The organism is Streptomyces sp. NPDC060064 (assembly GCF_042736455.1).
GTDB lineage: Bacteria > Actinomycetota > Actinomycetes > Streptomycetales > Streptomycetaceae > Streptomyces.
This window is the reverse complement of record NZ_JBHWWF010000004.1, coordinates 166,328-222,516: the sequence shown is the minus strand read 5'-3', so window position 1 is coordinate 222,516 and position 56,189 is coordinate 166,328. Positions and strand designations below refer to the sequence as shown.

Genomic DNA, 56,189 nt, shown 5'->3' with positions numbered 1-56,189 from the left:
GCCAGCGCCGGCAGCCCCGTACGCATCGAAGGTCCCTGGACCCACCGCGACGTGGCGGCCAACGGTGCGCGCTTCCACATCGCCGAGATGGGCGACGGGCCGCTGGTGCTGCTGCTCCACGGCTTTCCGCAGTTCTGGTGGACATGGCGGCATCAGCTGACAGCGCTCGCCGACGCGGGGTTCCGGGCGGTGGCGATGGATCTGCGGGGCGTGGGCGGCAGCGACCGTACGCCGCGGGGCTACGACCCCGCGAACCTCGCGCTCGACATCACGGGCGTGGTGCGCTCGCTGGGCGAGCCGGACGCGGCGCTGGTCGGGCACGACCTGGGCGGGTATCTGGCGTGGACCGCGGCGGTGATGCGGCCGAAGCTGGTGCGCCGGCTCGCGGTCTCCTCGATGCCGCATCCGCGGCGGTGGCGCTCGGCGATGCTCTCCGACTTCTCGCAGAGCCGCGCGGGTTCGTACATCTGGGGCTTCCAGCGGCCGTGGCTTCCGGAGCGTCAGCTCGTCGCGGACGACGCGGCCTTGGTGGGCAAGCTGATCCAGGACTGGTCCGGGCCGCAGCTGCCGGACGAGGATGCGGTCGGGGTCTACCGGCGGGCGATGAGCATCCCGTCGACGGCGCACTGCTCGATCGAGCCGTACCGGTGGATGGTGCGGTCGATGGCTCGGCCGGACGGCATCCAGTTCAACCGCCGGATGAAGCGCCCGGTGCGGGTGCCTACGCTGCATCTGCACGGCTCCTTGGACCCGGCGATGCGGACGCGCAGCGCGGCGGGGTCGGGCGAGTACGTGGAAGCGCCGTACCGCTGGCGGCTGTTCGACGGCCTGGGCCACTTCCCCCATGAGGAGGATCCGGTGGCGTTCTCGACGGAGCTCATCAACTGGCTGAAGGACCCGGAGCCGGACCGGTAGACCCGAGCCCGGAGCCGGACCGGTGGACCCGAACCCTGGGCTCGAACGGCGGACCCGAACGCCGGGCCCGACCGGTGGCCCGAACGCCCGGCTCGAACGCCGGACTCGAACGCCGGACCCGCCGATGGGCCCCGACCGGGACATCCCATAAACCCAATGGAACGCTTGTACTACGCACAGCCAAATGCCTGGCGCATAGGCCAATTGGCCGCCCCTGACGCGGTTACCGACCATGGCGCACGGGCACACGTCGATACATGGGCTGGACGCACGACTACGGTGACGCAGCACGCAACCGCCGCTCGGCCGCTGGGCCGATCACCCACGAGAGGGGTGGCCCTCAAGGTGCGGGCCATGAGCATCCGGGGCAGGGGATCGGCATTCCCCACATCCTGAGGCGCCGGGCCCGCTGGGTCTCGGCGCGATTGCGGCATACCCGCGGCTGACGCCCGGTTCCGCCTCCACGCCGCCGCTACAGAACGCCGCTACAGCGCGCATCCCTGGCTGTCGACCTGCTGGTTGGCGGTCAGGCCGCGTGTGATGTCGTCGCGGATCTCGTCGGCCGTCAGGGCATAACCGGTGTCCGCGTCGTCCAGTGACCTGGCGAAGATGACGCCGTACACCCTGCCGTCCGGCGTGAGCAGCGGGCCGCCGGAGTTGCCCTGACGGACCGTCGTGAAGAGCGAGTAGACATCGCGGCGCACGGTGCCGCGGCGGTAGATGTCGGGGCCGTTGGCATTGATCCGGCCGCGCACACGGGCCGAGCGGACGTCGTACGAGCCGTTCTCCGGGAAGCCCGCGACGATCGCGCTGTTGCCGCTGCGCGCGTCCGTCTCGCTGAACCTGAGCGGCTGCGCCTTGAGGTCGGGGACGTCCAGTACGGCAATGTCGCGCTGCCAGTCGTAGAGGACGACCTTCGCGTCGTACAGCTTGCCCTCGCCGCCGATCTGCACGGTCGGCTCGTTGACGCCGCCGACGACATGGGCGTTGGTCATCACCCGGCGGTCGGAGAAGACAAATCCGCTGCCTTCGAGGACCTTGCCGCAGCTCGGAGCCGTACCGACGACCTTGACGATGGACTGCTGGGCGCGGGCGGCGACCGGGCTGCCCGCAAGCGCCGGGTCCGGGGCCTGGACCTCGGTGATGGGCTCGTTGGCGAACGGGCTGAAGACCTGCGGGAAGCCGTTCTGCGCGAGGACGGAGGAGAAGTCCGTGAACCAGGTGTTCGCCTGACTGGGCATCACCCTGGAGACGCCGAGCAGCACCTTGGAGTTACGGACCTCCTTGCCGAGCGTGGGCAGGGACGTGCCCGCCAGCGCGGAGCCGATCAGCCAGGCGACGAGCAGCATCGCGACCACATTGACCAGCGCGCCACCGGTCGCGTCCAGCGCGCGGGCGGGCGACCACGTGATGAACCGGCGCAGTCTGTTGCCGAGGTGGGTGGTGAAGGCCTGGCCTATCGAGGCACAGACGATCACGATCACTACGGCGACGATCGCGGCCGTCGTCGACACATCGGAATCATTGGTCAGCTGGCCCCAGATGACAGGGAGCAGATAGACCGCGACGAGGCCGCCGCCGAGGAAACCGATCACCGACAGGATGCCGACGACAAAACCCTGGCGATAGCCGACGATCGCGAACCACACGGCGGCGACCAGCAACAGGATGTCCAGCACGTTCACCGTCAATAGCCTCGCAGTCGTTCGTCGCTCCGTCCGGCTGGAGCGGCTGAAGGTCACACTGTCATGAGCGCCAGTCCAAGGGGACCTGCTTGGAGCGGTCCCATGGTCTCTCCCATCCGGCGAAGTGCAGGATCCGGTCGATGACACCGGCGGTGAAACCCCAGACCAGAGCCCCTTCGACCATAAACGCCGGCCCGCTGTGACCGCTCGGGTGCACGGCGGTCGCGCGGTGGGACGGGTCCGTGAGATCCGCCACGGGCACCGTGAAGACCCTCGCGGTCTCCGCGGGATCGACAGCTCCGACAGGGCTCGGGATGCGCCACCAACCCAATACGGGCGTGACAACGAAACTGCTCACCGGGATGTAGAGCCTGGGCAGGACGCCGAAGATCTGGACACCGGCCGGGTCGAGGCCGGTCTCCTCCTCGGCCTCGCGGAGCGCGGCGCGCAGCGGGCCCGTGGTGGCCGGGTCGCCGTCCTCCGGGTCGAGGGCGCCGCCCGGGAAGGAGGGCTGCCCCGGATGCGAGCGGAGGCTGCCCGCGCGCTCCATGAGGAGCAGCTCGGGGCCATTGGCGCCCTCGCCCAGGAGGATCAGGACGGCGGACTGCCTGCCCCGGCCACTCTCGGGCGGCAGAAAGCGGCTGAGCTGCTCCGGCTCGACGGTGCGGGCGGCGCGCACGACGGGGTCGAGCCATTCGGGCAGACCTTCGGTCGTGACGGCCACATCGCCGTCGTATCGCCCGTCGTAGCTCTTCTCGTACGTCTTGCCGGACGTCTCGTCGTAGGTCTTTCCGTACGTCTCGTCCGGCGTCTCGTCCTGCGTCTTGTCGTACGTCTCTTCTCCCGCGCGCGTCATCGGCATCCCCTCGTGCACAACGCCTCGGGGCGCGTGGACCGTTCCGTGAGTCGTCCGGCGGGCGGCTCGGGGCGTGGCGTCACCCGGCTGCCCCCAGGGGCGGCGCGGACGTGCCCGGGTAGTCCGGGGGCGGGCTCAGCCGCTGGCCCGGCTGGCCGCCCAGCTCGTACTTGAGAAGCTTCTTCGCCTTCTCGGGGTCCGTCTCGCCCTCCCCGTACGACGGGCAGAGGTGCGCGATGGGACAGGCGCCGCAAGCCGGCTTGCGGGCGTGGCAGATACGGCGGCCGTGGAAGATGATCCGGTGCGAGAGCATCGTCCACTCGGACTTCGGGAAGATCGCGGCGATCTCCGCCTCGACCTTCTCCGGGTCCTCCTGCTCGGTCCACTTCCAGCGGCGCACCAGGCGGCCGAAGTGTGTGTCGACAGTGAGGCCCGGTACACCGAATGCATTGCCCAGGACCACATTTGCCGTCTTGCGTCCGACACCGGGCAGCGTCACCAGATCCTTCAGCCGGCCCGGAACCTCGCCGCCGAAGTTGTCCCGGAGGGCGGCGGACAGGCCGATGAGAGCTTTCGCCTTGGCCCGGAAGAAGCCCGTCGGGCGGATGATCTCCTCCAGCTCCTCGGGCACGGCGGCGGCCATGTCCTCGGGCGTGGGGTACTTCGCGAAGAGTGCGGGCGTGGTCTGGTTCACCCTCAGGTCGGTCGTCTGGGCGGACAGGACCGTGGCGACGAGCAGCTGAAAGGGATTGACGAAGTCCAGCTCCGGGTGGGCGTACGGATAGACCTCGGCGAGCTCCCGGTTGATCCGGCGTGCGCGACGGACCATCCCCAATCTCGATTCCGGTTTGGGCGTTTTGTTCGGTTTCTTAGGGCTGGGCGAGGACTGTTCGCCCACAGCGGAATTCTGCTTTCCGGACACTCTTCCAGCCCCCTTGGCCTGCGCTCTCACCGGCGAATTGGACACCCGGCCAGCCTAAGGGGCCCCACTGACATCCGCCGCGGTCACCAGCAATCAGGACCCAATCGGGCCCCCGCCGCACGAACAGGCACACCAGTGCGTCAAACTTGTTGTGATTGATCGCACGAATATTTACTTGCCGGGGGTCCGGGGGTTGCCTCCGGACTAGCACTGCGCGGTCCGGCATCATGGGGCCACGGTCCCTGAGCAGGTCGACAAGGAGAGAACTCGTGGACGACGTTCTGCGGCGCGCCCCGCTCTTCGCGGCGCTCGATGACGAGCAGGCCGCGGAGCTCCGCGCCTCGATGAGTGAAGTGACGCTCGCCCGTAGCGATGCGCTCTTCCACGAGGGCGACCCCGGCGACCGCCTCTACGTGGTCACCGAAGGCAAGGTCAAGCTCCACCGCACGTCCCCCGACGGCCGCGAGAACATGCTCGCCGTCCTCGGCCCGGGCGAGCTGATCGGTGAGCTGTCCCTCTTCGACCCGGGCCCGCGTACCGCGACCGCCACCGCGCTGACCGAGGTCAAGCTCCTCGGCCTGGGCCACGGCGATCTGCAGCCCTGGCTGAACGTCAGGCCCGAGGTGGCCACGGCCCTGCTGCGCGCCGTCGCCCGCCGACTGCGCAAGACCAACGACCAGATGTCCGACCTGGTCTTCTCCGACGTCCCGGGGCGCGTGGCCCGCGCGCTCCTCGACCTGTCGCGCCGCTTCGGTGTGCAGTCGGAGGAGGGCATCCACGTCGTGCACGATCTGACGCAGGAAGAACTGGCCCAGCTGGTCGGCGCCTCCCGCGAGACCGTGAACAAGGCGCTCGCGGACTTCGCGCAGCGCGGCTGGCTGCGGCTGGAGGCGCGTGCGGTGATCCTGCTGGACGTGGAGCGCCTCGCAAAGCGCTCGCGCTAGTCAGCGGACACGCGCCAGTCACCAGGCACGCGCTGGTCACCAGACATACGGCAAGGGCCGCCCCGGTCGACTCCGGGGCGGCCCTTCTCGTACCTGCGCTCGTACGTACCGCTCGCACGTACGTGAGATGTCAGTTCTTGGTGCCGTCCACGATCAGCGGGTTCCCCGAGCCGCCACCACACGGCACGGCATACACCGGGTGCTTCGCGGCCGCCTCCTTGAACGCCTCGATGCACTGGTTCGTCAGGACCTTGTCGCTGAGCGAGTCGTTCAGGATCTTGTTGGCCTTGGCGATGCCCTCAGCCTCGATCCTGCGCCGCTCGGCCTCCGCCTTCGCCGTGCGCGCCGCCTCGGTCGCCCGCTCCGTGGCCTGCTGCTGCTGGATCTTGCGGTCGATCTGGTCCTGCAGCCGGTCGGACGGCTTCACATTGCGCAGGTTGACGGTGGTGACGTCGATACCGCGCGGGGCGAGGCGCTCCTTGATCAGATCACCGATCTCGCTGTTGATCTTCTCGCGGGCGGAGGTGTAGCCCTCCTCGCTGGTGTGGCGGGCGAAGACATTGCGAATGATCTCCCGACTGTCCGGGAAGACCAGCCGCTGCTGGATGGCGCCCTCGCTGCCGGCGAGCTTGTAGAGCTCAATGGCCTTGGCCGGGGTCACCGCCCACTTCACGGTGATCTCCACGTACATCACACCGCCCTGTGAGGAGCGCACCTCGACCACATCCTTGTCGGAGAGGTTGAGGTCCACCGGGCGGGTGGAGAACGTGGTGACGTCGGTGAACGGCGACGTGAAGTTCATCCCCGGCGTCATGGGCGTGCCGACCCTGCCGAAGGTGACCGGGACGCCGACCTCGTAGGCGCTGACGATGTGCACGCAGCTGGAGACGCCGGCGAAGAGGCCGGCTATCAGCGCGCCGAGGGCACCCACTCTGAGGCCGCGGCGCTCGCCGCCGCGGGCGACGAAATACATCACGGCCGCGGCGATGATGAGCACGATGAACAGGACAAACACGGTGGTCCCCCCAGGGACGGGGCCCGGCAGCGCAGGCCCCGGAAGTAGCGGATGCCAGAAGTAAGCGGAGCGTAAAGCATGGGTCAATTCATCGAGCGTGAGGGGTCGCTCGGGCTGCTCCCAGCCCTGTTCTCCCAGTCCTGGTTCTCCCAGTCCTGGTTCTCCTAGCCCTGTTCGATCAGGCCGTGCTCGCGCAGATACTCCAGCTGCGCCCGCACCGACAGCTCGGCGGCCGGCCAGAGCGACCTGTCCACGTCCGCGTAGACATGCGCAACCACCTCGGCCGCGGTGAGGTGACCGTTCTCGACGGCCGTCTCCACCTGGGCGAGGCGGTGCGCGCGGTGTGCCAGATAGAACTCGACCGCGCCCTGGGCGTCGTCGAGTACGGGGCCGTGGCCCGGCAGCACCGTATGCACGCCGTCGTCGACCGTGAGTGAGCGCAGCCGGCGGAGAGAGTCGAGATAGTCCCCGAGCCTCCCGTCCGGGTGCGCGACGAGAGTCGTGCCGCGCCCGAGGACCGTGTCACCGGTCAGCACCGCCCGGTCCGCGGGGAGGTGGAAGCAGAGCGAGTCGGAGGTGTGGCCGGGCGTGGGGACGACCCGCATCTCGAGCCCGCCGGTGGTGATCACGTCACCGGCGGCGAGCCCTTCGCCACCGAGCCGCAGCGCGGGGTCGAGGGCGCGGACGTGCGTACGCGTCAACTCGGCGAAGCGCCCGGCGCCCTCGGCGTGGTCGGGATGGCCGTGGGTGAGGAGGGTCAGGGCGACCCGCTTGCCCGCCTTCTCGGCGGTGGCGATGACGGCCTGGAGGTGTATGTCGTCGAGGGGCCCGGGGTCGATGACGACGGCGAGCTCGGAGTCGGGCTCGGAGACGATCCAGGTGTTGGTGCCGTCGAGGGTCATCGCGGAGGCGTTGGGTGCGAGGACATTGACGGCACGGACGGTGGCGGGCCCGGAGAGCACACCACCACGGGGCTGCCCGGGCAGCGAAGCGGCGTCGGTCATCGGGTACCTCCGGGATGGCTGACGGTTACGGCGAGCGGCTCCGCGGCGGGGCGGTACGAAGCGGGGCGGTGCGAAGCGGGGCGGTGCGAAGGGCGCCCCTGCGACAGGAGCGACTGCGCCGCACGTCCGGCGCGGCCCGCAGCCGACGCCCGCAGGCGCACATCACCACGCCGCGACACCAGCCGCGACACCCGCAACTCCACCCCACACCCGGCGCAAGGCGCCGCGTGCCTCCCGCGCACCGTCAGCCGTGCCGTACCGCCCCGTGTCACTGCGCGCCACCCCCCGTCGGAATGTGCTTCGTGAATTCGTCGTGCCCCGGCCAGCTCAGCACCAGTTCCCCGCCCTCCAGCCGCGCCCGGGCCAGGATCGGGGTCAGGTCCTGCTCCCCCGCCGCTGCCAGCGCCGAGGCCGCCGTGGCGTACGGCTGCAGCGCCCGCAGCGTGGAGACCGTCGGCGGCATCATCAGCAGGTCGCCCTTGTCGTAGCCCGCCGTCGCCTCCTGCGGGCGGATCCAGACCGCGCGGTCCGCCTCCGTCGAGGCGTTCCGTGTCCGCTGGCCCTCCGGGAGTGCCGCCACGAAGAACCATGTGTCGTACCGGCGCGGCTCGAACTCCGGAGTGATCCAGCGTGCCCACGCGCCCAGCAGGTCCGAGCGCAGCACCAGACCCCGGCGGTCCAGGAAGTCCGCGAAGGACAGGTCCCGGTCGACCAGTGCCTGGCGGTCCGCCTCCCAGTCGTCGCCCGTCGTGTCGCCGACGACCGTGTCGGGCGTCGGGCCCGCGAGCAGGACGCCCGCCTCCTCGTACGTCTCCCGCACCGCCGCGCACACAATGGCCTGGGCCTCGGCAGGACCGGTGCCCAGACGGGACGCCCAGGCCGTCAGCGCAGGGCCCGCCCACCGCACCAGGTGATCGTCGTCGCGTTCGTCCACGCCGCCGCCCGGATACACGTACGCGCCTCCGGCGAAAGCCATGGAGGCACGTCGGCGCAGCATGTGCACGGCAGGGCCGTCCACCGTGTCGCGCAGCAGCATCACGGTCGCCGCCCGCTTCGGCGTCACCGCGGTGAGCTCACCGCTCGCGAGCGCGCGAATCCGGTCCGGCCACTCCGGCGGGTACCACTGACCATTGGACATGGGCGGATGCTATGCGCATCCGCCGTGATGTTCGAGGGGCGGCCGGTGAAACGGGCCGCCCCTCGAACACTCAGGTACCGGCGTTTGAGCTACCGCGCAGCTTCACATTCGCGGTGCTCGCGTTCTTGATCGCCGTCTCGATCTGGGCCATCGTCGAGCCCGAGGTCAGCCCCGGCACGGTCGCCGCGTTCACCGCGTACAGCGTGAAGGTGTACGGGTGCGTGGAGCCGCCCGGACACGGGCCGAAGAACTGCTGCGAGTTCGCCCCACTGCCCATCGCCTTCTGCTTCGCGCCGTCCTGGCCCGGGACATTGAAGCCGGACCCCAGCGCCTCCGGAAGCGAGAGCTTCGACGCCGGTACGTCCCAGATCGCCCAGTGCAGTTTGTTTCCGTTGTTGGCGATATCGGCGAAGACGATCGCATAGCTCTTCGCCGCGGAACCTCCCGCGCCCCACGCAAGCGGCGGCGACGGGTCCTGGCCCGCAGTGCCGTCCCCTGCGCAGGTGTACTTCGCCGGGATATTGGCGTTGTCGTTGAAGGCAGTGCTGGTCAGCTTGAAATCGCCGGGCTGCGGACTGCCGCCCGAGTAGACGATGTCGATCAGCAGGACCCGGTCGTTGCCGTTGGTGCCGTCCTTGTCCGTCGACGTGGTGAGCCAGATGTCGCCGTCATGGTCGACCTCGACCGTACGAAGCCGGTCGTACGTCCCCTGGAAGTACGTCTTCTGCTCGACCAGGTTGCTGCTGGAGTCGATGCGCAGCCGGTAGACGCGCTGGCCGACGGTGGTGGCGACAAAGACATGGTCATTGATGATCGTCAGGCCACTGGGTGAGGCCTGACTGGTCGGCCAGGTCTTCTTGGGCGCGATGTAGCCGGAGCAACTGCCACTCGTGCCCTCACAGTTGGGCCAGCCGTAGTTGCCGCCCTTCTGGATGAGGTTGACCTCGTCCATATTGCTGTTGCCGAACTCCGCCTGCCAGAGCCGGCCCTGGGAGTCGAAGTCGAGACCCTGCGGGTTGCGGTGGCCGAGGCTCCAGACGGCGTTGCCGAACGGGTTGTCCGACGGGATGGTGCCGTCCGCGTTGATGCGCAGGATCTTGCCGTTGAGCGAGTTCTTGTCCTGCGCCCGGCTGCCGCTCTGTGCGTCGCCCATGGAGGCGTACAGCTTGCCGTCGGGGCCGAAGCGCAGTCGGCCACCGTTGTGGAAGCGGCTCTTCTCCATGCCCTGGAGCAGGATCTTGTAGTCGCTCAGCGCGTTGTTCTCGTACTTCATCCGCACGATGCGGTTGCCCTCGGCCGCGGTGTGGGCGAAGTAGACGTAGTGGTCGGTGTTGAAGCCGGGACTGATCTCGATTCCCAGCAGACCGCCCTCGCCGCCCGTGGTCACGGCATTGGGAACCCTGCCGATCAGCGTCTTCTGGCCGGACTTGGTCAGCTTGTAGACGTTGAAGGTGTTCCGCTCGGTGTAGACGCCGGAGCCGTCGGGCAGGAATCCCACGCCCCAGGCGACATCCACGCCGCTCGCGACGGTGGAGACCGTGCCCGGGTCGGGGACGCCGCCGGGCCGGCTGCCGCCGGTGGTGACGGTGATCTCCGGGCTGAACTCCGACTTGTTGCCCTTCAGGTCGAAGGCCCTGACCTTGAACCTGTACGCGGTGTTGGCCTTCAGGCCCGCGATGGTCGTCGAGGTGGAGTCGGAGGTTCCGGCGTTCGCGCCGTCGCGGTAGATGTCGTACCCCGTGACCTTCACATTGTCCGTGGAGGCGTTCCAGGCGAGGTCGACACTGGTCGCGGTCTTGCCGGGGAAGCGCAGATTGCCCGGAATGCTCGGCGCCTCGTTGTCCGGCGGTGCGGGCAGCGTCGCGATGGTGACGGCGTTGCTCGCGACCGAGACATTGGCGGCGGCGTCACGAGCGAAGACGGTCCAGTCGTACGACGTCTCGGGGTTGAGGTTCTCCACCGTGGCGGCGAGGGTGCCGCCGTCGACCTGCTTCATCAGCTGGCCGTGCTGGTAGATGTCGTAGCCGACGACCTTGACGTTGTCGGTGGACGCGTCCCAGGCCAGCGAGACGGTGCTCGCCGTCGGCTCCTTGTCCTTGCGCAGGTTCGCGGGCGGGGTCGGCTTCTCGGTGTCGGCCGGCCCGCTCGCGGTGACGGTGAGCTTGTCCAGGTTGGGGCCGTCGCCCGCGACCGTGGTGGCGCGGATCTTGTTGCTGCCCGCCTTGAGTGCCGCGTTGGCGGTGGCGGTCTTCCAGGTGGTCCAGGCTCCGGTGCCGGGGAACGCGAGGTCGTCGGCGACGTTGGTGCCGTTCACGGTGATGTCCAGCGGACGGCTTGCGGCGGTGCCGTTGGCGTAGCGGAAGTCCAGTTTGGCGTTGGCCGCCTGCGCGGAGTCGACGGTGAACTCCACGTACGCGCCTGTCACGGCGTTGTAGTTGACGAAGCCGGTGCCGGAGTGGCCGGCGTGGTTGGACTCGACGACGCCCTGGGAGATCGTCCCGGCTTCTGCCTCGTAGTCCGTGCCGGCCTGTCCGTCAGCGGGGGTGACGTCGATGAAGTCCAGGTTGGGGCCACCCTCGGCGGCTGCGGCGGTGGCACGAACGGTGTTGGCGCCGGCCTTGAGTGCGACCGTGGTGGTCACGGTGGACCAGGTGGTCCAGGCGCCGGTGGGCTGGAAGGCCTGGTGGGGGGCGGCGACGGCTCCGTTCACGGAGATGTCCAGCGGGCGGTTGCCGGTCGTGCCGTTGGCGAAGCCGAGCGCCAGGGTGGCGCTGCCCGCCGCCGGGGCGTCCACGGTGAACTCCACATAGCCACCGGCGACATTGGTGTAGTTGACGAAACCGGTGCCGGAGAAGCCGGTGTGGTTGGACTCGGCCACGCCCTGCGAGATCGTCGCCGTTTCGGCTTCGTACCGGACGGGCGCTGCCTTGACGGCCGCTGCCCCGGGGGCGATGGGCTGGGCATTGCTCAAGGTCGGCAGGGCCACGGTTAACGCTGCTGTGGCCGCGGCCACGAGGGCTCCGATCGCTCGGCGCGACCGGCGGGGGGTTGGTGCCACGGATCCCTCCCACTTTCGTTGGGGACGACGGGATGGAGGAGGTACACGATGTGCGGTGCGTATGCGTGACGTTCAGATGGTTAGGAAACGTTCCTAACCGTGGACAGACCACACCCGTCGACGCGTCCACGTCAAGAGAGTTGCAAGGGAATACCAAAGACGAGTGGGGCCCCGCACTCGCCGGAAGCCGGCGGGCACGGGGCCCCACACACCACTTGAACAGGCACTTCAGGCCGGACGAGCTCCACCGGGGCGCGGCCGGGCTCCGTCAAGTCCTGAACGTGCAGTCAGTCCTGGACCAGGAGCCGGTCCTGAACGAGCAGTCAGTCCCGAACGAGCAGTCAGCCCCGAGCCGGAAGTCAGCCCCGAACGGGCGAGCACTCAGTCCCGGACAAGGAGTCAGTCCTGAACGAGCTCCACCTGGATCTCGACCTCGACCGGAGCGTCCAGCGGCAGCACCGCGACACCCACCGCGCTGCGCGCGTGCACACCCTTGTCGCCGAGCACCTCGCCCAGCAGCTCGCTCGCGCCGTTGAGCACGCCGGGCTGGCCGGTGAAGTCCGCGGCCGACGCGACAAAGCCGACGACCTTCACCACTCGGGCGATCCGGTCCAGATCGCCGACGACCGACTTCACGGCCGCCAGTGCGTTCAGCGCACAGGTCCGCGCCAGCTCCTTGGCCTCCTCGGCGGTGACCTCGCCACCCACCTTGCCGGTGACCGGAAGCTTGCCCTCCACCATCGGGAGCTGGCCCGCGGTGTAAACGTACGCACCGGACACCACGGCCGGCTGGTACGCGGCCAGCGGCGGTACGACATCCGGCAGCGTCAGCCCGAGTTCGGCGAGCTTCCTGTCGACAACGCCGCTCATGCCTTCTCCCGCTTCAGATAGGCCACCAGCTGCTCGGGGTTGTTCGGCCCGGGAACGACCTGGACGAGCTCCCAGCCGTCCTCGCCCCAGGTGTCCAGAATCTGCTTGGTCGCGTGCACGAGAAGGGGCACGGTCGCGTATTCCCACTTGGTCATGGAGCCGACTGTAGTCGCACCGACGGGCAGCCTCATGCGTAGCCCACCGCCCGACTGGTTAGGCTCGAATACGTGAGCAGGCTCCAGGTCGTCAGCGGCAAGGGCGGTACCGGTAAGACAACGGTCGCCGCCGCCCTCGCGCTCGCCCTCGCGACCGAGGGAAAGCGGACTCTCCTCGTCGAGGTCGAGGGGAGGCAAGGCATCGCACAGCTCTTCGAGACAGAGGCGCTGCCGTACGAGGAGCGGAAAATCGCCGTCTCCTCCGGCGGTGGCGAGGTGTTCGCGCTGGCCATCGACGCCGAGCGGGCGCTCCTCGACTACCTCCACATGTTCTACAAACTGGGCTCGGCCGGACGCGCGCTGCAGAAGCTCGGCGCGATCGACTTCGCGACGACGGTCGCGCCGGGTGTACGGGACGTACTGCTGACTGGCAAGGCCTGCGAAGCCGTACGCCGCAAGACGAAGCAGGGCAACTACGCGTACGACTACGTGGTGATGGACGCACCACCCACCGGCCGCATCACCCGCTTTCTGAACGTCAACGACGAGGTGGCGGGGCTGGCCAAGTTCGGCCCGATACACAATCAGGCCCAGGCCGTGATGCGTGTCCTCAAGTCACCGGAGACGGCCGTCCATCTGGTGACGCTGCTGGAGGAGATGCCGGTCCAGGAGACCGCGGACGGTGTCGCCGAACTTCGCGCCGCGGGCCTCCCGGTCGGCAAGGTGATCGTGAACATGGTGCGGCCGCACATCCTCGACGAGGAGGCGGTGCGCAACGCCGCCGGCGACCGGCGCGCGGACATCGCCAAGACGCTCACGGCGGCCGGCGTCAGCGGCTCCGCGAAGCTCGTCACGCCGCTCCTGGAGCAGGCCAGGGACCATGCCCAGCGCGTCGAGCTGGAGCGCGAGCAGCGTGCCGCGCTGGACGGCCTGGAGCTGCCGTCGTACGAACTCCCCCTGCTGAGCGAGGGAGTCCACCTGGCCGGGCTCTACCAACTGGCGAAGGAACTGCGGAAGCAAGAGGCTGCCTCATGACCCTGGACGCGTCGGCCCCGCTCGAAATCGACCCGCTCATCGACAATCCGGCCACCCGCATCATCGTGTGCTGCGGCGCCGGCGGCGTCGGCAAGACGACGACCGCGGCGGCTCTCGGCCTACGAGCGGCGGAGCGCGGTCGCAAGGTGGTCGTCCTGACCATCGACCCGGCCCGCAGGCTCGCCCAGTCCATGGGCATCGACTCCCTCGACAACACCCCGCGCAGGGTCAAGGGCATCGAGGGCGGGGGTGAACTGCACGCCATGATGCTGGACATGAAGCGGACCTTCGACGAGATCGTCGAGGCGCACGCGGACGGCGAGCGGTCCCGCGCGATCCTGGAGAACCCCTTCTACCAGTCCCTGTCGGCCGGTTTCGCGGGCACGCAGGAGTACATGGCGATGGAGAAGCTGGGGCAGCTGCGCGCCCGCGACGACTGGGATCTGATCGTCGTCGACACCCCGCCGTCGCGCTCGGCCCTGGACTTCCTGGACGCGCCCAAGCGTCTCGGATCGTTCCTGGACGGCAAGTTCATCAAGCTGCTGATGGCTCCGGCGAAGATGGGCGGCCGGGCCGGGATGAAGTTCCTGAATGTCGGCATGTCGATGATGACGGGGACGCTGGGCAAGCTGCTGGGCGGTCAACTCCTGCGCGACGTACAGACCTTCGTGGCCGCGATGGACACCATGTTCGGCGGCTTCCGCACCCGCGCGGACGCGACCTATCGGCTGCTGCAGGCTCCCGGCACGGCGTTCCTGGTGGTCGCGGCACCCGAGCGGGACGCGCTGCGCGAGGCGGCGTACTTCGTGGAGCGGCTGGGGGCGGAGGAGATGCCGCTCGCCGGTCTGGTGCTCAACCGGGTCCACGGAAGCGGCGCCGCCCGGCTGTCTGCCGAGCGGGCACTTGCCGCCGCAGAAAATCTTGACGAGGGCGGCATTGTGGATCAGGAGTCCGGGAAGACTGGTGTTCGTGACGCCACGGGCGCCTCTCCCGAATCCCCGCCCGTGGAGCACGCCCCCGTGGAGCCCAGCCCCGTGCAGCACACCACCGTGGAGCACCGCCCCGAGGACCATGAAGCCCACGAAGCCGCCCATGCCTATGACGGTCAAGGGGAGCACACCACAGAGCAGCTGACCGCAGGACTGCTGCGCCTGCACGCCGAACGCATGCAGGTACTCGCACGTGAACAGCGAACGCGCGACCGCTTCACCGCGCTCCACCCCGAAGTGGCGGTGGCCCAAGTGGCCGCTCTGCCCGGCGACGTACATGATCTCGTGGGGCTTCGGGCCATCGGTGACCGACTCGCGACCGGTGGTCGCACCCCGGCCGGAGCTGCGTAACGCTCGTACGAGCTACAGCGGGTGGCTACCCCACCGCCGCATATGTCTCGTATGTCTCGTCGTCATCGAGGCCCACGGGCAGGATGCCCGCGCTGCGCTCGTATTCCGTACGCGCGGTCTCGAGCAGTCTGCGCCAGGAAGTGACCGTGGGGCGCCTGCGCAACAGTGCGCGCCGCTCCCGCTCGGTCATCCCCCCCCACACGCCGAACTCGACGCGGTTGTCGAGCGCGTCGGCCAGGCATTCGGTCCGCACCGGGCATCCGGTGCACACCGCCTTGGCCCTGTTCTGCGCTGCCCCTTGTACGAACAGTTCATCCGGATCGGTAGTGCGGCAGGCTGCCTGCGCACTCCAGTCGGTTACCCAGCCCATGCCGGCGCCGTCCTCTCCCGAATCGAGGCTCCCCCACGGCGGCAGCGGCATATTCACCGCTACCAGTTGAGGACGTTACGGAAGGTGGGCACAGCGCAACACCCCCTTCGGGCCCAATCTTGAATGGCCCGAACGGACTATGCGTACGCGGCAGATCACCCAGGGGAGTGAGCCAAGGGCATACGTGACTGTTCCGGCAAACCGGGACAGTTCAGTTGAGTCACAACGGACTTCGGATGACGCATGAGGCGGATTCGGACAGGGGCCTGCCTCATATGGATACAGCCGAAGTTCGGGGAGGCCTTGATACGAAACCGCACTGCTGTGACAGTTGTGAGCAGCTTAGGCCAAGGCATATACGCGTGTCCGGCGAATGAGAACGTAGGCTGCCCCCATGCCAAAGAACCGCCCGGGCGGAGGTCTGACCGGGACCCAGCAGGCCGCCAAGTTCCTCGGTGTCAGCGTCCTCTCCGGAGCGGTGCTGGCAGGCATCGCCCTGCCCGCAGCCGGCGCGCTGGGACTCGCGGCCAAGGGAACGGTCCAGGGATTCGACGAGATCCCCGCCAATCTCAAGACTCCGCCGCTGAGTCAGCGCACCACCATCCTCGACTCCAAGGGCGGCCAGATCGCCACGGTCTACTCGCGTGACCGCACGGTCGTGCCGCTCAAGGACATCTCGCCGTACATGCAGAAGGCGATCGTCGCGATCGAGGACTCGCGCTTCTACGAGCACGGGGCGATCGACCTCAAGGGTGTACTGCGCGCGCTCAACCGCAATGCCCAGTCGGGCGGTGTCTCCCAGGGCGCGTCCACCCTCACTCAGCAGTATGTGAAGAACGTCTTCGTCGAGGAGGCCGGCGACAACGCCGACAAGGTCGCCCAGGCCACCCAGCAGACGCTCGGCCGGAAGATCCAGGAACTCAAGTACGCGATCCAGGTCGAGGAAGAGCTCGGGAAGAAGAAGATCCTTGAGAACTACCTCAACATCACCTTCTTCGGCGAGCAGGCGTACGGCATCGAGGCGGCGTCCCAGCGCTACTTCTCCAAGTCGGCCAAGAACCTGAAGTTGGAGGAGGCGGCGATGCTCGCCGGCGTCGTCCAGTCGCCGAGCCGCTACGACCCGGTCAATGACACACAGGAGGCGACCAAGCGTCGCAACACCGTGCTGCAGCGCATGGCCCAGGTCCGCGACATCACGCAGGCGGAGGCGGACCGGGCGAAAGCCACCCCGGTCACCCTGAAGATCAGCAAGCCGAAGAACGGCTGCATCACGGCCGTCAACGGCGCGGGCTTCTTCTGCGACTACGTGCGCGAGGTGTTCCTCTCCGACCCGGTCTTCGGGAAGAACAAGGCGGACCGGGCCAAGCTCTGGAACCGGGGCGGCCTGACGATCAAGACGACGCTCGACCCGCAGGCACAGAAGTCGGCACAGGAGTCGATCAAGAGCCACGTCTACCAGACGGACAGCGTCGCCACCGCGGTGACGATGGTCCAGCCGGGCAGCGGCAAGATCATGGCCATGGGCCAGTCCCGGCCGTACGGCTTCGGCAAGACCGAGACCCAGATCAACTACTCGGTCAACAAGCAGCTGGGCGGCTCGAACTACGGCTTCCCGACGGGTTCGACGTTCAAGCCCTTCGTGGCCGCGGCCGCCATAGAGCAGGGCAAGCCGCCGACACAGGTCTACCCGGCGCCGTACAAGATGCCGTATCCGGCGGTGCAGACCTGTAGCGGAAAGCCGTGGGTCAACACGGGGAACGACCAAGTGCCGAACGAGAACAAGTCCGAGGTCGGCCCGTACGCGCTCAAGGAGGCGATGGCGAAGTCGGTCAACACGTACTTCGTGCAGATGATCGCCGACATCGGCATGTGCCCGGTCATGGAGATGACGAGCAAGATGGGCGTCGTGCAGGGCAACGGCGAAAAGCTGCCCGAGGTGCCCGCGATCTCCCTGGGATCCAAGGGCTTGTCGCCGCTGACCATGGCCACCGCGTACGCGACGTTCGCCAACCGCGGCACGTACTGCACCCCGACCGCCATCGAGTCCATCGCGACGGCCGACGGCAAGAGCCTGCAGGTACCGAAGAGCACCTGCGACAAGATCATGTCCGAGCGGACGGCCGACACGATAAACACGCTGCTGCGCGGAGTGATCGACTCCGGTACGGGTCAGCAGGCCGGTCTGCAGAGCCGCGACAACGCGGGCAAGACCGGAACCACGGACGCGCGGAGGAACGCCTGGTTCGTCGGCTACACCCCGAACCTCTCCGGCGCGGTCTGGGTCGGCAGCCCCACGCAGCAGGTGAAGATGGAGAACATCACCATCGGCGGCGTGTGGCAGCAGAAGGTCTTCGGCGGTCAGGTCCCCGGACCGATCTGGCGGGACGCGATGACCGGGGCGCTGGACGGGCAGGCCGCTCCGCCGTTCGTCACCGTGCCGATCCCGGACCCGCCGAAGGAAGACAAGGACAAGGGCAAGGGCAAGCCGGGCGGCGGCAAGCCCGGTGACAACCGTGGCCAGGGCAACGGCGGGCAGCAGCCGTGGCCCGGGATCTCGCTCCCGCCGGGTGTGATCGGCGGGAACGATCGCGGCCAGGGGAACGGCGGCGTGAACGGCGGCCGGCCGTAGCGGGTGTTTTTGAAGCGGGGCCCCGGTCGCATGCGACCGGGGCCCCTCTTTCGCGTATGTACGCGACCACGTACTCGGATCACTTGCGCGATCACGTACGCGATCAGGTACGCGATCAGGTACGCGACAGATACGCGATCAGTACGTGCGTAAGCGCGCTCAGCCCGCGAGGAGCTGCTTCACCGCCGCGGCCACCCGACCACCCTCGGCGCGACCCGCCACCTTCGGGTTCACGATCTTCATGACGGCGCCCATGGCACGCGGCCCCTCGGCACCTGCGGCCTTCGCCTCCTCGACGGCCTGCGCGACGATCGTGCGCAGCTCGTCGTCGCTCAGCTGCTTCGGCAGGTACGCGTCCAGCAGCACACCCTCCGCCTGCTCCCGCTCGGCCGACTCGGTCCGTCCGCCCTGGGCAAAGGCCTCGGCGGCCTCACGGCGCTTCTTCGCCTCCTTGGCGATCACCTTCTGCACCTCGTCGTCGGAGAGCTCGCGCGCCGTCTTGCCCGCGACCTCCTCCTTGGTGATCGCGGCGAGGGTCAGCCGGAGCGTGGAGGAGCGCAGTTCGTCGCGCGCCCTGATCGCCTCGGTGAGGTCTTCCTTCAGCTTGGACTTGAGCGTGGTCATGCCGTCCAGTGTGTCAGGTGCGGCGAGGTGCACGCCCGCGCATTTCGTGGCGGCGGGCCGCCTGACCCGGCATCCGTAATGCGGCCGACACATGGCGGCCGCTCGACGGCGATGCCGGCGTCGCTTCCCGGCCATCGCCCGTTGACAGTCTGCCCACGTGCTGGCCATCCGTGTCCCCGTCGTCGACACCCGCCGCTGCCAACTGCTGGGGCTGGTGGGCTCGGCAGCCCTTGCCGCGGGTGGCGCGACCGCCGGAGCGCTGCCCGTACGGGAGGCTCTCGCGCCGGGGTCCGGCCGGGCGGCGGTCGGCCTGGCCGCCGCGTACTTCGGGCTCGTACTGCTGGTCGCGGCCTGGGTTCTGCTGGGGCGCTCGATACGCGGTCCTGAACCACCGGGCCGCCGCACGCTGCTGCTCACGCTCGGGCTGTGGGCGGCACCGCTGATCGTGGCGCCACCGCTGTTCAGCCGGGACGTGTACAGCTATCTCGCCCAGGGCGCGATGGTCGACGCCCGGATCGATGTGTACGCGTACGGCCCCTCCCGGCTCGGCGGACCGCTGACCGACGAGGTGGCACCGCTGTGGCAGCACACCCCGACCCCGTACGGCCCGGTCTTTCTCGCCTGCGCCAAGGGGATAGCCGACTTCTCCCGTACGGAGGTGTCCACCGGCGTGTTCGGCATGCGGCTGGTCGCGCTGCTCGGGGTCGCCGCGATGGTCGTCTGCCTGCCCGCGCTGGCCCGGCACTGCGGGGCGGAGCCGGCCGCCGCGCTCTGGCTCGGGGCGCTCAACCCGCTGGTGCTGCTGCATCTCGTCGGCGGAGCCCACAACGACGCGATCATGCTCGGCCTGCTGGGCGCCGGTCTGGTCGCCGCGTTGGGCCGCTGGCCGATAATCGCCGCCGTACTGGTCACCCTCGCGGCCCTGGTGAAGGCGCCCGCCGCGCTGGGGCTGCTGGCCGTGGTCCTGCTCTGGGGCCGGCATCTCGGCGGCCGGGCGCGGCGGCTGAAGGCGGCGCTTGCGGTGCTCGGCGCGGCAGCGGCCACCACAGCGGCGGCGACCGCGCTGGCCGGCACGGGCTACGGGTGGATTGCCGCCCTGGACACCCCGGTATCGCCGCAGAACTGGTCGCTCACCTCGTCACTGGGCCGGATGACCAGCGCCCTGCTGGAGAACGCCGGCAGCGGACTGGCTCAATTCGCCGTGCCCGCCTGTCACTTGCTGGGACTCGCCGCCACCGCCACCGCCGTACTGATCGCCTGGCGGCGCCATCTGCCGCGCCCTGTCTACGCACTCGGGCTGAGCCTGACGGCGGTGGCCGTACTCGGACCCGCGATCCGGCCCTGGTACGTGTTGTGGGGGCTGTTCCTGATAGCCGCCGCCGGGCCCGACCGGCCGATGCGCCGGGCGGTCGCCATTGCCAGCGCGGTACTGGCCCTGGCCGTACTGCCCAGTGGATTCGCGCCGGACAGGGCGCAGCTCGCGCTGGCGACCGGCGGCGGGGTGCTGGCGGTGCTGACGATGTTGTGTGCGTACCGGATCACGGGACGTACCGCCGCCGGGACCGGGCCTGTCGGGAGTACGGCATGACGTGGCCGACGAGCACACGCGGACGGCTGCTGCTGGTGGTGGGGCTGGCGGCTGCCGTCGGACTCTTCCTCGCGACGGTCCCGCTGCACCGGGACTGGTTCGATCTCGGCGTCTACTACGGAGCCGTCGACAGCTGGCGACATGGCGGGCGGATCTACGACTATCTGGCACCGGGGACGCACTACGGCTTCACCTATCCGCCGTTCGCAGCAGTGTGCATGCTGCCGATGACGCTGGTCGACTGGCCGAGCGCGGTGGCGATCAGTGTGCTGCTCAATGTCGCCGCGGCGGCCGCCATCCTGTACTGGTCGGCCGGGGCCGTCGTCCGCCGGCAGGGCTGGAGCCGCTGGTTCGCCTTCGCTGTCGCGGGCTGTCTGTTCGCGCTGCTGGAACCGGTCCGCGACACGTTCAGCTTTGGGCAGGTCAATCTGCTGCTGCTGGCGCTGGTGCTCTCGGATGCCTGGCTGCTGTCGGTGGCCCGAGGGCGATTCACGGGCCGTGGCGGACTCGCGGACCGCGGCGAAGGCGGCACGGGCCACGGCGCAAGCGGCACGGGCCACGACGCAAGCGGGCGATTCACGGGCCTCGGGAGGCTGGCGGGCGTCGGGATCGGCCTCGCCGCCGCGATCAAGCTCACTCCGGCCGTCTTCATCGGCTATCTGCTGGTCACCCGGCGCTGGCGGGCCGCCGGCACCGCGGCAGCTGTCGCGAGCGGCGCCACACTGCTCGCCGTGTGGGCGGCGCCCGGCGCGTCGCGTGTGTACTGGACCGAGGCCATGTGGGACACGGACCGCGTCGGTTCGCTGGCCTATGTCTCCAACCAGTCCTGGCAGGGAGTCCTGGCGCGGCTCTCGGAACCGGCCGCCCCCAGCCGTGCGGTGTGGGCGCTCGGCGTGATTGTGCTCCTGTGCGTCTGGGCATGGCGGGCGCGCCGGGCTGCCGCAGCCGGCGACGAGCAGTCGGGCTTCGCGCTGACCGGTCTCATCGCCTGCCTCATCAGCCCGGTCACCTGGGTGCACCACCTGGTCTGGCTGCTTCCGGCCCTCGCCGTACTGATCGACGCCGGACTCCGCGCGGAGCCGGGCGACCCGAGGCGACGCCGGCTGCTGACCTGGGCCGTCGCGATCTACGTCGTGCTGTGCAGCAGCGTCGTATGGCTGTGGAGCTGGGACGCAACGGGTGTCGACGGCTTCCTGGGCAGCAACACGTACGTCTGGATCTCGCTCGGCCTGTTGCTCGCCCTCCCCGTACGGGAAGTCGCGACGGAAGCGGCCGCCCGCCAATCCCTTCCTCTCGAGAGGTCTGCGACGATGGGCGCATGCGCGCACGCTTCGGAGTACCCCTTGGAATCACGGCAGTCGGCGCGGCCGGCCTCGCCTACGCCGCCGGCTTCGAGGCCCGCTCCTTCCGGCTCCGACGGCTGACGGTGCCGGTGCTGCCGCAGGGAATGCGGCCGCTGCGAGTACTCCAGCTCTCCGACATCCACATGGTGAGCGGCCAGCGCAAGAAGCGCGCCTGGCTGCAGTCCCTCGCGGGCCTGCGCCCGGACTTCATCGTCAACACCGGCGACAACCTCTCCGACCCGGACGGCGTGCCTGAGGTCGTGGACGCGCTCGGCCCGCTGATGGAGTTCCCGGGCGTCTACGTCTTCGGCTCCAACGACTACTACGGCCCCAAGCTCCGTAACCCCGCCCGCTACCTCTTGGAGAAGGCCCAGGGCCGCCACGGCCTGAACGGCAACGCACCGGCCGTCGGCGCGGTCCACAACCCGTGGGAGGACCTGCGCGACGCGTTCGACGCGGCGGGCTGGGTGGGCCTGAGCAACACCCGCGGCCGGCTGAAGCTGGACGGCTACGAGCTGGCTTTCACCGGCCTCGACGACCCGCACATCAAGCGGGACCGCTACGAGGAGGTCGCGGGCGGCCCGGAGACGGGCGCCGATCTGTCGCTGGCCGTGGTCCACGCCCCGTATCTGCGCACGCTCGACGCTTTCACGGCCGACGGCTACCCCCTGATCCTGGCGGGCCACACGCACGGCGGGCAGCTGTGCATCCCCTTCTACGGGGCGCTGGTCACCAACTGCGACCTCGACACGGACCGGGTGAAGGGCCTCTCCACTCACCGGGCCGAAGGAAAGGTCTCGTACCTGCATGTCTCGGCGGGCTGCGGCACCAACCGCTACACACCGGTGCGGTTCGCGTGCCCACCGGAGGCGACGCTGCTGACGCTGACGGCGCGGGACTGAGGGGGCGGGTCAGCGGCGCTGGTGGAGCATCGACCGCGACGTCCGCGGGGCGTCGGCAAGGGCGTCGACGAGGGCGCGAAAACCGGATTTCGCCTCCAGGCGCGGGTGGGCTAAAGTAATCGATGTCGCCGGGACACCGGCGATATCGGGGTGTAGCGCAGCTTGGCAGCGCGCTTCGTTCGGGACGAAGAGGTCGTGGGTTCAAATCCCGCCACCCCGACAGCTGAAATACCAGGTCAGGGGCCTGATCCGCAGAGCGGGTCGGGCCCTTGAGCGGTTTCCGGGGCCTCTTGGGAGAAATCTGGGAGAAGATCTTGAAATCCCGCTCCCTGACGACACCTACCGACGCGCTCTCAGCCGCTCCTGCAAGAGGTCGTTGAGCACGGCTACCGAAGACGTGGTGCACATCGCAAGCCGCGCATAGAGCGCCGCTTCCCACTCCGCGGTGAGGTCGGCCATCAGGTCCTCGCGCATCTGCCGAGTGATGTGCGAGTAGCGCGCCTGCACCGAACCGTCGATGTGTCCCATGCGCTCATCCATCCGCTTCGGCGGAGTACAGACCTCCTCCATGCGCGTCTTGGCCGTGCGGCGCAGCCCGTGAGGTGCGAGCCCCTCCGCGGACTTCCCGCCGACCCGCAATCCACAAGGGCGCCGTCAACGTACTGAAAGGAGAACCGCAACCCGGGGAAACGCACCGGTCAGCCGGTTCCCGTACGGCGGGGATCTTGGCTGCAGCGCGTGCTCCTCGTATGGGCGAGGCGACGCCTGCGACCACGCCGCTGCTCCCCTTCGGCTGTGGCTATCCATCTCGTGCCGCTGAGAGTTGCGCGAGACGATGGAGGAAAAGGTGCATCCATCATGCGAGCACAACGCGCGAGGCGTCTCGTCGCGGTGTCCGCGGCCAGCATTCTGATGGCCGGCGGCGCTGCGATCGGCGCAGCAGGCACGGCCGCAGCAGCCCCTGCCGTGCACACTCATGTGACCACCAACTGGTGCGGCGACCGCGATGACTGGGGCGGAAACTGCTCCGACCACCGCTCCGACCACCACCGCTTCGACCGCTTCGACCACCGCTTCGACCACCACCGCTTCTTCTTCAACCACGGAGGTGTCGTGATCATCGTGCTCTAGTACGCCCTTGGACATGGCGTCGAGTCAGTGCGCGCCGCAGTGTCGCAATCGGTTCGCCGGGGTCCGTTTCACAGCTGTCCGCGCGCCGGTCCGCGCGGACAGCGAAACCTGCCCGAGTAGCCGGCAAGCGTACGGCTCCCTGATCATGCACGACCCCAAACCGGGCAGGACACCGGCCAACCCGCTACACCGACCTCATGAGCGCGGCTCTCAATCGGTGTGATCGTTCTTGTGGAGTGCAGCGCTGGCCCGAAAGCGAATACGGCCGCAACGATCGCGCTCATCGTCCGAAGCATCTGGACTGCAGCAGCAATGACGAGCGAGCCAGCGCAGGTCATCCGAGTCGAGCCAGAGGGCGACCCGCCCCTTCTCTCGCTCACTCTGCGGGTCGGTTGGATCAATGGCAGCCATAGCGGGAGATGCTAACCATGCTCCTAACGTGCCCGATCGGCTGGGGAATCACGGGGAACACCGGGCGATCACGGGCTCGGGCAGCCGAACGGCCCTCAACCAAGCCCGACCGGCTGCCGACGACCCACCGCCGCACCCGCGGCGTCATCTACATCCACGGCTGCTACTCCACCGGCGAGGACACCGGGCAGTACGGGGCTGTGTACCACCTGCTTTCGATCTGCTCGGCTTCGCCCGGCAGGCCTCAACTCACCGCCATGAAAAACAAGTTGACATTCCGATCATGAGTGCTGTGTCATCTCACCTCAATCGAACACCGGCACGACGGGAATCTCTTTATGAAGCTCAAGAGACTGGCACAGGTCGGTCTGGCCCTGGCGGCGAGCGCGATCATGGTCGCCGGGATGGAAGGTTCCGCCTCCGCGAGCGGGCTCAACGTGTCCGTCAGCAAGAGCTGGGGCACTTCGACGTTCTACCCGGACGGTGACTGGCTCTACATCACCGACCACTCCGCCGACGGCTACGCGGTGTACGGCAAGATCCAGCAGCGGGTCTGCGCCAACGTCGGCTGCGACGGGTACACCTGGCAGGACCTGCGCACTGGTTGCTACGACACCACCAGCATCGGCGACAACGGCACCGAGATCCGCCAGTGCAACTACGACATCACCGAGAACATCACTGTGCGCGTGTGCGAGGCCCGCTACAGCGGTGGCAGCCGCTACGGCGACTGGTACTGCAGCGACGAGACCAAGTCCTGATTCCGGGCAAGCTCTACGCCTACGGGGCCGGGCCGCATCGCAAAGGTGCGGCCCGGCCCTGTGAAGCCAAGCCCTGAGTGACCTCCGGGCAGGACACCAGAGGGTTGTAGAGGTCGGTATCCCGCCCATGGGCCGCACGCGATCGTGCAGGCGAACCCCTGCCCCACCTCGCCGTGTTGGCGCGACTGACCACCGCCGTGCCGTTCGAGATGAACGACGAAGGATCGCCTTCACCCGCCACTACCTCCCCGAAGATCACGCCACCCCGACGCTGTAGTACGAGGTCAGGGCCGGTTTCCTTCAGTGGAAACCGGCCCTGCTTCGTTGTGCGTGACCAACTGCGTGACTACTCCGCAGAGCACCATGGTTCGGCCACGCTTTGGCCCCGGCATGCGTGGACATGATTCGCCGCATGAAGCGCACCCTCCAGATAGCCGCCCTCGTCGTCGTCGCGGCCGGCTACATGCTCCTGATGTGGCGCGGCCCGTGGATGATCGACGGCAGCCACTTGCGCACACGTGATCTACAACCGGCCGACGGTGTGATCGTCACCGGTTTCAGGACCACCTTGGTCGCAATCGGGGCTGGAGTCATGGCCTGCTTGGGTCTGTACTACACGCACCGCTCGTTTCAGCACACGCGCGCCCGGGATCAAGAGCAGGCCGAACTCACTCGCGAAGGTCAAGTAACGGACCGATACGTTGAAGCCATCAAGCTGCTGAGTGCTGACCACCCAACCCAGCGCCTCGGCGGCATCTACAGCCTTGAACGGATCATGCGGGACTCGGAGAAGGACCACACGACGGTTGTCGCGGTGCTCGCCGGATTCATAAGGCAGCACACGCACCGACCGGAAGGCGGCACACCAGACCCCCAGCCCCTCGCCGAGGAGATCCAAGCTGCCCTTACGGTGCTGGGCAGACGCCCAGCACGGGCAGAGCCCACCAGGCTGGACCTCCGCCGCACGAACCTTCGCGGCGCGGACCTCACCAACGCCCGCCTCAGCCGCGCCCGCTTGGCCGGCTGCGACCTCGGTCAAGCTGATCTACGAGACATCAACCTGGAGAACGCTTGGCTCCCTGGGGCTGACCTGACCAACTCAGTTCTCACCAGGGCCGTTCTCAGCAGAGCCAATCTGCGAGGGGCAACCTTCAGTGGCGCCGTGATCTCCGATGCTCGGCTGCAAGACACGGACCTGCGCGGCGCCGATCTGCGCAGGGCCAAGGGGCACGACGCCAAGCAAATCGGCACGGCTCTCACCGATGCCACGACAGGCCTGCCCCCGTCGGCATGATCTCCTCCGGGCACATTGGCGCCGGACTTCTCCGCCCTGTGAAAGTGGCTGAGTGGTGGGGTTTTTGGCATCCTCCACGAGCCGTCGTCGCCCAGCCCAGCACTCCGCACAGGCGACGTCGGCACTACTACGAGGCTCTCTCACTGACCGTTGATATTCGGCGATCAGCTGCACGCGCCCCTGGGAACGCGCAAGTAGCGCAGCAATGAATGCCGGCCCAGATGTCGCGACAGAACCACAGCGTTCGACGAGCCGTGCCGGCTACGTGCCAGAACAAGAGGAGAGCAGCGGTGAGCCACGGTCACAGTGGCTCCGCGCCGACACGCCACTTGGCCATCCTTTGCCCAGGTCAGAGGCACACACAACCCAATCAACCCGGTGATTCCCAAGCTCCGGCCTCAGGCGAACGGCGACATACCGCGGCTCTCCAAGTGGGCGAGTGTGGCCTCAAGGCATGCGTCGGCGGATGCCAAGTCACGCCTAAAGAACGTCTCCCCCAAGACGCCGCCAGAGACGATCACCATCCATCGATGCCCGCGTGTGCGCTCACCATCAGCCTTGAAGACCATCGAGCACCCTCGCTCGGCCAGCCATTCCATCAGTTCTACGACGTCCACATCCGTCCCCTCCGGGGAAGATCATGCCCGTAGACCGGTGGGTATCGTCGGCCCGCAACATGCCGTACGAGGGCAACCAGGGGTGCACACTGCACCGACCTCACGACAGTTCTTCGTCAGTCGACGGCCTTCAAGTCGCCCAGGGCGTCTCCGAGGCCGAGCTCGGTGGCACCACGGGTCTGGAAGCCCTGCTTGAACAGCTCAGCCGTGCGCTGCTGCACTCCCTCGCCTCGGACGAGTTGCTGGAACAGCGCGGCGTCTGCGCGTACTTCGGCAGGAGCCGGCAGGCTGATGGCGTTGATTGCCGACTTGGCTGCGATCAGCGCATCGCGGGGGAAGCCGCTCATGCGCGCGGCGATGCCCGCGACGAACTCGTCCAGTTCGGCGTCAGGGACCGCACGATTGACCCATCCATAGCGTTCGGCGAGGTCGGCGTCGAAGTCCGACGACGTCAGCACGGCTTCAAGTGCGCGGCCCCGGCCCAGCAGACGGGTGAGGTGCTGGATCGCGCCCGCGCCGGGGGGTGTTCCGATTCCCACTTCGGGCTGGCCCAGGATGGCGTTCTCCCGGGAGGCGAAGCGCATGTCGCAGGCAAGGAGGAACTCACTGCCCGCTCCCCGGGCACGGCCGCGCAGCTTGGCGATGGTGACAGCCGGGAGCTGGCTCAGCCTGCGAAACAGCATTCCCAGTGAGGCATCGCCGGGGCCTCCGGCCTTCGCGGCCTCAGCGGTGTACTCGGGGACTTTCGTCATGTCGACGTGCGGGAAGAAGAAGTCGGCGTCCGCGCTCTCGAAGATCACCACGCGTGGGGCGGTCGGGTGTGACAGTTCCTCGAGCAATGCGACCAGGTCCCGCACGACCTCGGGACCGATGAGGTTCATCGGCGGCGCGTTGAACGTGGCGGACAGGACGTTGCCGTCCAGCCTGGTCTTGATGGTTTCGTACGAGGCGGTCATCTCGGTCTTCCTGTCATCGCTCAGCCCCTCCTTCTCGTGGACGCGGTGCACGGTGGATGGTGACCAGGCCGAAGCTGATGGCGCCGCGCCAGATCACTCGGGGCATGACAGTGACCCTTTCACCCGGGTTTGCCATGCTATGCCGCCCCCCGCCAGTGGGCTCCCTGAGTCGTCCGGACCTAGCTGGAGTCGAGCACGTGCCCGACCGGACGTCAGGGCAGACTGATCGAACTCCTCAAGCAGTGCCCACCGGCCGAAGCGGCAGCCCAGAGGGCTGATTCGCGGGGCGTCAGCGCAGTACAACCTCGCCCGCGTGGACGGCGCGCATGGCGCGCTCGACAGTCTCCTGGTTTTCGCCGACCGGAGCCACGTAGCCGATGACGTCGCGCGCGGCGTCCTCCCCGAGCATTCGGGTGATCACCCACGTGGCGAGATACTGGGACGCCAGGCAGCCGCCCGCCGTAGCGATGTTCCCCTCGGCGTGGAACGGCGCGTCCAGCACGGTGACGTCGCGGGCTTCGACAAAGGGCCGGCTCTTCATGTCCGTGCAGGCGGGCATGCCATCCAGCAACCCGAGCCGGGCGAGCACCAGCGCGCCGGAGCACTGCGCACCGATCAGCTGTCGCGAAGGGTCGAGCGACAGCCTGGAGATCAGCCGGTCGTCGGCGACTACGTCTCGTGCCTTCACCCCACTACCGATCAGCACGACGTCGGCTTCGGTCACGAACTCCATCGGGCGCTGTCCGGTTACCTCGACGCCGTTCATGGACGTGACCACCGGCGTCGGTGTCGTGATGAAGGCCTCCAAGCCGTCCTTTCGGCACCGGTTGATCAGCGCGGAGGCGATGAAGCTGTCGAGCTCGTTGAATCCGTCAAAGGTGACCACGGCTACCTGCATGGCATCTCCTCAAAGCACGGCTGGAGGTGCAGTTTCTCAGGGCGCTGTGCCCAGGTCACGGGCCAATTGGCAATCGGTGGCTCATCTGGCAGTGCTGCAGTTGCCGAAGTCGCGCCTGGACCCGTTGATACACCACTCGAAGCCCAAGGCGGAGCGCCCATCCGAGTTGCTTCGGGACGACGAGGTCGTGGGTTCGCATCCCGCCACCCCGACAGCTGAAGCACCAGGTCAGGCCCGGTTCCTTGTCAGGGAACCGGGCCTGATGCGTGGACCTGCCGAAGCATTCGCGGCCCACCGAGGTGATCGGCTGCCGTTGGCTGCTTGTGAGCGGCGTGCGATCGCTGCCGTCGGACAACGCACCCCGGCCTGCACAGCCTCCACACGCCACGTCGTACGGCACCAGTCCCTCCCCTCGTGGGGACCGGTGCCGAACCATACGGGCGGCGTCGATCCGCGCCGGTACGGCGCGGATCGAGGAAAGGCCGGACCCGTGGTCGACGCGTTAGCAGTCCGGATGGGACTGGCTCCACGGATCTCTCACACTCACCCGACGAGACCGTCGCCACCGTCTCGTAACTCCGACGGAAGATGACCGAGAACATGTGGCGTCATGAGTTGTCTCTCCGAGCGCTGAGCTGGTGGCATATCCGGGCGACGCCCGGTGATGCGCTACTGCGTCGTGATCCTGCCAGCTGTGGCTCCTACCGAGGAGGTTCCGGCACCGGGCCGACGGCTTAACCGCAGGTCAGCCATATAAGGTGAGTTTTCCGGTCCGGATGCCCAGGTACGGGGGAAGTAAGGGGTGGAGACCTTGAGTTCCGACTCAGGGGCACGCACAGCCTTCGCGGAACGTCTCGCGCTGCTGTACAAGGAGGCCGGCAACCCTCCCCTCAAGCGTGTGGCCGAGGCGGTCGTCCGGCTTCAGCGGGTCGACGAACAAGGGCGGCCAGTGCGGGTGTCCGCTCAGCGGATCAGCGACTGGCGACGGGCCAAGAACGTGCCTGCCCAGTTCGCCGCCCTCGCAGTGGTGCTGCACATCCTGATCCCCGAAGCGCGGCGCTCGCGGCCCGCGCCGGTGTCCACGGGCCTGTACGACCTGGCCCAGTGGCAGCGCCTATGGGAGCGCGCGGTCGCCGACCCGGTCAGCGACCGCGCCGCTGCATCCGCGGAAGCGGAGGAACAACCCCCGGTCGAAACCCCGACCGTCCCCGGTGTGTGCCCCTACCGGGGGCTGGCTTCGTACCGTCAGCAAGACGCCCGGTGGTTCTTCGGCCGCGAGCGGAGCACGGATGCCCTCATCGCTCAGCTCCGCGCAGCGGAGAAGACGGGTGGCCTGGTCATGCTCGTGGGCGCCTCAGGTGCGGGAAAATCCTCTCTGCTGAACGCCGGCTTGGTGCCCGCATTGCAGAACGGCGCACTGGGGGACGAGAACAGCCGGGCAAGGGGGGTTCTGCAGCTCGCGCCGGGAGGCGATCCTCTCGCGGAGCTGACCCGCCGGATCCCTGAGCTCGCGCACGTCGTCTCTGCCGCGGAGGAACCGGCGGCGCAGGAACCGGCGGTGAAGGAACCGGCGGTGAAGGAGCCCGGTACTCCGCGATTCGCGCACGTGGTGAGGAAGGCCGTCACGGCATGGACGCACCGCGAGACATCCTCCACCGCCCGTCCGGTCATCATCGTGGATCAGTTCGAGGAGGCGTTCACCCTCTGCTCCGACGAGGCGCGCAGGCGCACCTTCATCCAGCTCCTCCACGCTGCGTGCTCGCCCCCCGGCTCCGGTGACCCGGCCCCCGTGCTCGTAGTCCTCGGCATCCGCGCCGACTTCTACGAGCAATGCCTCGGGTATCCCGAACTGGCCGACGCGCTGCAGCACCGGCACATGGTGCTCGGGCCGCTGACCACCACGGAGCTGCGCGAAGCGGTGACCGGCCCGGCCAAGGCCGTGGGCCTGGAACTCGAACCGGGGCTGGGGGAACTGATCGTCCGGGAACTGGGCGCTGACGGCCCCCGCGGGGCGCACAACGCGGGGGTTCTGCCGCTCCTCTCCCACGCCCTGCTCGCCACCTGGCAGCGGCGAAAGGCGGGAAGGCTGACGCTGGCCGGCTACCGCGCGGCGGGCGGAATCCAGGGAGCGGTGGCGGCGACCGCCGAGCGGGCCTGGTCCGGCCTCGACCCGGCAGCACGCACGGCCGCGAGACTGCTCCTCCTCAGGCTGGTCCGGCTGGGCGAAGACACCCAGGCCACCCGTAGACGGGGGACGCGGCGCCAACTGGCGGCGGAGTCAACAGACCCCAACAAGACGGAGGAATCGCTCGAAGCACTGGTGAGCGCCCGATTGGTGACACTCGACGCGGAGACCGTGGAGATCACCCATGAAGCGCTGCTCCACGCCTGGCCACGCCTGCGTGACTGGATCGACGAGGACAGGACCGGCAATCTGCTGCGCCAGCGGCTGGAAGAGGACGGCAGGGCCTGGGAAGGGTCGAACCGCGATACGTCACTGCTCTACCGGGGTTCCCGTCTGGAGCAGGCCCACAACTGGGCGAAATCCGCCGGTGAAACCTTCCTGACGCGGATCGCGGTGGAATTCCTGGCTGCTTCGGTCAGGCTGCGCAAGCGCACAGTCTGGATCAGCCGTGGTGCGGTGTCGGCTCTGGTCGTCCTGGCGATGCTGGCCGTCGGTTCGGCGGTGGTCGCGTGGCAGCAGCGGAACGATGCGGTGTTCGAGCAGGTGGTCGCCGAAGCCGATCGCGTCCAGTACACGGACCCGTCGTTGTCCGCTCAACTCGACCTGGTGGCACACCGCTTGCGGCCGGACGACGAGGGCGCGAACAATCGGCTGATCTCGATCGTGAACGCGCCGCTGGCCACACCGCTGCTCGGCCACGCCGGCGCCGTGTACCTCACCTCGTTCAGTCCGAACGGGCGGTTCCTGGCCACCGCCAACTACGACCGGACCGTTCGACTGTGGGACGTGTCGGACCCGACTCGGCCCGAACAGCTGGGCAAGCCCCTCACCGGCCACACGAGTTGGGTGAGCAGCGCGGTCTTCAGCCCGGACGGCCGCACCCTCGCCAGCGCTTCGGACGACGGTACGGTCCGGCTGTGGAACGTGCAGGATCCCCACCACCCACGCCCGCTCGGCGCGCCCTTGACCCGCAATGGCGGCACGGTCTACCTGCTCGCCTTCAGCCCGGACGGACACACTCTGGCCTCCGCCAATGAAGATCACACCGTTCGCCTGTGGGACATGAGCGACCCGCGCCGGCCGAAGGCGCTCGGTGCCTTGACCGGCCACACCGCCGCCGTGCGCTCCATGGCGTTCAGCCCTGACGGACGGACGCTGGTAGCCGGTGGCGACGATGACACGATCAGGCTGTGGGACATGGCCGATCCGCGTCATCCGGCGCGGATCGACACAGTGCTGACCGGCCACACGGACACGGTGCACTCCGTGGCCTTCAGCCCCGATGGCCAAACCCTCGCCAGCGGCAGCGCGGACGACACCATCCGGCTCTGGAACGTGGCCGATCCACGTCACGCGACGCCGCTCGGCGCGCCTCTCACCGGCCACACCGGTCCCGTATGGTCAGTCGCCTTCAGCCCCGACGGAACCATGCTCGCCGCCGGCAGCGCAGACAGTACGGCGAGCCTGTGGAACGTCAGCGATCCGGCATATCCGTCGCAGGTCGGCGAGCCTCTCGCAGGGAGCAGTGGCGAGATGTACGCCGTGGGCTTCAGCCCCGACGGCCGAACGCTCGCCACCGGGAGCGGTGACAGCAGGGTCCGCCTGTGGTCGATACCGACGTCGGACATGATCGGCCGCATCGGAGCGTTCCGCCCGGATGGGCAGGTGCTGGCCACGGCCGCGCGCGACGGAAGGGTTCGGCTGTGGAACGTGGCGTCTCCCGAACGGCCCGCGTCGCTGGGTAAACCGTTCATGCCCGGGAAGGGTGACGTGCGTTCACTGGCGTTCTCCCCCGACGGCCACACACTCGCGGTGCTGACGGGAAGCCGCGCAGTGCAACTGTGGAACGTCACCGACCCGACTCGGCCTGTCTCCTACGGGCCGCCCGTCGAACTGCGGACGCGGTTCGCGGGCCCCGACGCGCTGGCATTCAGCCCGGACGGGCGCACGCTGGCAACCGCCCATGAGGACCGCACCATTCAGTTGTGGAACAGCAGCGACCCGTCCCACCTTCTTCCGCTCGGCAAGCCGCTCACGGGCCACAAGGGCTACGTCAATTCCCTCGTCTTCAGCCCGGACGGCCGCACTCTCGCCAGCGGCAGCGCCGACGACACCATCCGGCTGTGGAACGTGGCCGACCCACGTCATGCCGCCCAACTCGGCGCACCTCTCACCGGGCACCTCGGCCCCATCAACACGCTCTCCTACAGCCCCGACGGCCATACATTGGCCAGCGGCAGCGACGACGGCACGGTCCGGCTCTGGAACATCAGCGACCCCCTCAAGGCAACCCGGCTGAGCTCCCCCCTCACCGGCCACACCGAAGCGGTCGTGTCGCTGACGTTCAGCCAGGACGGCCGCACCATGGCGAGCGGCGGCAACGACAACACGGTCCGGCTCTGGAACGTGGCCGATCCGTCCAAGGCCGCTCCCATTGGTCAATCGATGAGCCCCAACGCCAAGACGGGCAATTTCTTGTCGTTCAGTCCCAAAAGCCACATGCTCGGAGTATCGAGCGGCGCCGATACCGTCCGGCTGTGGAACCTCGACGTCGACGAGGCCATTCGTCGCATTTGCTCGACCACTCGGGGCGTTCTGACGCCGGCGAAATGGCACGAGTATCTGCCCCGTCTCTCGTACGAGCCTCCGTGCGACCAGTAGCGGGGCCGAGGCTCGACCAGCGACATGTCCCCGAGCGTCCGGCGGGACGCCCCGGTCCGCTCATCAGCGGCCTTGGTCCTCCGTTTCCACCCCTTGTGGACTGCATTGCGTGATCCCGATCACAACGCCTCGATGCGGCTGAGCAGCGGGTTCCCGCCGTACAAGCAGCCTTGTTACTCTTGGCTACAGCCCGATCGCTGGTGCATCCCCCGTCGCCAGCGGTCGGGCGCTTCCATGTCCTGCGGAGAACATCACCAGCGGGACAGGGGTGTGCAAAAGCCCGCGGTCCTCTACGAGGTCCGGGGAGGTGGGCAAGGAATCCCATCCTCCTGCTGGAGCCTGCTATTCATTTGGCGCAGGTGGAGAGGCGAGAGCTTTCCTGACTTCAGCGATGAATCGCGCGCGGTTGTGCCCTTCTGGCTTCCGCCTCGGAGAGCCCTCGGAGTCGCGATACGCCCACGAGGCGATGTTCGTGAAAAGGCTTGGAAAGGTTGCGCTGCTGTTCGAAGCGGCCGGCGTCAGTCCCGCAGGAACGCCAGTACCGCGAGCACCCTGCGATGGGTGTCGTCGGTCTGCGGCAGATCCAGCTTGGTGAGGATGGAGCCGATGTGCTTACCCACGGCGGCCTCGGAGACCACCAGTTCCCGGGCGATCGCCCCGTTGGACCGGCCCTGCGCGACCAGCGCGAGCACCTCCCGCTCGCGCGGGGTGAGCCGCTCCAGCGGGTCGCGGCGGCGACGCAGCAGCTGCCGTACGACCTCGGGGTCCACCACCGTGCCGCCGTCGGCCACTTCGGTGAGCGCGTCGAGGAACTCCCCGACCTGGCCCACCCGGTCCTTCAGCAGATAGCCCACTCCGGTGCCGTCGCCGGAGTCGAGCAGGTCGGCGGCATAGGCGCGCTGCACGTACTGGCTCAGTACGAGCACGGGCAGCCCGGGTTGCCCGGTCCGCAGCCGTACCGCGGCCCTGAGCCCTTCGTCCTGGAGCCCCGGCGGCATGCGGACGTCGGTGACCACGATGTCCGGGGAATGCTCGGCGACCGCCTTCAGCAGCGACTCGGCGTCGCCGACGGCGGCGGCCACCGTATGGCCGCCGCGGGCGAGCAGCCCGATCAGGCCCTCGCGCAGCAGCACGCTGTCCTCGGCCAGGACTACTCGCAGCGGCAAGGAATCTCCACTCGCAACAGGGTCGGGCCGCCCGGCGGTGCGGCCAGGGAGAGTGTGCCATCGAGCACCGCCACCCGGTCGGCCAGCCCGGTCAGCCCGGTGCCGGCCGCCGGGTCGGCACCGCCCCGGCCGTCGTCGCCTATCTCCAGCACGAGCCTCCCCGCGCGGTGCCCGCCACGCACCCAGGCGCGGCCTGCGCCGCTGTGCTTGGCCACGTTGGCCAGAGCCTCGTTCACCACGAAGTACCCGGCCGCCTCAACCGCTTCGGGCAGCCGCCCAGGAAGCTCCAGCCCGACCTCGACGGGAACGGGGGAGCGGTCGGCCGCGTCCAGAACGGCGGCCTCAAGACCGTAGTCGCTGAGCACCTGCGGGTGGATGCCGTGGATCAGCTCCCGCAGCTCGGTGAGTGCCTTGCCGGCCTCGTCGTGCGCGACGGCCAGCCGGTCGGCCAACGGGCCCGGCGGGACGTCCAGCCGGGCCAGGCCCAGCGCCATCGACAGGGCGACCAGCCGCTGCTGGGCCCCGTCGTGCAGATCGCGCTCGATCCGCCGTCGCTCCGCCTCGAAGGCGTCGACCAGCCGGGCCCGGGACCGTACCAACTCCCGCACCTCGGCGCCCTCCTGCATCAGCATCGACCGGGTCAGCGCCGCCCGCGCCCCGGCCACCACGCCGAGCACGTAGCCGGCCACGGCCAGGGAGAGCAGGCCCACCGCCATGGCGCCGAATGCCCCGGGATACGTGGTCACCGTCCACAGCTTCACCACCCTCAGCTCGCGCCCGCCCCCGGCGGTCGCGAACAGCAGTGGCGTGGCCGTCGCCACCAGCGGGCACAGCAGCACGAAGGCCACCACCACCGCCTCCAGCGGCCACACCACCCACGCCAGCAACAGCGCGTACCCCAGCTCCCGCCAGGTCGCCCGCTCCCCGAACCGGGTGCGCAGCCACCCCCACAGCCCCGGCACGGCAGGGACCCCGTGCGCGTCCGGCACCGGCACCACCTCCATCACGCGCAGCCTGCGCCGCTCCACCGCGGCCACCGGGAGCCCGCACAGCACCGCCAGCGCCAGCAGCACCAGCCCCACCAGAGCAAGTGCCAGCACCGCTCCGCTCACCGTCAGCACCAGCAGCGCCACCAGCGTGGCGGCCCCCACGCACACCCCGCCGATCAGATAGCCGGTCGCACGCCACGGCCAGGAGGTGAGCAGATAGCGGCGCTGCGGCAGCGCCTGCCACACGGAGGTCGGATGCATGGGGTCACGGTAGAAGCCGCGCTGGGCCCGAGCCATCCGCCCAGTAGGGGTGCCGGGGGTAGGGACAGGCATACCCCAGGACTAGGGCCGGCCATGATGTGCCGGCCGCGCCGCGCCGGTTGGCTGGAGCACATGGACAACGACGCGATCGCACTCCACTCGGTGAGCAGAGGGTACGGGTCCGGCGAGGGCGCCGTGACCGCCCTGGACCGGGTCTCGCTCTCCCTGCCCCGGGGCAGCTTCACTGCCGTGATGGGCCCGTCCGGCTCCGGGAAGTCCACCTTCCTGCACTGCGCGGCCGGGCTCGACCGGCCCACCGCCGGCACCGTCACCCTGGCCGGCACCGAGCTGACCGGCCTCAGCGAGTCCCGGCTCACCAAGCTCCGCCGGGACCGGATCGGCTTCGTCTTCCAGGAGTTCAACCTGCTCCCCTCGCTCACCGCCGCGCAGAACGTCGCGCTCCCTTTGCGGCTGGCCGGGCGCCGCCCGTCGCAGGCGCGGGTGCGCGAGGCGCTGGCCCAGGTCGGGCTCGGCGAGCGGGCCGGACACCGGCCCGGCCAACTCTCCGGTGGCCAGCAGCAGCGGGTCGCGCTCGCCCGGGCGCTGATCACCTCCCCGGAAGTGCTGTTCGCCGACGAGCCGACCGGGGCACTGGACACCCGCACCGGACGGGAGGTCCTGGAACTGCTGCGCGGCTTGGTGGACCGCGACGGCCAGACCGTCGTCATGGTCACCCACGACCCGGTGGCCGCCGCGTACGCGAACCGGGTGCTCTTCCTGGTCGACGGCCGCATCGACGGCGAGCTGGCCGATCCGACCGCCGCGGCCATCGCCGCCCGGATGACCGCCCTGGAGGGCACGCCGTGCTGACCGTCGCCCTGACCACCCTGCGCACCCGCTGGTTCACCTTCGTCGGCAGCTTCCTCGCCCTCTGCCTCGGCGTCGCGCTGCTCACCGTCATGGGCCAGGTGCTTGCCTCATCTCTCGACGCGCCGGAACGGGAGCCCGAGCGCTTCGCCGCCGCACCCGTGGTGGTGCAGGGTGCCGACACCTTCTCCGTACCGACCCGGCAGGGCACTGAGACCGGCCGGCTGGACCGCCCGCACGCCCTACCCGCCGCGCTGATGCGGGAGTTGCGGCGACTCGGGCCGGTCACCGAGGACCGTGCCTTCCCGGTACCCGCGCGGCGCGGGCCGGGGGACCTCGTCGGGCATCCCTGGTCGACCGCGCCGTTCGCCCGCTACGAACTGCAGCGGGGCCGTGCGCCCCGGGCCGCCGACGAGGCCGTGGTGACCGGCGGTTGGGCCACGCCGGGGCGGCGGCTGGAGACCGGGCACGGCACCGTACGGGTCGTCGGCACCGTCCGCGGGCGCGGCTTCGAACACGCGGTGTTCTACACCGACGCGCACGCCGCGCGGCTCGCCCCACGTACGGAGCGGGTGGTCGTCGACGCCGCTCCGGCGCGCGTACGGGAAGTGGCGCGGCAGTTCGCGGGGGTACGGGTGCTCACCGGTGACGACCGACGGCTCGCCGACACCGACCCGGACCGCGACGCAAAGGCGCTGATGGCGCTGAACGCCCTCTTCGGCACCGCCGGGGGAGTCACCGGCTTCGTCTCCGTGTTCGTCGTCGCTTCCACCTTCGCCTTCGCCGTCGCCCAGCGGCGCCGGGAGTTCGGCCTGCTGCGCACCGCCGGGGCGACCCCGCGGCAGCTGCGGCGGACGGTGTACGCCGAGGCCGGGGCAGTCGGCGTCCTCGCCTCCGCGGCGGGGTGCGTGCTGGGCGCGTACGCGGCTCCCTGGCTGGCCTCCTGGACGGTCCGGGAGCAGCTCGCCCCTGCGTGGTTCGCGCTCTCGGGCGAGCACACCTGGCCGTACCACCTGGCCTTCTGGACCGGTCTGTCGACCGCGCTCGGCGGCGCCGCCGCCGCGTCCTGGCGGGCCGGGCGCACTGCCCCGGTGCAGGCGCTGCGCGAGGCGTCGGTGGACAGCCGGGTCATGACCTGGGGCCGCTGGGCCACCGGCGGCGGGCTGCTACTGACAGCACTGGTCACCCTGGTGCTCGCGCTGGTCTCCGACCCGGGCGACCTGCTGCACCGCAAGACGTACATGACGCGCCCGTTGCTGCTCATCGCCGCCTGCGCGCTGCTCGCCCCGCTGCTGGTGCGCCCGCTGGCCCGGCTGCTGGCCTGGCTCCCGTCCCGGCTGCCCGGCGCAGGCGGCATGCTGGTGCGCGAAGGCGCGGCGGCCAGTGTCCGACGCACCGCCGCCGTCGCGGCGCCCGTGCTGGTGACGGTGGCCATCGCGGGGTCGTTGCTGGGGACCACGTCCACGATCAACGCGGCGAAGTCCGACGAGCTTCGGGCCCGTACGGTCGCCGACTTCGTCGTGACCCCGCCCGCGGGGGGCCTCCCGGCTGAGGAGCTGCGGCGGCTGCGCGAGCTGCCCGGTGCTGTGGTCTCCCCCTCCGCCGGGGGAGCGGTGCACGTCCTGGAGGAGGGGGTGGCGCTGGTCCGCTCCGAAGTCCGCGCGGCGGAGCCGCCGTTGCTGGCCCGTACGGCGCGACTTCCGCTGGTCTCGGGCGACATGCGCGACCTGGACGACGACTCGATCGTCGTCAACGAGGAGTGGGAACGCCACACCGTCGGCGAGCGCGTCCCCGTGTGGCTCCCCGACGGCACGCGGCGCACCCTGCGGATCGCCGCGGTAATGCGCACCGGCACCGGCGACAACGGCGCCTACGTCACCCCGCGCAACGCCGGTGGCGCCCCGGTCGACCGGGTGGACGTCCGCGGCGCGTCCCTGGCTGCGCTCCGCGCGGCCGCCCCGTCGGCCACGGTGCTGCCGCGCGCGCAGTGGCTGGAGGCCAGTGCTCCTGGCACGAAGCGCACCACGCGACTGGGCCTCCTCATGGTCCTGGGTATCGCTCTGCTCTACTCGGCGGTCTCGGTGGCCAACACCCTGGTCATGGCCACCCCCGACCGGCTGCCCGACCTGACCCGGCTCCGCCTGAGCGGCGCGTCGAAGCCCCAGCTCCTGCGCCTTGTCACGGGCGAGACCCTGCTCGTGGTGGCCGTCGGCGCGACGGCCGGCCTGCTGGCCACGGTCCTCAACCTGGCCGGCTTCTGGGCCGCCCTCACCTCCCTCGGCCTGTCCACGGTCCCGGTCGTCCCCTGGTCCACCCTGGGACTCCTGGCCACGGCCTGCGCGGTGATTGCCGTCCCCGCGGCGCTGGCGCCGGTGGCACTGGCCCTCCGCCGCGGCGCGACGGTCCGCTGACCACTCACCACTCACCACTCACCCGGAGACGAGTGGTCCGATGGCGTAGCTCTCCCCACTCGTCAAGACCTCTTTAGGAGTCATAGGCTGAGCCCCGTCAGGCGACAGAGAACGGTGAGCATCAGTGGCAAAGGTGTACGAGCGGATCGCGGATGACCTCCGCCAGTCCATCCGCGCCGGTCAGCTGGAGCCCGGCGACCGACTTCCCGCGGAGACCAAACTCGCGGAGCAGTACGGGAAGAGCGTCCCGACGATCCAGAACGCACTTCGACTGCTGCAGAACGAAGGGCTGATCGAGAAGCAGCACGGCCGCGGCAACTTCGTCCGTCGGCCCCGCACGACGGTGCTGCGCGACAACGTCCGGCACCAGTGGGAGAAGGGCCGCGCGCGCGAGCCGGAGGCCAAGAGGCTGGAGACGGGCGCGACCGAGCACGACACCGGCCTGCAGATGGACGACCTCGTCTTTTACGCGGCGTATCGCGAGACCAAGGCGAACAAGGAACTTGCGGAGACCTTCGGGGTCCCCGAGGGCACGCCCCTCCTGGAGCGCACCTACCGGACGAGGTACGCCGCCGAAACCGCCCCGCTCAACCTGGTGACCTCATACATCGTCCGCGCCCTGGTCGAGGAGAACCCGGACCTCCTGGACGACACCAACGAACCGTGGCCCGGCGGCACACAGAACCAGCTCTACACCGTGGGAATCGAAGTGGACCGCGTCGAGGAACGCGTCACCGCCCGCCCACCCACACCGGAAGAGGCGGATGAGCTGGAGCTGCCGCCGGGCACGTCGGTCCTGGTTCTCCGGAAGACCTCGTTCGACATCAACGACCGCGTCGTGGACGTATCCGACATCACGCTGCCTGGTGACCGCACGGAATTGCTCTTCACCACTCATCTGGAAAGGTGGTGAGTGCCGTGCTTCGGCGCGTCGTCATCATCACTGCTGTCCACCCGCCATCCGCTCCGTTCCTGCCGGACGTGTACAAGTCTCTCTGCGAGCAGGAGCTCCCCGACGGATGGGAGTGGCATTGGTTGATCCAGGAGGACGGCGAGAGCGACGCGGTCGCTCCCCACGTCCCCGACGACGACCGCGTGACCTTCAAGCAGGGGCGCCCCGGCGGCCCCGGCGTCGCCCGGACCATGGCCCTCGCGCACGCAGACGGCGAGTACGTCAAGGTCCTGGATGCCGACGACCAACTGACCCCGGGTGCGCTGGCCCGCGACCTGGCCGCGCTCGAAGGTGACTCCGCGATCGGCTGGGCGACATCGCGCGTACTGGATCTGTTGCCCGACGGCTCCACGGCGGGCTTTCCCGGGGACCCCGAAGCTGGACCGATCGAGCGGGGGGCCGTGCTCGACTTCTGGAAGGCGAATGGTTTCCGCGCACAGGTCCACCCGGCGACGCTGCTCGTTCGCCGCGAACTGCTTCTCGCGCTCGGCGGCTGGATGGCTCTTCCCGCCTCGGAGGACACGGGGCTTCTGCTCGCCCTGAATTCCACCAGCCGCGGTTGGTTCTCGCCCGAGGTGGGACTCCTGTACCGCAAGTGGCCTGGGCAGGCGACCGGCCAGGCCGCGCACACCGATGCCGCCGAGCGCGACGCCCGGATGGCAGTCGTCGAAGCGAGGGCTCGGGCGCTGTCGCACCTCCGGTGGCGCTACCCCGTCACGGATGCCCGATGAGCTTCGCGGCCCGGCTCTCTCGGTCGAGAGAGCCGGGCCGTGTCATGTCAGGGAAGCGTTTCGGCGTCGGCCCGGGAGAAGATCAGGTCACTCTCGTCGGAGACCGGCCCTCGCCGGCGAACCGGTACTCGGGGGAATGCAGGGCTGCCGGGTAGCTCTCCGGGGCCGAGTCGTTGACACAGGTGGGCGAGCGGCTCGCGCTGGTCGATGGCCTGTGTCCACGGTGAAGATCGTCCGACCGGTCGGCCGGGGCGGTTCTCGGGTTCAGCTGCGCCTGTCAGCTGTCGTGCCCGACGGGGCGGCGCTGCTTGGCGCGGTGGGCGAGCGCATCGAGGATGCGTTGCCATGCCGGTGATGCCTCGGAGATCCGGGAGGAGACCAGCTTCAGGTACCCTGCCCGGTTGCTGTCTCGTTCGTGTTTGATCTCCCATGCGTCCAGGTCGTCGATGAGCCGGTCCAGGCGTGGATCGTGCGGATCCCAGTCGACTGATTGATCACAGGCGAGATACAGGCGCGTCGTCTCGGGGTCGTCGAAGCCGGCGTTCTTGTCCCGAATCCGCTGCGGCATGACGTGCGGGTCCAGTGCCTGCATCAGGATCCACGAGTCGCGCTCGAGTCGTACCCTCCGTTCGCTGACCCCGAGACTGCGCATCCGGTTCAGGATGGCGACCACCTCGGGGGGCAGGACAAGCCTTTCGCCGCCGGCCAGTTCGGCGATCCTGCGGCGGTACTCGGTGAGCTCGTCGATCTTGCGCTGCAACGCGGCGTCGATGTCGGTGACGGCCGCGGCGAATTCGGCTGGTTGCGCATGCAGCAGCGCGTCGATACGAGCCAGTGGCACCCCGGCATCGGCGAGGGTCCTGATCCGGATGAGATCCACTGCCGCCTGCGCGCTGTAGCGGCGGTAGCCGGAGGCATCGCGCTCGGGCTCGGGCAACAGGCCGACGTGGTGGTAGTGGCGAACGGTGCGCACGGTCACGCCGGCGGTTGCCGCGAGCTGGCCGATCGTGAGCACCGTCCTCCTCGGGTCTTCGTGCAACGTGGTCGTGCCGAGTCTAGGGGCGAGCTCGGTCGACGACGTCGTGGATCGCCTGGACCACGGCATCGGGGCGGTCGAAGCAGAGCCGGTGGTGGCTGGTGTCGGAGATGATGCGTTGTTCCCCGTGCGAGACCGCGCTCACCAGGGCCGCGTCCATTCTCGTCTTGCCGTCATTCATCTCTTGCAATGTCCGCTCCGACGTCAGCGCCTGCTGGGCGGGGTCGGTGCCCACCACGGAGAGAGCGACTACCGGGACGTCGGGAATGTTCGGCCCGGCCCGCAGTTCGGTGGCGAGTTCGGCCAACTTGGTGCGCTCGGCGATGCCGGCGCGGGTCCATTCATCACTCCCCTTGGCATCGATCAGCGCCTGCCGTATGTGCTCCGGGTAGTCCGCGAGCAACTCGGCTCTCATCTCGAGCAGGGCCGGGCGCATCCGTTCCAGCTGCTCCCGATCAGGTGCCATCCGCTCGACCGCGGCCAGACCCGCCGCGGAGGGCATGAAGTCGTCCCAGTCGCGGTGGAAGGCGTCCAACCAGACCAACCCGGCCACGTCCTGCGGGTACAGCTGCGCGAACCGATGCGCGTAGAAGCCGCCGAGGGAGTGCGCCACCAAAACGTATGGGGCGGCGATGTTCTGGGCGCGCAGCAGCTCGCGCAGTTCCGTCGCGACCGCGGCGGCGGTGCGCGGCAGCGGGAGGGGATCGCTGTAGCCCGTGCCGCCGCGGTCGTACACCACAGCGGTGGTGAACTGCGAAACCCCCTGCTGGACGCCGAAATAGTCCAGCCCGACCGCGCTGGCGCCCGGCAGGAACACAACGGCCGGTCCGCCGCTGCCCGACCGATGCACGAAAATGCGGCGGCCGTCGATCTCCTGGAACCCTCCGATCGGCGGCGCGAGCCGAGCCGAGGAAGTGCTGTTGTTCGTCATGCGGCCAGGCTCCAACCCTGACGCAGGGGCAGGGTCAACCCCTTCCGCCGCCGCACCCGAACGTGCGCACTTGTTCAACGCGCTGCCCGGATCACCTTCGTAGGTGGGCGGGGCAGCTGCGGCTTCAACGTCCCCGCTCCGGGTCACATCAGTATCTCGGCGTCGACTCGGGAAAAGATCAGATCGCTTTCGGCTGTGACCGGCCCGCGCCATCGCACTGGAGGCTTGGGCCGGCGTAGGGCACTCGGGTAGCTCTCCGGCGCGTAGTCGTTGGCCAAGCGGTAGGTGTGAAAGCCGTGCTTGCGCATCGTCTCCAGCAACTCATCGACGGAGTCGCCCAGTTGCTCCATGCGCTCCGGAGTCACCTCCACAGTGATCTCCACATCGGGACGGAGCTCGTCGAGCATCGGGGCAAGCCCGCGGACGACACCGCCTTCCGCGCCCTCCACATCGATCTTGATCACACGAGCTCGTGCAATCTCGTCCGGCTGGAGGAGCTGGGGCAGCGGACGCGCTTCCATCTCGAAGGTGGACTCCGCCGGTCCGTCCCACGGCACGATGCTGTTCGCGCCCATGTTTCGTGAGCTCGCGAGGACGAAGGTGAGCGTCTTGAGGCTGTCCGAGACCGCGGCGTTGACCGCCCGGATGTTGTCGCACCCGTTGAGCTCGGCGTGCTGGAGCACCCGCCGATGGAAGACAGGGGACGCTTCGATCGACACCACCCGGCCCGTTCCCCCAACCAGGCGGGAGCCGTAGACGCTCAGAAAGCCAAGGTTCGCACCAACATCAACAAGGACATCTCCGGCCCGAAGTCGACTCGCGAGCCATCGCATCATGTGCGGCTCCCAGGCACCGTACATGTAGATGTACCGCTGAATCAGGTCCCGGGTGTCGACGGCGAACTTGGCCTCGAACCCAGCGTCGACCACCCGTTGACGAGGGTGATCGCGCAGGCGGGGATTCAGGTAACGCGCTGCGATCGCTCCCTTGAACAGCGAGCCGGGAGCCTGCCTTACGTACCCGCGGGCGAGCGTGACGAGCAGTTCCGAAGCGCGGTCCGTCATGCGATCGCCTCTCGTTCCGACGCGATGAGGCGCGGCTGCACCTCCGCCTGGTGACCGTTCGCCTCTCCGCTGGGTGCCCTCGGACCATGACGCTGAGGGCGGCTCACCGTGCTGGCAGCAAAGATTCTATGACTCCGGCCGAGTGCAGCTCTCAGGCGGTGGTTGACCGGTCCTGGTCGAACGGCAGCTCCAGCATGCGAATCGCGTTGCCTCGAAGGATCTTGTAGGTCACGTCCTCGGAGAGACCGGCCACGTGATCAGCCGCCACCTGCTTCGTGTGCGGCCACGTGGAGTCGACGTGCGGATAGTCGGTCTCAAAGGTGGCGTTGTTGACGCCTACGGTCTCGATCGAATCGATGCCGTGCTTGTCGCGGAAGAAGCAGCAGAACATCTGCCGGTAGTAGTACGTCGACGGGGGCTCGGGGATCAGGTCGCGCACCCCGCCCCAGGCACGGTGCTCCTCCCACACGTCGTCGGCGCGCTCCAGGGCGTAGGGGATCCAGCCCATCTGGCCCTCGCTGTACGCCAGCTTCAGCCGCGGGAACTTCACCAGCACCCCGCTGAAGAGGAAGTCCATCATCGAGGCCATGGCGTTGTTGAAGGAGAGCGAGGCCTGCACGGCGGGCGGCGCGTCGGGCGACGCGGCCGGCATCTGGGAGCTGGACCCGATGTGCATGTTCACGACCGTGCCGGTCTCCTCGCACGCCGCGAAGAACGGGTCCCAATAGCCGGAGTGGATCGACGGCAGCCCCAGATAGGTGGGGATCTCGCTGAAGGTCACTGCCCGCACGCCGCGCGCCGCGTTCCGTTTGATCTCGGCGACCGCCAGGTCGATGTCCCACAGCGGAATGAGGCACAGCGGAATCAGCCGGCCGCCGCTGTCACCGCACCACTCCTCCACCATCCAGTCGTTGTACGCCCGAACACAGGCGAGCCCGACTTCCTTGTCCTTGGCCTCGGCGAAGGTCTGCCCGCAGAAGCGCGGGAACGTCGGGAAGCACAGCGAGGCCTCCACATGGTTGAGGTCCATGTCCTCCAACCGGGCCTTCGGGTCCCAGCACCCGCGCCGCATCTGCTCCCGCGTGATGCCGTCAAGCGTCATCTCATCGCGGGAGAAGCCGACGGCCGCGATGATGCGCTTGTACGGGAAGATCAGGCCCTCGTACTCCCACCAGTCGGTGATCTGACCCTCCGGGTCGGTGGTGAACCGGTACTTCCCGCCGATGTACTCGAGATCGCCGATTCCGGCGGTGAAGGGCTTCGGCCCCCTGTCGCGATACTTCGTCGGAAGCCAGGTCTCGAAGAGATGCGCGGGCTCAATCACGTGATCGTCCACGCTGATGACTTTGGGGAGTTCCCTGGTGCCGCTTGCAATGCCAACCACGCTGTACCCCCAACTGCCCGCCGGTTCACCCGGCTCGTATCTGACGGTCCATCAGGTCGAGGTTATGGGCTCACCCCCTCGACGACAAGGAGGGGCCGAGAACTCCGCCCTTTGCGAGATTGAGCAACGTCCGCTGAACTGACGTTCCGTCAGTTCAAGGTGGGTCAGGGGGAGCAGGATGCAAACGGCGGTCTCCGGCGGCTCAGCCTCTCCCTCGCCCTCGGACCATCCGCAACCGTAAGATCGCCGAGTCATTTTCAGGAGTGAGTCACACCGGGGGGATGGGTTGGGGACCGGCGAGCAACTCGTGACGATAGCCGCTGTGTTGCTGGGCGCGATGTCCACGCATCTGACGAACTACGCGATGGAGCGGCAGCGCAAGAAGCACGAACTGGTGACGCGCTGGGACAGCAAGAAGCTCGAAGCATACGAGGGGTACGTCGACAGTGTGCGGTCGTGCATCTTCCTGGCGGTGCAGCTCTACGAGCACAAGGAAGGCCTTCGGGAGAGCGACAAGAGCGAGCGCGAAATGCTCGCCGAAATGTCGGATGCAGGTCGGCTACGCGGACGGGCCTTCGAGCGGATCATGCTGCTCGGCGGCGATGACGTCGTGGAGGCGGCGCACGAACTCAACGCCATAGCGCTCAAAGTCGACTGGCAGGCGAACGGCAAGATCGACGGCACCCTGGACGAGTGGCGCGACCGGAACCGCGCGGCGTTCCGGGGGATCAACGACTTCCATGAAGCGGCTCGATCGGACCTTGGAGTCGACGGCAGGGTGACGGGAGAACAGCATCCGGAGCGTGACCTCCTCCTGCCGTCCGCCCGTCGCGACGAGGGCACATCCACCTGAGCCGGTTCAGTTGTTGAGCGGCCCGGCCTCATAGCCGAGTGCGGGGAACCAGTTGTCCCGGCCTTGGCGGGTGAGGTCGAGGATGTGCCATACCGGGCTGAGCAGGTCGATGCCTCGCTGGTCGATGTCGTCGGACATCCGGGGGTGCACCGAGTAGACGTGGCGTACCGACGTTGTCGTCGCGGGTGAACACCGACACCGTCGAGTCCTGGTTGCCCTCGGCGTCCTCGCTGCCCAGGTCGTATTTGAAGGTACTGGACCCGGCGCCGAGCAGACGCAGATTCGTCCACTTCCGGTTTCGGGCGTGCGCGCGGAGCGAGGGCAGGTCGGCCGCGGCGACGATCGCGAAGTCGACGTTCTGCGCGACGTGGTGGGCTACTCCGTTGAACCCATCGAGCCACATCGTGCACATGGGGCACGGCTCGGTCTGCTTCTTGCCATACATGAGGTGGTAGACGACCAGGTCACGCCCGGGCCGAGTGAACAGTTCACCCAGGCGCACGGTCTGCGCCGGCGCGTCACCAGCCTGCAGATCAGCGGGGCCCTCTTCGAACACGTAGTCGTCGACGACAGGGCCCAGCGGCAACCGGCGACGCAGGTCGGCGACGCGTTCACGATGGCGCATCAGCTCGATCTCGGCTTGCCGCAGCTCCTCACGGGCGCTGACGTACGGGGCCGACTCCCCAGTGAGATTGGTTTGACGCATCGCTACCCCCCGGCGGCCCAGCGGCTGTCTGGTGGTCACCATCTGCTCTGGCTCACGATCGTATGCCCGGGCAGAGGACTCGCCAGGCACCGAAACGACAAGGACCTGGTCAGTGCACACCTATGGATCAACCAAGATCCACCGGACACGCACCCCTCATTCCAGCGGAACAGCTCTGGTCTGTTGGCGCCCGACGTGCCACCCTGCCGGAGGCCCGTTGCTTGTCGCTCCCGGCCCGCGGCGCAATGTCCCTGGCCATCGACGGGTACTCGATCGGGTCGCACCATCGCCCCGGCAGGCAAGGAGATGGCAATGAGCGCACGCAACGACGATGAGCATGTGGGCCCCTCAGAAGCCCGCGCCACCCACGCCCAGGAGGCGACAGAGGCCACCCCTGAGGAGGCCCTCAGGAAGAGCCACGCTGCACGCACGCGGAGTGCCGCAGCTCGCGCCGCGGCCATCAGCCACTACATCGAGCAACGCAGCCCCGACGAGAAGCACGAAGACGAAGCAGCGGGCAGGGAGGTCGTCTGGAAGGCCGCCCATGCCGCCCGCCTGTCCGCTCAAGCCGTCGCCACGCTCTCAGAGAGTGCCCCTGACCCTGCGGCAGACGCCCGCTGTGCAAGGAACGCCGCTGCCGCCGGCGCTCTTGCCGCCCAGATGGGTCAGCTCCACGACGGCGCCGGCGATCTCTCTGTTGCCGCCAATCGCGCTGCCCTCAAGGCATCCCAGGCCGCCGCAGACGCCGCAGGGAAGGAAGGCATGGGAACGAACGGGGCATTGAACGCCACGGCGGACGCAGCTGAGGCAGACGCCGTCGCCGCCGCGGAAGCGGCGGGATGGATGAAGCCGGGCCACCACCAACCCCAGGTGTCGTCCGGTATGAGGAGCCCTGAGCTGTTGTCGATGATGCACCTGTGACGCTGTCATCCTCTTTCACGGACGAGTGACGTGCTCAGTACCACCACCCGGTAGTTCCCATCAACCCTGTCTCCTGCATGTGCTTCGGTCCGTGAATCGGGGTGCGCCCGCGACGACGATGCAGTCGCCCTTCATCGCAGCAGCGGTTCCATGTGGCGCGCGGCGTCGCCGACCGCCTCGTCGGGAGTCCGGCCGTTCTCACGGGCGACCATGTATGCGGCGTACCATTCCCACCAGTTGTGCTCCGGGGCCGTCGCCTCGTACGAACCGTGGTGCTCCTCGGTCTCATGCAAGAGTTCTGACAACGCGGTGACGTTCATGGCGAAACCTCCTCCGTCGTACCGGAGTCACCGTCCGGGCAGTCGCACCTGGACCTCTTGCAGCAACCACCCATTGCCGTCCGGGTCACTGAACGAGGCGTACGAGGCGTAGCTGCGACGCTCTGGATCGGGGCCGTCCACCGACTCCTGGACGCCGTTGTCGTAGACATTGTGGAAGACCTCGCTCACATCAACGCCCCTGCCGACCAGGTCAGCGCGGGCTCGGTCGATGTCGAAGACCACGAGGTAGAGACCCTGGGCGGAGCCCGGTGCCACGGGGGTGACCCCACGGCCGAAGATGACCGAGCCCACGGACCCCGGTGGCGTCACCTGCACGATCCGGAACTCCGGGCCGGCTTCGTAGTCCGCGTCGAGCCGCCACCCCAGGCTCCTGTAGAAGCGCAGGGCACGGTCGACGTCAGCCACCGGGATGACGATGACCTCGAGGCTCATATTGATGGTCGGATCCTTGACGACGTCCGTTGCGCCGTCCTGATGTGCATGCAGGGTGCTCACATCGACCTCCCGTGACGAATGCCCGGTTCGGTCATGACCCCTGATAAGCCGCCAGCGGCGGGAACCCGAGCGCCGACTCTGGGTCATCCGTGGACCGGCTAATACCACAATCGTCGCCTACTGGACAAAAGCTGGCGCGGCGAGCCCGTCCTCCCTGGCGTGAAGGTCGGTCGGGCGGGAACCGAGCCGCACGGCGCGATTCGTTTCCTGGAGCGCCGGGCGAGCGACCAACGGGGAGTGGATCATGAAAACCCACTCCCCGATCGCGCTACTGCTCGCCGTCCGCCACCAAGGCGCTAGTCGATGACAACCGGCCCGTCGGTCGGCTTGCGCGGGCCGTCCTTTGTGTCCATGCCCTTCTCAGGGCCGGTCAGGTGCCCCGGAAGGCCGAGCGGACCGTTGCCCTTGTCGGGTCGGTGATCGGAACCGCTCAGGTTCTGCCTGACCGAGTCCAGGATCGTCAGCCCCTGGCCGACAAGACCCGCCGCGATCTCGCCGAGGCCGTCGGCGCCGTTGAGCACATTGACATTGGCTCCGGCGAGGCCGCCCGCGGCCTCCTTCACGATCTGCGGGAGCTGATCGATCAGCATCCGGTCCAGCGCCACCCGGTCGTACGAGGCGGCGGCCGCGGCCTGGATCTTCATCCGCTCCGCCTCGGCCACGGCCAGCACCCTGATCCGTTCGGCCTCGGCCTCCGCCGGCTTCACGATCTCGGCCACCAGCTGCTGCTGGCGGAGCTGGGCCGCGCGCTGGGCCAGCTCGGTCTGCGCGGCGAGCACCTCCTGCTGCGCGTGCGCCTGCGCCAGCGGCCCGGCCTGCGCCGCCTGGGCCTGTGCGCGGTCCACCTCCGCCGAGTACTCCGCCTTCACCACCGCGGTCTGCCGCGCGTATTCGGCCTGGTTCCGCGCGGCCACCTGCTCCGCCTCGACCGACGCCTGGGTGGCCTGAGCCTGTGCGATCTGGGCCTGCCGCTGGATCGCTGCCTTGTGCGGGGCCGACATCGCGTCGATGTAGCCGACATCGCCGTCGTCGATCGACTGGATCTGCAGCGAGTCCACGATCAGCCCGATCTTGGCCATCTCGGTCTTCGAGGTGTCCAAGACCTCGGCGGCGAGCTTCTGCCGCTCGGTGACGATCTCCTCGACGGTCATCGAGCCGATGATGGAGCGCAGGTGACCTGCGAAGATCCGGCCGGTCAGCACCGACATCTGGTCCTGGTCGGAGAGGAATCGCTGGCCGGCGTTGATGATGCTCTCGGTGTCGTTGCCGACCTTGAAAGCGATGACGGCGCGGACGTGAAGTGCGATGCCCTGCCTGGTGACACAGGTCTCGGTGACCTCGGCCTCGCACATCGACAGCGTGAGGAAGCGGGTCTTGCGGAAGATCGGGAGCACGAACTTGCCATGGCCCGTCACCACACGGAACGGCGCGCCACCCAGCCCGCGCCTGCCGCCCGAGATCAACATGGCCTCGTCGGGAGCGGGAACCCGGTAACCGAACATGCTTCGTCTCCTTAACCAGCGCCGACGGCGCTGCCGCCCAACGCATCCAACGGATCGGCCCACTCGATGACGTCCACTTGGCGAGTGCCGCGGGATCCGATCACGAGCACGGTCGCGCCCCTCGGCAGGGGCTCTTCGGACCAGGCGAGGAAGGTCTCGGATCCGCCTCTGACCCGCACCAGGATCTCGCCGGGACCGGCGGATCCACGGGTGCCGATGATCAGCTCTCCGGAGCAGCCGATCACGGCCTCGTCCTGTGGCACTACCGACCGCCCTCCATCGTTCTGGTTCTCGATTTCGACCTTAGACCCGCCGGAATCAGCGGCCTATCCTCGGGGCCCTCTATGGAACCGGCGCAGTTGAACATCCAGGCCGCTCTGCAGCCTGTACAGCAGCGGAGCAGGCCGGTTACCCCCGCAGGATCGACACTCCCCCCGGCTCGCTGCCGAGCTCCCGCACGCATGCATCCTGATCGACCCGCACCACGGCGCCGAGGTCATGGCCCGCCAACTCAAGCACCTCGCCGAGTACTTGGCTCCCGATTCCGCACAACCGGACACGGTCCGTGCCGGGGCCGCTGCCGCGCCGAGACAAGTGGATGGCCGGCAGCACGATCTCCTTGCTCGCGCTGGTCCTGCGTGTCGAGCAGCACGGGCGGCGGAAGCGCTGCACGCAAGGACGGGTCGCAACGCGGCGGCAAGGACAACCGCAAGAGGGGAGCGACGAGCCCGAAGGGCGCGACCGGCGCGACTGGCCCGAAGGGCGCGACCGGCGCGACTGGCCCGACGGGCGCGCGGGGCGGGCGGGTGCGTGCGGGTCCGACCGGTCTGACGGTCGCGCGGGTGTACGAAGTACGCCGGGCGCACGGGACCGACCGACCCAACAGGTAGCCGTCGAGACGGGACCTGCCGGGCCCACGGCAGGTAGCCGTCGAGACGGGACCTGCCGGGCCACGGTCAATGTCGGGTCAGCGGGGCGAGCGGGTCTTCCTCGACCTCAATCGGGCTGGGGGCCGCGAAGAGACCGGACTGTCGGCCGTGTGCACGGTCGGGTCAGGCGTTGGGACGCTTGCCGTGGTTGGCCTTCTTCTTCTTACGGGCGCGTCGCTTGTTGCCTCGCTTGGCCATGGTGCATATCTCCCTAATTCAGGACTTCAGATGCCTTCGCCAGTCTAGATTCGGCCCATGGTGTCCGCATCAGCGATGACACGCCCACAACGCGCATACCGGCTCCGCCCGCGGCTCACGGGGCCCTGCCGAGCGGGTGGGTCGGCTAGCTCGTGCCCGCGTATACGCGGGCCGCGAACTCCGCGATCTGTTCGTCGTCCAGATTCTTGGCGAGGTTGGCCTCCGTGATCATTCCGACCAGGCTGTGGCCCTTCCCGACATCGATCACCGGCAGACGCTTGATCTGGTGCGTCTCCATGATTTCCAGCGCCTCGGTGGCGCCCGCCCCGGCATCGATCCAGTGCAGGGTCCCGGCCAGGGATCCCGCCTGCACAGCTGCGGGGTCGACTCCTTCGGCACAGCACTTCACGACGATGTCCCGGTCGGTGATCAGGCCCGTGAGTCTGTTGTCATCACCGCAGATGGGAAGGCATCCGACGTTCAAGTCGCGCATCATCTTCGCCGCCTCGAACAGCGACTGGTGCGCACCGACGCATTGCACCCCGCTGGACATGATGTCGCGGGCCGTGAGCTGCTTGTTGCTGGCCATAATTCCCTCTGCCTTCAGTACGTTGGTCCTCCTTCCACGGTCACACGGTCGGCCCCATCCCGCCCGCTCTGCGTGACCGCCGGGTCAGCACTCCTCCACCGGCCCGGCATCGATCTCGGCGTGCTGAGGGCCGCTGTTCGTCGCAGCCTGGATGTATGCCCCGACATCCGCCGATCGTCGTGCACCGGATCGCCGCGTCGGGCGGGCGGCGGGTCACGGTGCGACAGCAGATCATGGGCCTCGCAGACTCCGACCGGGACGTGCTGGAGTTCCTGCGCCTGGCAGGGCTGCCCGATACGGAGGAGCTCCTCGACGATCCGACGTGGGTGGAGTGGATCGGTGACCGGCCGCACGAGTACTACCCGCTGGAGATCATGCCGTGACGTTCGTCCTGTCCGATGACGTTCGCCCTGTCCGATGACGTTCGCCCTGTCCGGTCGCCCTCAGGCGGACACCTTCGGCGTGAGCAGATCCAGGGCCTCCTCCCAACGGAAGCAGCCGGAGCCGCCCGCCTTGGGCTCGTCAGGTTCGTACGCACTGATCACCACGCCCATCTCACGCAACCGGACCAGGCTCTGCCGGTACGCGGGATGAGCGGCCAGGTCCGCGTTCACGCTCGGCAGCACGGCGGTGGGGATGCCGGCACCGTAGGCCTCGCACAGCGTGGCCAGGGCGAGTGTGTCGGCAATGCCCGCGGCCCACTTGTTGATGGTGTTGAAGGTGGCCGGGGCCACCGCGATGGCGTCCGCCGCAGGGAACGGGCGAGGGTCGCCGGGGCCGCGCCAGGCAGAGCGGATCGGGTTGCCTGTCTGTTCCGCCACGGCCTCGGCGTCGATGAAACCGAGGCCCTGCGGGGTTGCGATGACGCCGACGTCCCAGTGCTGCTCCTGCGCGGCGGTGATCAGCTTGCCGACATCGCCGGCTATCCCGGCCGCGCAGACGATGACGTACAGGAACGGCTTCTTCGGCTGCTCGCTCACTCAAGGACTCCCGTAGGCAACTGAGTTGGTGGAGTCCGGCAGCCTACGGCGGGGGGACGGCTCGTGGCTGCCTACGGTCGAGCCGTGGTGCGGAAGCAGCGCTGAGTCCGGTTTCCCTCCGACTGTTTTCGTTTCCTCTCGTTTCCTTCAGACGGAAGCCGGCCTTGGTTCGGTGCTGTGGTACACCGCCAGCGTCCAGATGATGAACAGGTCGATCGCGATCATGATCACCGACCAGACCGGCGCGTAGGGCAGGAACAGAAACTGGGCGACAAGGCTGATCGATGCCAGGACGATACCGGTGAACCGTGCCCATGTGGCGGCCTTGAACAGCCCTGCGCCGGTGATGGCGACACAGATGCCGAGGATCAGGTGGATCCAGCCCCAGCCGGTGAGGCTCATGCCGTACACGTAGTTGCCGAGCCGGCCGTACACATCGTCCTCGGCGATCGCGGCTATGCCCTGGAGCGCGGCGAGGACACCGCCGCACAGCATCAGTACGGCGGCGAATACGATGCCGCCGGTCACCCAGCCGCTGTTCGGTTCCCCGGGCGGCGGCCCCTTGTACATCGGTGTTCCCCTGTCCATCGGGGGTTCCATGTTCATCGGCGATCCCACCGGCTGGTCCTGGCTCATGGGTGCTCCTTTTCTCGTCCCGCACGCCGGTCGCGTACCGGCTTCGAGCGTCGGCCGGTACACACACCACCGCCATACGGGTACACCCGTTCGAGTGACGAGGGCGCGCACTTGTGGAGGCGGTGTCCGTCGGGCCGTGACGTTCGTCCGCACTGCCCTGCGCCATGACTGCACCGTTCGGCCGCTGCCGGGTGGCGACGGATCGCCGGGGCGGACGATCGTGGGGGGCGACAGCGGCTTCGACGGGACGCGGCACCGGACGCGGCCCTGGGCGGGAGGCTCACGTGGTGCACCGCACAACAAATGCTGCGCCGCTACGGCTCTGGGTCACATCCCTCTGTCTTGTAGTCGCCATGACCGTGGCCTACTTCGTGCTACCCCTCAGCGGCTTCGGACCACGCACGCCGGAACTCAGCTGGACCGTCTTCATCGTGGTGCTCACCGCCATCGGGTGCCTGCTGCTGCTTCAGATCAGGGACGTACTCCTCGACAGGCCGGACACCCACCCCGTTGTCGTCATTCTGCTGCTGATGTTCCTGTCGGTACTGGTCTTCTCGGCCACGTACTACGCCCTCGCCCGGCATGCGGGCGCGTTCGTCGGGCTGCGGACGAGGCTCGACGCCCTGTACTTCACCGTGGTCACGCTGGCGACCGTCGGCTACGGGGACGTAGTGCCGCAGAGCCAGACCGCCCGCCTGGTGACCATGATCCAGATCCTCTACAGCTTCGTCTTCCTGACCGCCGCCGCGACCGCGGTGACGCGTCGGCTGCGCAGCCGGGTCGGCGATCGGCTGGGGCACAGCGAGCCGCCGTGACGAGCCGCCGCGACGACCCCCGGGGTCGGTGGAGAGCGCGAGAGCAGCGAAGCATGGTGACGGCCATTTGGATGTCAGGGGAACCAGGGGCGGTGACCGCTCGTTGCCCCCGTGGGCAAAGGAATCGTCAAGAGGCGCGGCCCGCGCCGGATTGCGCAGGGGATTTCCATGGGTGTCAGCCTTTCCAAGGGCGGCAATGTCTCGCTCAGCAAGGAGGCCCCGGGCCTGACCGCGGTCGTCGTGGGCCTGGGCTGGGATGTACGCAGCACCACCGGGACCGACTTCGACCTCGACGCCAGCGCCCTGCTGGTGGATACGAACGGCAAGGTCGTGTCCGACCAGCACTTCGTGTTCTTCAACAACCTCAAGAGCCCGGAAGGCTCCGTCGAGCACACCGGTGACAACCTCACGGGCGAGGGCGAGGGCGACGACGAGCAGATCAAGGTGAACCTGGCGGGCGTGCCTGCCGAGGTCGACAAGATCGTGTTCCCGGTCTCGATCCACGAGGGCGAGAGCCGTCAGCAGTCCTTCGGGCAGGTGCGCAACGCGTTCATCCGCGTCGTCAACCAGGCCGGCGGCGCCGAGCTCGCGCGTTACGACCTGAGCGAGGACGCCTCGACCGAGACCGCGATGGTCTTCGGCGAGCTGTACCGCAATGCCGCGGAGTGGAAGTTCCGTGCTGTCGGCCAGGGTTACGCCTCAGGGCTGCGCGGCATCGCGCAGGACTTCGGCGTCAACATCTGAGCCGCGTAAGCCTGTTCAAGGGCCTGACCTCGCCGAGGGTCAGGCCCTTGCCGCCCTTGCCACCTTCGTCGCCGTCGTCGCTTCGTCGCTTCGTCGCCCGTCATCCGATGTACGCGCCCGCCCGCGCCGCGGACTCGGCAGCCGTGGCCGCACGGTCTGCGGCCGCCTCGTCGAGCGGGTCGCCGCCGGCCAGGACGCGATAGTAGAGCGGGGCGGAGACAGCCCGGATCACTTCCCGGGCGTCGGTGCCCGCGGGCAGCTCACCGCGGGCGACGGCTCCCTCGACACACGGCGCCCATTCCTTGATCCGGTTCGCATAGAAGCGGTGCAGCGCCCGTGCGGTGCGTTCGTCGCAGGTGGCAGCGGCGATCACGGCCTTGAAGAGGAGGCCCTGGCGGGGGTCGGTCAGGGTGGCTGCGACGAGGCGGGCGTTGGACCTGAGGTCCTCGGTGAGAGAGCCGGAGCCCGTACGCGGCACGGACTGTTCGGCCATGTCGGCGATGTCGGCCATGTCCGCCAGCAGATCGGCGATCAGACCGGTGGTCGTGCCCCAGCGGCGGTAGACGGTCGTCTTGCCCACCTCCGCGCGGCGGGCCACATCAGCGAGGTCGAGGCTGTGGAAACCGTGCTCGACCAGGGCGTCGCCCGCTGCCCGCAGCACAGATGCCCGGACGCGGGCGGTCCGTCCGCCGGGCCGGACGGTGCCCGGGTCTGCCGCATCCGCGGATGCGCCCTTGGTTGGCACAACGGACTCCATTCCATGGCCGCTTCCATGGCCGCCGCCTGCTCACACTCAAGTTAAAGGAACCATGGATCCGTTAGAGAATGTCCGGGCAGGGCAGGTAAAACCGGAGGCAGACGTGGCGAGGGAGATGCAATTCAACATGCCGATCGACGTATCCGCCGGTCCCGGCCGCCCGGCGCCGACGCTGCCGGGCGTGGAGCTGGTGTGGTCCGGCCGGGTCTCGGCCCATGCCGACGACACCGCCGCCCACCTGCACCTCCTCGACGCCGACGAGTCCGCGCGCCGCGCTGCCTTCCGGCGAGCCGTGGACCGTGACGCGTACACGGTCGCGCATGTGACCCTGCGCCGGCTGCTCGGCGAACGGCTCGGCCAGGCCCCGGAAGCGATCACGCTCTCGCGCGAACCGTGCACCCACTGCGGCGGACCGCACGGCCGACCCGTCGTTCCCGGCAACCCGGTGCACTTCTCGCTCTCGCACACCGACGGCCTGGTGATGATCGCCCTGGCCACAGTGCCCGTCGGGGTCGACGTCGAGGGCGTCCCCGCCCCGGAAACGGTCGCCGAAGTCGCGACCCAGCTGCACCCGAGGGAGCGTACGGAACTGGCAGCGCTCCCCCCCGAGCACCGCCCTGCCGC

Annotated in this window: 52 protein-coding genes, 1 tRNA gene and 2 pseudogenes (2 of these 55 running past the window's edge); 24 read left to right on the top strand and 31 right to left on the bottom strand. The window is 68.7% G+C overall.

The genetic code is table 11. From position 1 onward, the window contains the following. Both ACFWDI_RS07475 and ACFWDI_RS07470 read left to right on the top strand, forming a co-directional pair. Positions 1-915, top strand: the 3' portion of a protein-coding gene (locus ACFWDI_RS07475; protein WP_385301851.1) for an alpha/beta fold hydrolase. It extends 33 nt beyond the left edge of the window; the window shows 915 of its 948 coding nt (coding positions 34-948); its start codon lies off the left edge, out of view; it ends in the stop codon at positions 913-915. 257 nt (positions 916-1,172) lie between these two features. Continuing rightward, on the top strand, positions 1,173-1,361 hold the full coding sequence (locus tag ACFWDI_RS07470) for a hypothetical protein (RefSeq protein ID WP_327325160.1): 189 nt from the start codon (positions 1,173-1,175) through the stop codon (positions 1,359-1,361). Positions 1,362-1,400: 39 nt separating this feature from the next. Here the strand turns inward: ACFWDI_RS07470 and ACFWDI_RS07465 are convergent, their stop codons facing one another. From ACFWDI_RS07465 to nth, 3 genes are all read right to left on the bottom strand, one after another. Then, complete coding sequence (locus ACFWDI_RS07465; RefSeq protein ID WP_327325159.1) at positions 1,401-2,600, bottom strand: MarP family serine protease; 1,200 nt, start codon at positions 2,598-2,600, stop codon at positions 1,401-1,403. Between the two features lie 61 nt (positions 2,601-2,661). Beyond that, complete coding sequence (locus tag ACFWDI_RS07460) at positions 2,662-3,456, bottom strand: NUDIX hydrolase (protein ID WP_385301850.1); 795 nt, start codon at positions 3,454-3,456, stop codon at positions 2,662-2,664. 79 nt (positions 3,457-3,535) lie between these two features. Beyond that, on the bottom strand, positions 3,536-4,378 hold the full coding sequence (gene nth / locus ACFWDI_RS07455; protein ID WP_385301849.1) for an endonuclease III: 843 nt from the start codon (positions 4,376-4,378) through the stop codon (positions 3,536-3,538). Between the two features lie 269 nt (positions 4,379-4,647). Between nth and ACFWDI_RS07450 the strand changes: the two genes are divergently transcribed. Then, entirely contained in the window at positions 4,648-5,322 is a 675-nt protein-coding gene (locus ACFWDI_RS07450) for a Crp/Fnr family transcriptional regulator (RefSeq protein WP_326651593.1), read from the top strand. Positions 5,323-5,452: 130 nt separating this feature from the next. On the opposite strand, the gene ACFWDI_RS07445 is transcribed toward ACFWDI_RS07450, so the two are convergent. The 6 genes from ACFWDI_RS07445 to ACFWDI_RS07420 all read right to left on the bottom strand — a co-directional run bounded on the left by ACFWDI_RS07445 (position 5,453) and on the right by ACFWDI_RS07420 (position 12,562). Further along, complete coding sequence (locus tag ACFWDI_RS07445; RefSeq protein ID WP_385301848.1) at positions 5,453-6,337, bottom strand: prohibitin family protein; 885 nt, start codon at positions 6,335-6,337, stop codon at positions 5,453-5,455. 164 nt (positions 6,338-6,501) lie between these two features. Then, positions 6,502-7,341 (bottom strand): MBL fold metallo-hydrolase, encoded by an 840-nt coding sequence (locus ACFWDI_RS07440; RefSeq protein WP_385301847.1) that lies wholly within the window; start codon positions 7,339-7,341, stop codon positions 6,502-6,504. A gap of 268 nt (positions 7,342-7,609) precedes the next feature. Beyond that, positions 7,610-8,479 (bottom strand): NUDIX hydrolase, encoded by an 870-nt coding sequence (locus ACFWDI_RS07435; protein ID WP_385301846.1) that lies wholly within the window; start codon positions 8,477-8,479, stop codon positions 7,610-7,612. Between the two features lie 70 nt (positions 8,480-8,549). Beyond that, positions 8,550-11,465 (bottom strand): PQQ-dependent sugar dehydrogenase, encoded by a 2,916-nt coding sequence (locus ACFWDI_RS07430; RefSeq protein ID WP_385301845.1) that lies wholly within the window; start codon positions 11,463-11,465, stop codon positions 8,550-8,552. 471 nt (positions 11,466-11,936) lie between these two features. Then, positions 11,937-12,407, bottom strand: coding sequence for a RidA family protein (locus ACFWDI_RS07425; protein WP_362677939.1), 471 nt, complete (start codon positions 12,405-12,407; stop codon positions 11,937-11,939). Continuing rightward, positions 12,404-12,562, bottom strand: coding sequence for a DUF4177 domain-containing protein (locus ACFWDI_RS07420; RefSeq protein WP_003967454.1), 159 nt, complete (start codon positions 12,560-12,562; stop codon positions 12,404-12,406). The genes ACFWDI_RS07425 and ACFWDI_RS07420 overlap by 4 nt, the downstream gene beginning before the upstream one ends. Before the next feature lie 72 nt (positions 12,563-12,634). Here ACFWDI_RS07420 and ACFWDI_RS07415 point away from each other — a divergent pair, with 72 nt between their 5' ends. Then, complete coding sequence (locus tag ACFWDI_RS07415) at positions 12,635-13,597, top strand: ArsA family ATPase (protein ID WP_385301844.1); 963 nt, start codon at positions 12,635-12,637, stop codon at positions 13,595-13,597. After that, entirely contained in the window at positions 13,594-14,937 is a 1,344-nt protein-coding gene (locus ACFWDI_RS07410; protein WP_385301843.1) for an ArsA family ATPase, read from the top strand. Before ACFWDI_RS07415 ends, ACFWDI_RS07410 begins: the two co-directional genes overlap by 4 nt. 25 nt (positions 14,938-14,962) lie before the next feature. Here ACFWDI_RS07410 and ACFWDI_RS07405 read toward each other — a convergent pair whose 3' ends face one another. Then, complete coding sequence (locus tag ACFWDI_RS07405) at positions 14,963-15,307, bottom strand: WhiB family transcriptional regulator (protein ID WP_177149633.1); 345 nt, start codon at positions 15,305-15,307, stop codon at positions 14,963-14,965. 394 nt (positions 15,308-15,701) lie between these two features. Between ACFWDI_RS07405 and ACFWDI_RS07400 the strand changes: the two genes are divergently transcribed. Next, on the top strand, positions 15,702-17,936 hold the full coding sequence (locus ACFWDI_RS07400) for a transglycosylase domain-containing protein (protein ID WP_385301841.1): 2,235 nt from the start codon (positions 15,702-15,704) through the stop codon (positions 17,934-17,936). Positions 17,937-18,095: 159 nt separating this feature from the next. On the opposite strand, the gene ACFWDI_RS07395 is transcribed toward ACFWDI_RS07400, so the two are convergent. Next, a complete protein-coding gene (locus tag ACFWDI_RS07395; RefSeq protein ID WP_327325146.1) occupies positions 18,096-18,560 on the bottom strand; it encodes a GatB/YqeY domain-containing protein in 465 nt (154 codons plus the stop codon). A 157-nt stretch (positions 18,561-18,717) separates the two neighbouring features. On the opposite strand from ACFWDI_RS07395, the gene mptB reads away from it, so the two are divergent. From mptB to ACFWDI_RS07375, 4 genes are all read left to right on the top strand, one after another. Continuing rightward, entirely contained in the window at positions 18,718-20,148 is a 1,431-nt protein-coding gene (mptB, locus tag ACFWDI_RS07390; RefSeq protein WP_385301840.1) for a polyprenol phosphomannose-dependent alpha 1,6 mannosyltransferase MptB, read from the top strand. Further along, positions 20,145-21,572, top strand: coding sequence for a glycosyltransferase 87 family protein (locus ACFWDI_RS07385; RefSeq protein ID WP_385301839.1), 1,428 nt, complete (start codon positions 20,145-20,147; stop codon positions 21,570-21,572). Before mptB ends, ACFWDI_RS07385 begins: the two co-directional genes overlap by 4 nt. Further along, the gene (locus tag ACFWDI_RS07380; protein WP_362677923.1) at positions 21,467-22,393 is read left to right on the top strand and encodes a metallophosphoesterase; all 927 of its coding nucleotides are present in this window, start codon (positions 21,467-21,469) and stop codon (positions 22,391-22,393) included. Before ACFWDI_RS07385 ends, ACFWDI_RS07380 begins: the two co-directional genes overlap by 106 nt. Before the next feature lie 146 nt (positions 22,394-22,539). Next, positions 22,540-22,613 (top strand) — tRNA-Pro (locus ACFWDI_RS07375). A gap of 119 nt (positions 22,614-22,732) precedes the next feature. Here ACFWDI_RS07375 and ACFWDI_RS07370 read toward each other — a convergent pair. Then, positions 22,733-23,011: pseudogene (locus ACFWDI_RS07370) on the bottom strand (LacI family transcriptional regulator); the annotation flags it as partial. A 240-nt stretch (positions 23,012-23,251) separates the two neighbouring features. On the opposite strand from ACFWDI_RS07370, the gene ACFWDI_RS07365 reads away from it, so the two are divergent. The 3 genes from ACFWDI_RS07365 (at position 23,252) to ACFWDI_RS07355 (ending at position 25,990) form a co-directional block, all read left to right on the top strand. Next, entirely contained in the window at positions 23,252-23,524 is a 273-nt protein-coding gene (locus ACFWDI_RS07365; protein ID WP_385301838.1) for a hypothetical protein, read from the top strand. A gap of 749 nt (positions 23,525-24,273) precedes the next feature. Then, positions 24,274-24,696: a hypothetical protein gene (locus ACFWDI_RS07360; RefSeq protein ID WP_326653708.1), complete on the top strand. Its 423-nt coding sequence runs from the start codon at positions 24,274-24,276 to the stop codon at positions 24,694-24,696. Positions 24,697-25,108: 412 nt separating this feature from the next. Next, the gene (locus ACFWDI_RS07355) at positions 25,109-25,990 is read left to right on the top strand and encodes a pentapeptide repeat-containing protein (RefSeq protein ID WP_385301837.1); all 882 of its coding nucleotides are present in this window, start codon (positions 25,109-25,111) and stop codon (positions 25,988-25,990) included. A 733-nt stretch (positions 25,991-26,723) separates the two neighbouring features. Here ACFWDI_RS07355 and ACFWDI_RS07350 read toward each other — a convergent pair. Together ACFWDI_RS07350 and ACFWDI_RS07345 are read right to left on the bottom strand one after the other, a co-directional pair. Continuing rightward, on the bottom strand, positions 26,724-27,614 hold the full coding sequence (locus ACFWDI_RS07350; protein ID WP_385301836.1) for an enoyl-CoA hydratase/isomerase family protein: 891 nt from the start codon (positions 27,612-27,614) through the stop codon (positions 26,724-26,726). Between the two features lie 238 nt (positions 27,615-27,852). Continuing rightward, the gene (locus ACFWDI_RS07345; protein WP_385301835.1) at positions 27,853-28,461 is read right to left on the bottom strand and encodes a DJ-1/PfpI family protein; all 609 of its coding nucleotides are present in this window, start codon (positions 28,459-28,461) and stop codon (positions 27,853-27,855) included. A gap of 802 nt (positions 28,462-29,263) precedes the next feature. On the opposite strand from ACFWDI_RS07345, the gene ACFWDI_RS07340 reads away from it, so the two are divergent. After that, positions 29,264-33,307 (top strand): AAA family ATPase, encoded by a 4,044-nt coding sequence (locus tag ACFWDI_RS07340; RefSeq protein ID WP_385301834.1) that lies wholly within the window; start codon positions 29,264-29,266, stop codon positions 33,305-33,307. 518 nt (positions 33,308-33,825) lie between these two features. On the opposite strand, the gene ACFWDI_RS07335 is transcribed toward ACFWDI_RS07340, so the two are convergent. Together ACFWDI_RS07335 and ACFWDI_RS07330 are read right to left on the bottom strand one after the other, a co-directional pair. After that, positions 33,826-34,473, bottom strand: coding sequence for a response regulator (locus ACFWDI_RS07335; RefSeq protein ID WP_385301833.1), 648 nt, complete (start codon positions 34,471-34,473; stop codon positions 33,826-33,828). After that, positions 34,458-35,723, bottom strand: a complete 1,266-nt coding sequence (locus tag ACFWDI_RS07330) for a sensor histidine kinase (RefSeq protein WP_385301832.1) — start codon at positions 35,721-35,723, stop codon at positions 34,458-34,460. Before ACFWDI_RS07330 ends, ACFWDI_RS07335 begins: the two co-directional genes overlap by 16 nt. A 132-nt stretch (positions 35,724-35,855) precedes the next feature. On the opposite strand from ACFWDI_RS07330, the gene ACFWDI_RS07325 reads away from it, so the two are divergent. From ACFWDI_RS07325 to ACFWDI_RS07310, 4 genes are all read left to right on the top strand, one after another. Continuing rightward, positions 35,856-36,593, top strand: coding sequence for an ABC transporter ATP-binding protein (locus tag ACFWDI_RS07325; RefSeq protein ID WP_385301831.1), 738 nt, complete (start codon positions 35,856-35,858; stop codon positions 36,591-36,593). Further along, complete coding sequence (locus tag ACFWDI_RS07320) at positions 36,587-39,001, top strand: FtsX-like permease family protein (RefSeq protein ID WP_385301829.1); 2,415 nt, start codon at positions 36,587-36,589, stop codon at positions 38,999-39,001. Before ACFWDI_RS07325 ends, ACFWDI_RS07320 begins: the two co-directional genes overlap by 7 nt. Before the next feature lie 124 nt (positions 39,002-39,125). Next, positions 39,126-39,914 carry a GntR family transcriptional regulator gene (locus ACFWDI_RS07315; RefSeq protein ID WP_385301828.1) on the top strand — a complete coding sequence of 263 codons (789 nt, stop codon included), beginning with the start codon at positions 39,126-39,128 and terminating at the stop codon, positions 39,912-39,914. 5 nt (positions 39,915-39,919) lie between these two features. Beyond that, positions 39,920-40,684: a glycosyltransferase family 2 protein gene (locus ACFWDI_RS07310; protein ID WP_385301827.1), complete on the top strand. Its 765-nt coding sequence runs from the start codon at positions 39,920-39,922 to the stop codon at positions 40,682-40,684. A gap of 47 nt (positions 40,685-40,731) precedes the next feature. On the opposite strand, the pseudogene ACFWDI_RS07305 reads toward ACFWDI_RS07310, so the two are convergent. The 5 genes and pseudogenes from ACFWDI_RS07305 to ACFWDI_RS07285 all read right to left on the bottom strand — a co-directional run. Further along, positions 40,732-40,859, bottom strand: a pseudogene (locus ACFWDI_RS07305) (FkbM family methyltransferase); the annotation flags it as partial. A gap of 102 nt (positions 40,860-40,961) precedes the next feature. After that, positions 40,962-41,699 carry a MerR family transcriptional regulator gene (locus ACFWDI_RS07300; protein WP_385301826.1) on the bottom strand — a complete coding sequence of 246 codons (738 nt, stop codon included), beginning with the start codon at positions 41,697-41,699 and terminating at the stop codon, positions 40,962-40,964. 40 nt (positions 41,700-41,739) lie between these two features. After that, complete coding sequence (locus ACFWDI_RS07295) at positions 41,740-42,651, bottom strand: alpha/beta fold hydrolase (RefSeq protein ID WP_385301825.1); 912 nt, start codon at positions 42,649-42,651, stop codon at positions 41,740-41,742. A 143-nt stretch (positions 42,652-42,794) separates the two neighbouring features. Beyond that, a complete protein-coding gene (locus ACFWDI_RS07290) occupies positions 42,795-43,715 on the bottom strand; it encodes an FkbM family methyltransferase (RefSeq protein WP_385301824.1) in 921 nt (306 codons plus the stop codon). A 151-nt stretch (positions 43,716-43,866) separates the two neighbouring features. Next, positions 43,867-45,099, bottom strand: a complete 1,233-nt coding sequence (locus ACFWDI_RS07285) for an amidohydrolase family protein (RefSeq protein WP_385301823.1) — start codon at positions 45,097-45,099, stop codon at positions 43,867-43,869. A gap of 307 nt (positions 45,100-45,406) precedes the next feature. Between ACFWDI_RS07285 and ACFWDI_RS07280 the strand changes: the two genes are divergently transcribed. Beyond that, complete coding sequence (locus tag ACFWDI_RS07280; protein ID WP_385301822.1) at positions 45,407-45,952, top strand: hypothetical protein; 546 nt, start codon at positions 45,407-45,409, stop codon at positions 45,950-45,952. Positions 45,953-45,980: 28 nt separating this feature from the next. On the opposite strand, the gene ACFWDI_RS07275 is transcribed toward ACFWDI_RS07280, so the two are convergent. Continuing rightward, the gene (locus ACFWDI_RS07275; RefSeq protein WP_385301820.1) at positions 45,981-46,700 is read right to left on the bottom strand and encodes a DUF899 family protein; all 720 of its coding nucleotides are present in this window, start codon (positions 46,698-46,700) and stop codon (positions 45,981-45,983) included. Positions 46,701-46,970: 270 nt separating this feature from the next. On the opposite strand from ACFWDI_RS07275, the gene ACFWDI_RS07270 reads away from it, so the two are divergent. After that, positions 46,971-47,579: a hypothetical protein gene (locus ACFWDI_RS07270; RefSeq protein WP_385301819.1), complete on the top strand. Its 609-nt coding sequence runs from the start codon at positions 46,971-46,973 to the stop codon at positions 47,577-47,579. 131 nt (positions 47,580-47,710) lie between these two features. On the opposite strand, the gene ACFWDI_RS07265 is transcribed toward ACFWDI_RS07270, so the two are convergent. The 6 genes from ACFWDI_RS07265 to ACFWDI_RS07240 all read right to left on the bottom strand — a co-directional run bounded on the left by ACFWDI_RS07265 (position 47,711) and on the right by ACFWDI_RS07240 (position 51,633). Then, complete coding sequence (locus ACFWDI_RS07265) at positions 47,711-47,899, bottom strand: bleomycin resistance protein (RefSeq protein ID WP_385301818.1); 189 nt, start codon at positions 47,897-47,899, stop codon at positions 47,711-47,713. A gap of 27 nt (positions 47,900-47,926) precedes the next feature. After that, positions 47,927-48,415 (bottom strand): VOC family protein, encoded by a 489-nt coding sequence (locus ACFWDI_RS07260; RefSeq protein WP_385301816.1) that lies wholly within the window; start codon positions 48,413-48,415, stop codon positions 47,927-47,929. 296 nt (positions 48,416-48,711) lie between these two features. After that, on the bottom strand, positions 48,712-49,917 hold the full coding sequence (locus ACFWDI_RS07255) for an SPFH domain-containing protein (protein WP_385301814.1): 1,206 nt from the start codon (positions 49,915-49,917) through the stop codon (positions 48,712-48,714). An 11-nt stretch (positions 49,918-49,928) separates the two neighbouring features. Then, positions 49,929-50,180 carry a hypothetical protein gene (locus tag ACFWDI_RS07250; RefSeq protein ID WP_327325094.1) on the bottom strand — a complete coding sequence of 84 codons (252 nt, stop codon included), beginning with the start codon at positions 50,178-50,180 and terminating at the stop codon, positions 49,929-49,931. A gap of 789 nt (positions 50,181-50,969) precedes the next feature. Continuing rightward, positions 50,970-51,044, bottom strand: coding sequence for a 50S ribosomal protein bL37 (locus tag ACFWDI_RS07245; RefSeq protein ID WP_100661309.1), 75 nt, complete (start codon positions 51,042-51,044; stop codon positions 50,970-50,972). Between the two features lie 145 nt (positions 51,045-51,189). Next, entirely contained in the window at positions 51,190-51,633 is a 444-nt protein-coding gene (locus tag ACFWDI_RS07240; protein WP_385301813.1) for a CBS domain-containing protein, read from the bottom strand. Positions 51,634-51,788: 155 nt separating this feature from the next. Between ACFWDI_RS07240 and ACFWDI_RS07235 the strand changes: the two genes are divergently transcribed. Beyond that, positions 51,789-52,016 (top strand): hypothetical protein, encoded by a 228-nt coding sequence (locus ACFWDI_RS07235; RefSeq protein ID WP_385301811.1) that lies wholly within the window; start codon positions 51,789-51,791, stop codon positions 52,014-52,016. A gap of 60 nt (positions 52,017-52,076) precedes the next feature. Here ACFWDI_RS07235 and ACFWDI_RS07230 read toward each other — a convergent pair whose 3' ends face one another. Both ACFWDI_RS07230 and ACFWDI_RS07225 read right to left on the bottom strand, forming a co-directional pair. Then, positions 52,077-52,613 carry a flavoprotein gene (locus ACFWDI_RS07230; RefSeq protein WP_385301810.1) on the bottom strand — a complete coding sequence of 179 codons (537 nt, stop codon included), beginning with the start codon at positions 52,611-52,613 and terminating at the stop codon, positions 52,077-52,079. 147 nt (positions 52,614-52,760) lie between these two features. Next, on the bottom strand, positions 52,761-53,213 hold the full coding sequence (locus ACFWDI_RS07225) for a hypothetical protein (protein ID WP_385301959.1): 453 nt from the start codon (positions 53,211-53,213) through the stop codon (positions 52,761-52,763). Positions 53,214-53,602: 389 nt separating this feature from the next. Here ACFWDI_RS07225 and ACFWDI_RS07220 point away from each other — a divergent pair, with 389 nt between their 5' ends. Beyond that, a complete protein-coding gene (locus ACFWDI_RS07220; protein WP_385301809.1) occupies positions 53,603-54,064 on the top strand; it encodes a potassium channel family protein in 462 nt (153 codons plus the stop codon). 168 nt (positions 54,065-54,232) lie between these two features. Continuing rightward, positions 54,233-54,808, top strand: a complete 576-nt coding sequence (locus ACFWDI_RS07215) for a TerD family protein (RefSeq protein ID WP_385301808.1) — start codon at positions 54,233-54,235, stop codon at positions 54,806-54,808. A 100-nt stretch (positions 54,809-54,908) separates the two neighbouring features. On the opposite strand, the gene ACFWDI_RS07210 is transcribed toward ACFWDI_RS07215, so the two are convergent. Then, positions 54,909-55,565 carry a TetR/AcrR family transcriptional regulator gene (locus tag ACFWDI_RS07210; protein ID WP_385301807.1) on the bottom strand — a complete coding sequence of 219 codons (657 nt, stop codon included), beginning with the start codon at positions 55,563-55,565 and terminating at the stop codon, positions 54,909-54,911. A 127-nt stretch (positions 55,566-55,692) separates the two neighbouring features. On the opposite strand from ACFWDI_RS07210, the gene ACFWDI_RS07205 reads away from it, so the two are divergent. Further along, a protein-coding gene (locus tag ACFWDI_RS07205) for a 4'-phosphopantetheinyl transferase family protein (RefSeq protein WP_385301806.1) crosses the window boundary here: on the top strand, positions 55,693-56,189 show its 5' portion. The gene runs 235 nt beyond the window's last position; 497 of the gene's 732 nt are visible here — the first part of the coding sequence; the start codon lies at positions 55,693-55,695; its stop codon lies beyond the right edge, outside the window.

What these genes read in the sequence shown, in the direction of transcription:
- ACFWDI_RS07395 (WP_327325146.1), bottom strand. Translation starts at nt 18,560, where the DNA reads ATGACCACGCTCAAGTCCAAGCTGAAGGAAGACCTCACCGAGGCGATC.
- ACFWDI_RS07255 (WP_385301814.1), bottom strand. Translation starts at nt 49,917, where the DNA reads ATGTTCGGTTACCGGGTTCCCGCTCCCGACGAGGCCATGTTGATCTCG.
- ACFWDI_RS07385 (WP_385301839.1), top strand. Translation starts at nt 20,145, where the DNA reads ATGACGTGGCCGACGAGCACACGCGGACGGCTGCTGCTGGTGGTGGGG.
- ACFWDI_RS07470 (WP_327325160.1), top strand. Translation starts at nt 1,173, where the DNA reads ATGGGCTGGACGCACGACTACGGTGACGCAGCACGCAACCGCCGCTCG.
- ACFWDI_RS07220 (WP_385301809.1), top strand. Translation starts at nt 53,603, where the DNA reads ATGACCGTGGCCTACTTCGTGCTACCCCTCAGCGGCTTCGGACCACGC.
- ACFWDI_RS07240 (WP_385301813.1), bottom strand. Translation starts at nt 51,633, where the DNA reads ATGGCCAGCAACAAGCAGCTCACGGCCCGCGACATCATGTCCAGCGGG.
- ACFWDI_RS07355 (WP_385301837.1), top strand. Translation starts at nt 25,109, where the DNA reads ATGAAGCGCACCCTCCAGATAGCCGCCCTCGTCGTCGTCGCGGCCGGC.
- ACFWDI_RS07440 (WP_385301847.1), bottom strand. Translation starts at nt 7,341, where the DNA reads ATGACCGACGCCGCTTCGCTGCCCGGGCAGCCCCGTGGTGGTGTGCTC.
- ACFWDI_RS07290 (WP_385301824.1), bottom strand. Translation starts at nt 43,715, where the DNA reads ATGACGGACCGCGCTTCGGAACTGCTCGTCACGCTCGCCCGCGGGTAC.
- ACFWDI_RS07235 (WP_385301811.1), top strand. Translation starts at nt 51,789, where the DNA reads ATGCCCCGACATCCGCCGATCGTCGTGCACCGGATCGCCGCGTCGGGC.
- ACFWDI_RS07330 (WP_385301832.1), bottom strand. Translation starts at nt 35,723, where the DNA reads ATGCATCCGACCTCCGTGTGGCAGGCGCTGCCGCAGCGCCGCTATCTG.
- ACFWDI_RS07215 (WP_385301808.1), top strand. Translation starts at nt 54,233, where the DNA reads ATGGGTGTCAGCCTTTCCAAGGGCGGCAATGTCTCGCTCAGCAAGGAG.
- ACFWDI_RS07400 (WP_385301841.1), top strand. Translation starts at nt 15,702, where the DNA reads ATGCCAAAGAACCGCCCGGGCGGAGGTCTGACCGGGACCCAGCAGGCC.
- ACFWDI_RS07460 (WP_385301850.1), bottom strand. Translation starts at nt 3,456, where the DNA reads ATGACGCGCGCGGGAGAAGAGACGTACGACAAGACGCAGGACGAGACG.
- ACFWDI_RS07420 (WP_003967454.1), bottom strand. Translation starts at nt 12,562, where the DNA reads ATGACCAAGTGGGAATACGCGACCGTGCCCCTTCTCGTGCACGCGACC.
- ACFWDI_RS07325 (WP_385301831.1), top strand. Translation starts at nt 35,856, where the DNA reads ATGGACAACGACGCGATCGCACTCCACTCGGTGAGCAGAGGGTACGGG.
- ACFWDI_RS07295 (WP_385301825.1), bottom strand. Translation starts at nt 42,651, where the DNA reads ATGACGAACAACAGCACTTCCTCGGCTCGGCTCGCGCCGCCGATCGGA.
- ACFWDI_RS07345 (WP_385301835.1), bottom strand. Translation starts at nt 28,461, where the DNA reads ATGCAGGTAGCCGTGGTCACCTTTGACGGATTCAACGAGCTCGACAGC.
- ACFWDI_RS07270 (WP_385301819.1), top strand. Translation starts at nt 46,971, where the DNA reads ATGAGCGCACGCAACGACGATGAGCATGTGGGCCCCTCAGAAGCCCGC.
- ACFWDI_RS07410 (WP_385301843.1), top strand. Translation starts at nt 13,594, where the DNA reads ATGACCCTGGACGCGTCGGCCCCGCTCGAAATCGACCCGCTCATCGAC.
- ACFWDI_RS07425 (WP_362677939.1), bottom strand. Translation starts at nt 12,407, where the DNA reads ATGAGCGGCGTTGTCGACAGGAAGCTCGCCGAACTCGGGCTGACGCTG.
- ACFWDI_RS07265 (WP_385301818.1), bottom strand. Translation starts at nt 47,899, where the DNA reads ATGAACGTCACCGCGTTGTCAGAACTCTTGCATGAGACCGAGGAGCAC.
- ACFWDI_RS07210 (WP_385301807.1), bottom strand. Translation starts at nt 55,565, where the DNA reads ATGGAGTCCGTTGTGCCAACCAAGGGCGCATCCGCGGATGCGGCAGAC.
- ACFWDI_RS07275 (WP_385301820.1), bottom strand. Translation starts at nt 46,700, where the DNA reads ATGGTGACCACCAGACAGCCGCTGGGCCGCCGGGGGGTAGCGATGCGT.
- ACFWDI_RS07360 (WP_326653708.1), top strand. Translation starts at nt 24,274, where the DNA reads ATGAAGCTCAAGAGACTGGCACAGGTCGGTCTGGCCCTGGCGGCGAGC.
- ACFWDI_RS07435 (WP_385301846.1), bottom strand. Translation starts at nt 8,479, where the DNA reads ATGTCCAATGGTCAGTGGTACCCGCCGGAGTGGCCGGACCGGATTCGC.
- ACFWDI_RS07225 (WP_385301959.1), bottom strand. Translation starts at nt 53,213, where the DNA reads ATGGAACCCCCGATGGACAGGGGAACACCGATGTACAAGGGGCCGCCG.
- ACFWDI_RS07365 (WP_385301838.1), top strand. Translation starts at nt 23,252, where the DNA reads ATGCGAGCACAACGCGCGAGGCGTCTCGTCGCGGTGTCCGCGGCCAGC.
- ACFWDI_RS07405 (WP_177149633.1), bottom strand. Translation starts at nt 15,307, where the DNA reads ATGGGCTGGGTAACCGACTGGAGTGCGCAGGCAGCCTGCCGCACTACC.
- ACFWDI_RS07380 (WP_362677923.1), top strand. Translation starts at nt 21,467, where the DNA reads ATGCGCGCACGCTTCGGAGTACCCCTTGGAATCACGGCAGTCGGCGCG.